This window comes from Streptomyces sp. NTD91, assembly GCF_059510455.1.
Genome location: NZ_JCAJZW010000054.1, coordinates 1 through 47,069, shown reverse-complemented (window position 1 = coordinate 47,069; position 47,069 = coordinate 1). Strand labels below are relative to the sequence as shown.

The following is a 47,069-nucleotide window of genomic DNA, read 5'->3' as shown; positions in this document are numbered from 1 at the left end:
CCGGCCGTCGGGCAGGCGGGACCGGGCCATGGCGAGGATCTCGGTGACGCGGAGGCCGAACGTGGCGTCGCAGGCATGCGGGCGGCCCGTGCGGGCGGCGGTCACGAGGGCGTCCACGGCGCGGGAGAGCGCGGGGACCGCCCCTTCGGAGCTGCCCGGCATCAGCGCCACGCCCGCCTCCCCGCGCAGTTCCACATCGGCCCCGGCCGCCGCGGGCGGCGCCGTCAGGCTCAGCGTGAGCGTGCTCGAGGCGCCGGTGGCATGGTCGAGGACCAGGTGCACGGTGTCCGCCGGACCGTGTGCCGCCGCCACGACCTGCCGTACGTCGCCGAGGACCGGCAGCAGCACCGACAGGGCGTGCGGGCCGACGTCCCACAGCGCGCCCTTCTCCCGCCGCCACGGCGAGGCGGCGAACGGGCTGTCGGAGGTGAACACGGCCCCCAGCCACTGCGCACGGGCCGTGAACCAGCCCGCCGTCGAGGCCTGTTCGTCGATCCAGGCGTCCGGCTCCTTCTGGAAGCGCGCCGTGAAGAACACCACCGACGCGACCCCGGCCCGCTCGGCCGCGGCCACGACGGCCCGCCCGTCGGCGACCGACAGCGCCAGCGGCTTGTCCAGCAGCAGATGACGGCCCGCCTCTGCCGCACGCACCGCCAACTCGGCCTGCACGGACGGCGGCAGGGCCACCGCGACGGCGTCCACGTCGGCCAGCAGCGCGTCCGGGTCGTCGTACGCAGCGACCTCGTACTGCTCGGCCAGCGCGTCGGCCGCCGCCGGTCGGCGGCCCCACACTCCCGCGAACTCCACTCCAGGGTGTCCGGTGAGGGCCGGCGCATACGCCGCCCGGGCCCACGGGCCCGTCCCCAGCAGTCCGATACGCATATGGCGTTCCTTTCTCCGAGCCGATCCCCGCACCATCAACAGGCTGCGCCCCGCTCGCCCTCCGCACACCTGCCGTCCGGACCCCCGTCCCCGGCGAGCCATTCGGCGATCGTGGCGGCGATGGGCTGACCTGTGTCCATCTCGACGAACCCGAACTGGCCCGACTGGTTGCACTCCAGGAACCACCAGATCCCGTCGGCGTCCTCCGCGAAGTCGAACGCGCCGTACGCCAGTTCCGCGCCCCTCATGTACCGCCGTACGCCGTCGTCGACGCGCGGCGGCACCTGAGCCGGCAGCCAGGGGGAGCCCGACGGGGCGAACCGGACGTCCACATCGTCCGGGTGGGCGTCCGGATCGACGGGCTTGCGCGCGGCCAGCAGGGTGTCGCCGACGACGGTGAGCCGGATGTCCGCCCGCTTGGCGACGCGGCGCTGCAGCAGCGTCGGGCCGAAGGCGACCGCCGAGAAGTCGGTGTCGGGTGCGACCCGGCTGGTCGGCACCGCGCGCGGCGGCTCCTGCGGATGCGCACCGGACACCGGCTTGACCACGAGGTCCGGGAAGCGCCCCGCGAACTCCCGCGCCGCCTGCGGGAACGTGGTGATGAGCGTGGCCGGCACCGCGAGGCCGCTGCCCTGGGCGAGATGCAGCTGCCAGGGCTTGTGACGGGCGCGGCGGGCCGCGTCGGGATGGTTCATCCAGCGTGCGCCGGTGGTGCGGAGCATGCCGTACAGCGCCTGCGCGGACTCCTCGGTCAGCCAGGCGGACGGCTGGGCGGCGCGCGCGGCCGCGTCCCCGGGCCTGCGCACCCAGACGGAGCGCAGGCCGTTCATGCTCAGCAGGCGCCCGCCGACGGACAGATGTCCACGGCAGGCACCCTGCACGTACTCGACCGACAGCGCCACCCCGTTGGTCAGATCGGCGGGATCGAGCCGGACGACGGGGACCCCGGCCTCCCCGAGCCGGAGGATCACCATGTCCGCGGTCACGTCTTCTTCACTGGTCAGGATGAGCACGGTCATCTCTGTGAGGCCCGCGGTTCAGTCGTCGAAGTGCGTCTTGGAACCGGCGGTCGAGGTCGTGGTCCCCAGTGCTCTGAGGGTCGCGTGGTCGGTGGCGGCGATCCGCCCGTCCGGGAGGACGTTCAACTGCAGTCCGGAGTCGTACGCATACGGAGCGGTGACGTCCAACTGCACAGCGGGGCGCGCGTAGTTGAGCGTGAACGGTTGCATGGTCTCTCCCTGATTAGGCTTTCACGTCCTTATACGAATCGAACGGGTGATTGGTTTCCTCACGCTGAGTAACCGCAGGTCGGGGGTGACCCACGGGTCCCCTGGAGCAACGAGACGGCTGAACGCCGTACCGTTGCTGTGCGGGCGTGCCGGTGCCCGCATGGCACAGGACGCCGAACGACGTCTCCGGCGTTGCGTGGCCGTGGAACCGGCGGCGCGTCAGGCCGCGCGTGACAGTGCGTCCCGCCCGGCCGCCAGGGCCTGTTCCGCGTACCCGCGTCCGAACAGCACGGCGTGGACCAGCAACGGGAACAGCTGGTGCACGCCGACGCGCTCGCGCCAGCCGGGCGCGAGCGGCGCCCGCTCCTCGTACCCGGCGAGGACCCGGTCGAGATGGGGGCAGCCGAAGAGCCGGAGCATCGCCAGGTCGGTCTCCCGGTGGCCGCCGTGCGCGGCCGGGTCGATGAGCCGGACCTCGCCGTCGGCGCCCCACAGCACGTTCCCGTTCCACAGGTCGCCGTGCAGCCGCGCGGGTGGCTCGGCGGGGCCCGCCAGGTCGGACAGCAACGCGCAGACCCGCTCGAACACGGCCGCCTCGCCGGAGCGTAGCGTGCCGCGGTCGACGGCGCCGCGCACATACGGCAGCACCCGCTGCTCGGCGTACCATCCGGGCCAGTCGGAGCCCGGCCGGTTGCGCATGGGGGCGAGGCCGATGAAGGCGTCCGCCGGGCCGCCGGGGGGCGGCGCCCCGAAATCCGAGGCACCCGCGGCATGCAGGGCGGCGAGGGCCTGGCCGAAACGCATCGCCGCCTCGGGATCCGGACGGCCGGTCGGCACGCGCTCCGTCACCATCCAGCGGTCGTCGTGGCCGAGCACCGCGGGCACCTTCACCGCGTCCGCGGCGGCCAGCCAGCGCAGCCCCGCGACCTCCGCGCGTACGGCGCCGGGAGCGTCGCCCCGTTTGACCATCACCGGTGTACCGTCCTCCAGCGTCACCTCGGCCGGCGATCCGGAGGTCGTCCGGGCACCGCTGACCGGGCGCCCGGTGAGCCGGGCCGCCGCCCGTGCCGGATCCTCGCGCTCCTCGTCCCGGTTGACCACGGGCCCAGCGTACGTCCGGCAACGCGCTCCCCCTGCGTGCGACTTCGACCGTTGTCACGACTGATGTGCGTCAGACCCAGAAGGTGACCGTCCGTGCCGAATCCGTACCGCCGGCGTGCGGGCACCGCAGCACCGCGCCGGGGCACAGGGCCCCGCAGGCTGGCGCGCGGCGGAGGATCTCCCTCTGCGACCCCAGTATCCGTGCTGATGGCCGACGTCTTCGAGGTCCAGCCGTACACCTCCCGCTGTGCGGTCGTCCTGGGCGCGGACGGACGGGCGGGTGGCGGGGCGCGGCCAGTGAGCGGGGCCCTTGACGAAGGCTGTCCGGAACCGGAGGGTCCACTGCCCGGGCTCGTGCGGGGGCTGAGGGGCGGGCGAACGCCCGGGTCTGCCCGGAGCGGTCCTGACCGGCCGGTGGCCGCGGCGGTGCCCGGGGTGCCGCCGGGCCGAGGCCGGTCAGTGGTCGACCGGGTGGGCGGTGCGGGTCAGCCCGACCGGATTGCCCGTCGGCAGCAGACCCGAGGCTTCGACCCCGCGGGCCAGCGGGTCCAGCAGCTCGGCCAGGCGGGCGGTCGGTTCGGCGCCGAGCGCGGTCCACGGCCCTTCGGCCGCCGCGTCCGTCAGTGTCTCCACCTCTGCCCGCACGGCCGCGCCGGCCGGGGTGAGCGACCCGTCGCCCGCGAGCAGGCCCCGTTCGCGCAGCCGGGTTCCGGCCGCGTCCCAGTCCGCCTGCTCCCACTTGCGGGTCTCCCGCAGGAACGCCCCGTCGGACTCGCCGGCCGCCGCCTTGAGGACCATGGCCTCGACCGGGCCGAGCCCTTGGGCCACCAGCACCGCGACATGCGAGTCGCCCCGGTGCTCGCGCAGGGTGGTGAGGCCCTGCCACAGCCGTGCCGTGGGGCGGGCGGGGCGCTCCAGTGCCTGGTTCGCGGCGGCCAGCACCCGGCCCGTGGTGTCCGCCGCCGCGGCCGCCGCCCAGGCGAGGTCGGCTGCCTCGACGAAGTCGGCCGAGCCGACGGTGTCCGGCCCGAAGAGGGCGGTCATCGCCGCGTCCAGGGCGTCCACGCGGGCGGCCAGCACCTCGGCCGGAGTCGCGTAGGCCCAGGCGTCCGGCAGGGCGCGGGTCACCCGGGCGGGGTGGAAGACGTAGAAACAACTCGTCACGACGGACGGATGCGCCGCGCCGAGTGGTGCGGCGCGCAGGGCGAAGTAGCCCATCCAGTAGCCGCGCATTCCGAGCGCGTCCGTCGCCCGGCGCACCTCCGGGGCGAAATAGAGCAGATCGTGCACCGGCTCGTACCGCTCCCACAGGGCCCGCGCCATCGCGTCCGCCACCGCTGCCTCCCGCCATGTCGACCTGACGTCCTGTCGGCACCAGCCTGCGTTATGACGGCGGTCATAACAAGAGGGGGAAGGGCCCGGGCTGCCGAACTCGACGGGATGTCCCCCCGGCAGGGGGGTGCGGGGCCGGGTACCGCCCATGCGTCGCGCACCGGCGGCCGGGACCACCACCGTGGCGAGCGGGCGACGGTCGGCTGTCACGGACACCTCGCCCGCCTTCCGCGTAGGAAGCGGCCCGTGCGACAGGGAGGGACCAGTCGTGCCGGGCCCGGAGGCCGGCGGCCCTCTTGCGGGACCGCGAAGAACGCGACGGCGGAGCGGCGCGTCGCGCCGGACGACTCCCCCGTACGAGGGCCACGGAGCGCGAACACTGGGTCAGACGGGTGGCGGGGCGACACGGCTGGGCGGCCCGGATGGTGGGAGCCCGCGGTCTCGCTGACGGTGGTTCATGTCGAGGCCGGGTTCATTCAGCTGATGAGGTATCCGCTGCCCGGTCACGGCGGAAGGACATCGCTATGCGTTCTGCCCGCATGCTTCTGGCCACGGCGGCCGCCGCCGCCGCTCTGACCTTCGCTGCGCCCAGTGCCGCCTTCGCCGTTTCCGCGGGTGATGACGGCGGCCGCGACGACTCCTCCTACAGCCAGGACCACGACCAGGGTTCCGGCGACGACCACGGCCGTTCCGATGACGGGGGTCGCGGACACGACTCGGGCCGCGACCAGGACGACGAGCAGGGAAACGACCACGGCAAGGGCCGCGGACACGAAGAGCCTCGCGGCGGAATCCACACGGGTGGCGGAGCGCTCTCCGCGGTGCGTGGCGACGGCCGGGGTGACGACCGGGGCGACGAGGACGACCACGGCCGCGGCGAGGACCAGGGCCGGGACGGCGACCACGGCGGCGGGGACGAGGACGGCGGCCGTGGCGGCGACCAGGGTCGGGGACACGACACGCCCCGCGGTGGTATGCACACCGGTGGCGGGGCCCTCGCCGCGCTGCACGGTGGCGACTGGGGCTCCGGCTCGGGCCGCGACGACGGTGGCGACGACAACTACCAGGACGGCGGCCAGGACGGCGGTCACGACGGAGGCCGGGACGGTGGCCGGGACGACGACGAGCGCGGCGACCGCCAGGAGCCGCACGGCGGTATGCACACCGGTGGCGGCGCGCTCGCCGATCCGGGTGTCACCGCGGGCGGCCTGGCCGTGCTGGCCCTGGGCGCCGGCGGCATGTACCTGCTGCGTCGGCGCAAGGCCGACCAGTCGGCGTCCTGACCGGCGCGAACCGTCCGGAGGCAGCGGCAACCGCCGGCAGTCCCACCGGGTCGGCGGCCCGTGCCGCACTCCCCACGTCCCTCCGGCGCAAGTCCCACTGAACGTGCTCTTCCCGTGCGCCGGGCCGTGTTCCGGGCGCCCCGTGTCCTGATCCCCGTGCTGCCGTGTCCGAATGAGGTGATGTCCGATGGCAGCAGATCCCTCCTCCCCGCCCCCCGCGCAGCCGCAGGCGGACGGGGGGAGTTCCGGCCATGGCGGGCGGCTGGCGCTGTGGGGCGTGGCGATCGTCGTTCTCACCGCCAGTGTGTTCGGCGGCCACCACACCTCGGACGGCCCCCCGCACAGATCCCGCGCCGCGGGCCTCAGCGCCCCCCAGGCCGACCCGGGGCTGGCCGCCCCGGAGCAGACCGGCCGGGAACAGGCCGATCCACGGCAGACCGACCCGGAGCAGGGCGGCACATGGCAGACCGACCCCGAGCCGACCGTCCCGGAGCAGGCCCGCACGGAGCTGCCCCGGTCCGCGCCGACCCGGCTGGTCATCCCGAAGATCTCCGTGAACGCCCCCTTCACCACCCTGACCCTCGACTCCGCGGGCCGACTGCAGCCGCCGCCGGCCGGCAACACCAACCTCGTCGGCTGGTACTCCAAGGGCGTCTCGCCCGGAGAGAAGGGCACCGCGATCATCGCCGGGCACGTCGACACGAAGACCTCCGCGGCCGTCTTCGCCAACCTGGACGAGTTGCGGCGCGGCGACCGCTTCACCGTGGAGCGCGCCGACGGACGCGACGCCGACTTCGTCGTGGACGACGCCGAGACCTTCGCCAAGAAGGACTTCCCCAGCAAGCGCGTCTACGGCGACGCCCGGCGTCCCGAGGCCAGGCTGATCACCTGCGCGGGACCGTACGACCACACGGCGAAGGACTACACGGAGAACCTCGTGGTCTTCGCCCACCTGGTGTGAGCCGGTCCGTGCGGGTCAGACGGCGCCGTCCGCGAGGGCGCCGCCCGGACCGAACGCCAGCGCCGCGAACCGCTCGCCCATGCGGCGGTGCGCGGCGGCGTCGGGGTGCAGGCCGTCGGGCAGCGGCAGCTCGTCGAAGTCGGCCTCGCCGTACAGCTCACGGCCGTCGAGATAGTGCAGGTGCGGGTCCTCGGGCGAGCGCTCGCGCACGATCCGGTCCAGCTCCTCGCGGATGACCGCCAGGGTGAGTTTCCCGCTCGCCCGCTCCGCCGGATCCCCGGCGGCCACGAACCGCAGCCGCCCCTCGGCCACGGCGGAGAAGTCCGGGAGGCTGGGGCCCGGCGTGTCCTCATGGACGGGGCACAGGATCGGCGACACGACGAGCAGCGGCGTGTCGGGGTGTCCGTCGCGGACGGTGTCGAGGAAGCCGTGGACGGCGGGGCCGAACGCGCGCAGCCGCATCAGATCGGCGTTGACCACGTTGATGCCGAGCTTGAGGCTGATCAGGTCGGCCGGGGTGTCGCGCAGGGTGCGCGCGGTGAACGGGTCGAGCATGGCGCTGCCCCCCAGCCCCAGATTGATGAGTTCCACCCCGCCGAGGGACGCGGCGAGCGCCGGCCAGGTGGTGGTGGGGCTCGCCGCGTCCGAGCCGTGGCTGATGGAACTGCCGTGGTGCAGCCAGACCTTGCGCCCCTGGTCCGGCACCGCTTCGACGGGCGCGTCGGCGCGCAGCGCGACCAGCTCGGTCCTCTCGTCGTGCGGCAGCCAGATCTCCACGACCTTGAGGGTGCCGGGCAGCCCGGAGAAGCGCACGGTCCCGGCCTCGCCCGGTCGGCGTTCTGTGGTGCCGGTCGTCATGTCGATGGTGAGCGTGTTGCCGCCGGCGACGCTGCCGCTGCCGGCCGGCTCTCCGTCGACGAGCAGGTCGTACACCCCGTCCGGGCGGGGCGGTGCCCCGGAGTAGACGCGCTTGGTCGGCAGGGTGTCCAACTCGATCGTGGTGGCGCGGGTGTGCAGTACCAGCCGTACGCCCGAGGGCTGGGACTCCGCCATGGCCAGCTGCGGATCGGCGCACTGGGCGCGGGCGCGGGCCGGCAGCCGGTGCGGCAGCAGTCCGTGGGCGGTGCGTTCCAGATCGAGGGCGCCGCGCAGGAGTTCGGGGGTGAGCGGGATGGTGTGCATGGTGTGAGCCTGCTCTGTCGGGATCAGGGGCTGGGCCAGTTGCGCAGCAGGGAGTCGAGGGCGTCCAGGATCCGGGTCCAGGACTCCTGGGAGTCGGGGGCGCTGTGACTGAATCCGCCGGCCGATTCCAGGCTGACGTAGCCGTGGAAGACGCTGCCGAGGAGCCGGACGGCGTGCGTCTGGTCGGGTTCGGGCAGGTCGTAGCCGCGCAGGATCGCCCGGGTCAGCTGGGCGTGCCGGGGGCCGGCGCTCGCGGCGGCCGTCTCGGGGTCCAGCGGAAACCGGGCCGCCGCGTACCGGCCGGGGTGTCGGCGGGCGTAGTCGCGGTACACGTCGGCGAAGGCGGCGAGGGCGTCCTTGCCGGCCCGGCCGGCGAGCGCGTCGGCGGCGTGGCCAGCCATCTCCTCCAGCGCCAGCAGCGCGATCCGGGTCTTGAGGTCCTGGGAGTTCTTCAGGTGCGAGTACAGACTCGCGACCTTGACGTCGAACCGCCGGGCCAGCGCCGAGACGGTCACCTGGTCGAAGCCGACCTGGTCGGCGAGTTCCGCGCCCGCATGCACGAGGCGCTCGGTGGTCAGTCCCGCGCGCACCATCACGTAGTCCTCCTTTGCCATAGGCGAGTATGAGCCTGCCTAAAGTATTTAGGCAAACAGGGGATCGGCGAAGGAAGGCGCTGCCGCCTGCTGACGGAAGGGTCGGCCCCCCGTCGACTCGCGGATCACCAGGGAGAACGGGCCGACGAACTCCTCCCGGTCCGCCGGCGGCCCCGCGCTGCCCAGCCGGACGAGCAGGACGACGGCCCGCTCGGTCGTCAGGTCGTGATCCGGATCCGCCGTGGGACGAGGAACGCGCTCTCGTCGCGTGGCCGATACCGGTCACCTCGGCCTGCTCCGGCATCCGGACTTCCGCGTCGCCCCGGCCGCGCAGGACGCCCCTCGCGACCGTGTCCGTCAATGGGTTCGCGGCCCGCGGGGACCACCTCGGCGGTCCTGCGACTTGTGTCCGGGGCCGTGCGGTGCGACGCTTCGCTGCGCCGGTCGCCATCAGGGCCGGCGGGGGCTGTGAGCAGTGGCTTCACGGGAGATGCGGACGGATCTCCCCGGGGCGGGAACGGGGAGTCGGGCGATGGAGCTGGAGCTGCGCCATCTGCGGGTGGTGTGCGCGATCGCCGATGCCGGCAGTGTGGGGCGCGCCGCGGCCCAGCTCGGCTACTCGCAGCCCGCAGTCAGCACCCAGCTGCGGCGCATCGAGCGCCACCTCGGTGAGCCGCTGTTCGAACGCGGCACGAGCGGTGTGCGGCCGACCCGCTACGGCGCCGAGGTCGTAGCCCGGGCCCGCGACGTGCTGGCCCGCGCCGACGCCATCGGCCACCGCCCTGCCGGTGCGCGCGGCCGCCGTACCCTGCGCGTGGCGGCCACCAACTCGCCCATGCTGTCCGGCACCGTCGCCCGGGTCCGTACCCGCCTGCCGGAGCTGTCCCTCTCGGTCACCAGCGTCTACGCCTCCTCGCGGATCGTCGAGCGACTGGAGGAGGGCGCGGTGGACGTCGCCATCGCCGCCGACTACCCCGGCATGGAACTGCGCCACTCGGGCACGGTCAGGCACCGCGGGATCGTCACCGAGCCGACGTTCGTCGCCCTGCCCGCCCGGCACCGGCTGCGGCAGTGCGCGCAGGTGCAGCTCGCCGATCTGGCCGAGGACGCCTGGTTCGTGACCCCGGACGACGGTGCCGGCTGGCCCGGGGTGTTCTACGAGGCCTGTGCGGCGGCCGGGTTCACACCGGTCGCCGTGCACGAGTTCCTGGGCGACCAGACCCAGCTGCAGAGCATGATCGCCGGCGGGCTCGGGGTGTCCCTGGTGCAGCCGACGCTGCGGCCGATCCCGCACGTCGTGGTCAAGCCGCTGGTCGGCTCCCCGCTGTGGTGCCGTTATGTGCTGGCCTGGCGGCCCGACACCGTCGCCGACGAGGTCGTGGACGCACTGTGCCAGTCCGCGACCGCCGCCTACCGCGACCTCGTGGCGCAGGCGCCCCACCTGCGTGCCTGGGCCTCGCGTACCTGGAGTGTCACCGGGGCGTAGGACCCGCACGTCGAAGCCGGAGCCGGGATGTTATGAGCCGTCGGTGTCATGTGCTATGTCACACGGCATTGTTGGGGCGGGCTGCCGCTGACACAGTGCCTCACACGCCTCAACCCCCCACCGAGGCGCATCCCTTCATGGAGGAGTCCAGATGCGCTATCGCTTCGCGCCGCCCGGACGCGTGCCCGGCCGCGACCGCCCGCGTGCGGCCGCACGCATGGCCGTCGCCGCAGTCGTCGGCGTCACCGTCGCCGGCCTGTTGTCCACACCGGCGCCGGCGGCGTCCCGGCGACCGCCGCACCCCGCCGGTGCACGCGCCGCGTCCCTGCGACACTGGCCCGTACCGTCTCCGGCCGGCGCCACCACCCCCGTGACCGAGCGTCCCGCGGGTCGGACCAGGCGGCTCAGCCCCGCCCAACTCCCGCCGCTGCAACCGCTGTCGGTCCACCCGACGGCACGGCAGGCCAAGGCGGCCTCCTGCACTCCCGCCGACTTCGGCAGCCGTACCGGGTCCGCGCTCGTGTCCTTCGTGAAGGCCTCGTCCACGGACTGCGTCAACACCCTCTTCCCGGTGACCGGCAAGGACGCGCACGACGTCTTCCGCCAGGCCCAGATGCTCACCGTGGCGGCCGCGTACACCCGGACGGCCCGGCGGTACCGCGGCGACGACGCCGACGGCCTCGAACAACTGGTTCTCTTCCTGCGGGCCGGCTACTACGCGCAGTTCAACCACCCCGGGGACGTCGGCGCCTACACCACGCGCCTCACCAGGGCCGTCACGGCCGGCCTGGACGCCTTCTTCGCCCGCTCCCACTCGCGTGACGTGACGGCGGCGAACGGCGACATTCTCGGCGAGACCGTCGTCCTCACCGACAGCGCCGGCCGGCAGGGCCGCTATCTGCCGGTCTACCGGCGGCTGCTGGACGACTACGACAGCTCCTACGACTCCGTCGACAGCATGGTCAGGGCCGTCAACGACGTCTACACACCGCTGTGGCGCGGCAACTGGAACCCCGAGTACGTCAAGGCGGTGGAGGCCGACCCGCGCATCATCGGCACCCTCTACGACTTCGCCCTCGTCAACACCGGCCTCCTCGGCACCGACCGTGCCGTCCTGGACTCCAACGCCGGGATGAATCTCGCCCGTTACGTCGAGCACCCCGAACTGCGAGACATCGTCCAGCCGTTGGTCAGGAGCCTGCTGGGCGCGACCGCGATGACCGGCCCGACGGCCGGACTCTGGGTGGCCGTGGCCACGCAGGCGAACGCCTACGACGCCGCCGACTGCGCCTACTACGACGTCTGTGACCTGCCGGTCAAGCTGGCCAAGGCCGTCCTGCCGGTCACCCGGCACTGCGACGCGAACGTCACCGTCCTCGCCCAGTCGCTGAGCGCCGCCGACCTGGACGCCGCCTGCGCCGGCGTGCTGCGCCAGAGCGCCTACTTCCGGGGTCTGGTCAGGGCCGACGGTGCGATACCGGGCCAGTACGTGTCCACCATCCAGCTGGTGGTGTTCAGCAGCCGTGCCGACTACCAGACCTACGCCGGCCCGATCTACGGCATCGACACCGACAACGGCGGCATGACCCTGGACGGCGATCCCGCCGACCCGGCCAACCACGTCACGTCGATCATGTACCAGAAGCCGTACGACGACGGGTTCCCGGCCCGGATATGGAACCTCAACCACGAGTACACGCACTTCCTCGACGGCCGGGACGACATGAAGGGCGACTTCGCCCAGGAGATCAGCGTGCCGGACGTGTGGTGGATCGAGGGAGTCGCCGAGTACGTCTCCTACAGCTACCGCGGCCTCGCCGACGACCAGGCGGTCCAGGAGGCCGCCAAGCACACGTATCGCCTGAGCACTCTCTTCGAGAGCACCTACGACAACAGCGACGTGGTGCGCACCTACCCGTGGGGCTACCTCGCCGTGCGCTACATGGTGGAGAAGCACCCCGACGACGTCCAGGCGATGCTGGCACACTTCCGGGTCGGCGACTACGCCGGCGGATACGCCGTCTACCACGACGGTATCGGCACCCGCTACGACGCCGACTTCGACCGGTGGCTCACCGCGTGCGCCGCGGGCGCCTGCGCCACCCCCGTCAGGGCCTGACACCGACGACGCACCAGCAGGACGGCCGCCGGCCGGAAAACCGGTCGGCGGCCGTACGCCTGGAGACGAGCGGGATCAGACCGCCGTCGCCGGGAAGGTCGGGTACTCCACGCCCGACACGTGCTGCACGACCCGGACCACCTGGCAGGAGTAGCCGAACTCGTTGTCGTACCAGAGGTAGAGGATCGCGTTGTCGCCGTCGACCTTGAGCGCCCCGGCGTCCACGATCGAGGCGTGGCGCGAGCCGATGAAGTCGCTGGAGACCGCGTCGGGCGCCGTGATGAAGTCGATCTGGCGCTTGAGCGGCGAGGTCAGCGACACCTCACGCAGGTGGTCGTGGACCTCCTCACGGGTGGTCTCGCGGGCCAGCTGCAGGTTGAGAATCGCGATGGAGACGTCCGGCACGGGGACGCGGATCGAGCTGCCGCTGATCTTCGCCTTCAGGTCCGGCAGCGCCTTGGCGACGGCGGAGGCGGCACCGGTCTCGGTGATCACCATGTTGAGCGGCGCGGAGCGGCCGCGGCGCTCGGACTTGTGGTAATTGTCCAGCAGGTTCTGGTCGTTGGTGAACGAGTGGACGGTCTCCACATGGCCGCGCAGCACCCCGTACTCGTCGTCCATCGCCTTCAGCGGCGGCACGATCGCGTTGGTGGTGCAGGAGGCGCAGGACAGGATCTGCTCGTCCGGCTTGATGGTGTCGTGGTTGACGCCGTGCACGATGTTGGGGACGTCGCCCTTGCCCGGCGCGGTCAGCACGACCTTCTCGACGCCGGGGCGCAGGTGCTTGGACAGGCCCTCGCGGTCGCGCCACTTGCCGGTGTTGTCGATGAGGATGGCGTCCCGGATGCCGTACTCGGTGTAGTCCACGTGCGACGGGTCGTCGGCGTAGATCACCTTGATGGCGTTGCCGTTGGCCACGATCGTGCTGCTGTCCTCGTCGACCGTGATGGTGCCCTGGAACTGGCCGTGGATGGAGTCGCGGCGCAGCAGCGAGGCACGCTTGACGATGTCCTGGGCGCCGCCGCCGCGCACCACGATGGCGCGCAGCCGAAGACCGTTGCCGGAGCCGGCCTTCTCGATCAGCAGACGGGCGACCAGCCGGCCGATGCGGCCGAAGCCGTACAGCACGACGTCGCGCGGCTCACGGCGCTCGATCTTGTTGGCGCCGGTGGCACCGGCGACCGCCTCGGCGGTGAACTCGGCCACGCTCAGGCCGCGGCCGTCGGCCTTGTACGTGGTGGCCAGCATGCCGAGGTCGATCTGGGAGGGCCCGAGGTCGAGGGCCGTCAGGGCCTCGAGGAACGGCATGGTCTCCGTGACCGACAGTTCCGCGCCGTCGATCTGCCGGGCGAAGCGGTGCGTCTTGAGGATGCTGACCACCGACTTGTTCACCAGGGAGCGGCTGTGCAGCAGGACGGTCACGTCCCGCTCGCGGTGCAGCTTCCCGATGAGCGGGATCATCGACTCCGCGATCTCCTCGCGGATCTTCCAGTTGGTGAACGAGTCGTCGTTGACAGTCACGGATCCATCTTTCGAGCTAGGGAGCGCTCATATGGTAACCGCACCTCTCAACTGCTCCGTCCGGGGGCGGCGGAGTAAGGGATATGCACCCATTCCTTGACTCATTCCTGAATCAGGGTGGAAGTCCGTAAGAAACCCCGGTCCCGGATTGCACGTCTTACCTGGCGTGCCCAAGGTCAACAGAGTGAGCACCTCCTCAGTACCGCGGCCCGAAGCGGCTGCCCCGTCCCGGCCCCTCCGTCCCACGACCCTGTCATGGATCGCCCGGCGCGGGCTCCCCGAGGGGGCGCTCCCGGCGATCGTCCTGTTCGCGGCCGTCCGGCTCGCCGGTGTCCTCGTGGTGATCGTCACGAACGCCGTCAGGGGGCACCCGCTCGTCAAGAGCTTCGCCCACTCCTGGGACTCCCGCTGGTACCTGCACATCGCCGCCCAGGGCTACGGCCACAAGATCTGGATCACCCCGCAGGGCGCCGTCCAGAGCGACTGGGCCTTCTTCCCGCTGTACCCGGGCCTGATCAGGGCGCTGACCACCGTGCTGCCGCTCAGCCCGGGGCAGGCCGCGCTGCTGATCTCCTGGGCCGCCGCGGGCGCGGCGGCGTGCGGCGTGTACGTCGTCGGCCACTTTCTCTACGGACGCGGGGTCGCCACCGCGCTGGTCGCCCTGTGGGCCGCCCTTCCGCACTCCGTCGAACTGACCATCGCCTACACCGAGTCCCTGTTCGCCGCCCTCGCCGTCTGGTCCCTGTACTGCGTGCTCAGGGGCCGCTGGCTGTGGGCCGGTGTCCTCGCGGCGCTCGCCGGCCTGTCCCGGCCGAGCGGCTTCGCGGTCGCGGGGGCGGTGTCCCTCGCCGCCGCCTACGAGGTGCTGCGGCAGCGTGGCCGGGCCCCGGCGGGCCTGTGGGCCGGTGCCGTGATCGCCCCGCTGGGCTGGCTCGCCTACGTGCTGTGGGTGGGCAGCCAGATCGGAGACCTGTTCGGCGGCTACTTCAAGGTGCAGAGCGCCTGGGACTCCCGCTTCGACTTCGGTGTCGGCGCGGCGCGGTTCGTGAAGGCCCTGCTGCTGCACGGGGGCGGCGTCGTCTACCCGATGGCCCTGGTGATCGTCGCGGCGGGCGTGCTGCTGTTCGTGTTGCTGTGCCTGGAACGGGCACCGCTCGTCCTGGTGATCTTCGCCGGGATCCTCGTCCTGCTCGTGGTCGGCGGCTCCGGCTCGTTCTCCTCCAAGCCGCGCTTCCTGCTGCCCGCCTTCCCGCTGCTCATCCCCATGGCCCGGGCGCTGGCCCGCACCTGGCGGGTCCGGCCGGCCCACGCCGTGGTCGTCTACGGCGGCCTCACCCTGGTGTCCCTGCTCTTCGGCGCTTACGTGACGGTGGTGGCCTACTCCCCGCTGTGAGCCGGCACCGGTGCGTCACGCGGGCTGCGGCCGCGTCGCTGTGCGAACGCCGCGAATCGGGGTAGGCGGGGGACGCCCGAGGAAAGGATCGCCATGACGACGTACGTGATCAGCGTCCCCGGTACCTTCATCGCGGACATCGGGACGGAAACCCGTGCCCGCCTGGCCGGCGCGCTCGGCCCGGCGGACCCGCACGGGACCCGGATGGGCAACGCCCAGGGCCTGGACGTGCTCAGTGTCAACGAGGACAACACCTTCACGCTCCGCCTCACCGTCGAGGCGGACACCGGCCGGCACGCGGAGGAGGAGGCCCGCAGGGTCGCCGGCTCCGCCCTGCGGGACGCGGGACTGGACGAGCGCAGCGCCGCGCTCGGCCCCGCCGTGATCACCGGGATCGACTCCGAGGTGCGCTGACCGGGCGTCGTATCACGGCCGAGGTACGGCGAAATGGTGGGAAATAGGTAAAATTTAGGCGTTTGCCGAAATGTCAGGCGGCCGTCGTCGAAGGCCACCCCTTCGCCGGAAGTGATCCATGCTCCGCAAGCGCTCCACGGACGAAGGCGATGAGCTGCTGGCCAGGCTCGGCTCGCTCACCGCCCAGGCACGGGAGCGTGCGGAACTGCAGCGCAGCAAGGTGGAGCTGGCCATCGCCCTCCAGCGCGGCATGCTGCCCCGTGACCTGCCCACGGCACCCAACCTGCATCTCGCCGTCCGCTACACACCGGCCAACCTCGGTCTCAACGTGGGGGGCGACTGGTACGACGCGTTCACCCTGCCCGACGGGCGGATCGGGCTGGCCATCGGCGACGTCCAGGGGCACAACATCGAGGCCGCCGCGTTCATGGGCCAGGTGCGGGCCGGCCTGCGCGCGCTCGCCTCCGTGACCGGCGAGCCCGGCGAAGTGCTGTCGCGCACCAACGACCTGCTGCTGTCCTTGGGCACCGACCTGTTCGCCACCTGCATCTTCATGCGCCTCGACCCGGCCACCGGAGTGCTGGAGAGCGCCCGGGCCGGCCACATCCCGTTCGTCTGGGCCACGGCGGACGGCAAGGCCGGCGTCGCCGCCGACGAGGGCGGCCCGCCGCTCGGCATCGACAAGCACATGCAGTTCCCGGTGAGCAGGCACCGGCTCACCACGGGCGGCGTCTTCGTCCTGCTCACCGACGGCGTGGTGGAGGGCCCCTCACTGAACATGGAGGACGGCCTGGAGCACGTGGCGAACCTCGCCGGCATCGCCGTCGTCGCAGGCCTGGAGGCCGCGGCGCTCGCCGCCGCCGTGATCAAGGGAGCCGAGAGCGTCGGCCACGACGACGACGCGGCCGTCCTGGTCGTGGGTCTTGACGCCCCCGCAGACGCCGTGTGACGGGCCCGTCCGTCCGGGCCCCGCGCGGGCGGCCGGGTCTGCCCGGGCCGTAGGCGGGGAAGGTGCGTCGACGAGCCACAGGGCCGGTCCGTGCCGGCTCTCGCCTCGCCGAGCCCGGGACTTCGGTGTGAGATGGCTGCTGTGGTGGGTAGGGACGATGTGCGCCGGCCGGGCGGCTCCGCCGTCGAGGTACTCGCTGTCGCGGCCTGCTACTACGGCTCGGCCCGGCTGGGACTCCTGCGCGAACTCTCCGTCGAGGGCGCGGTCGTCAGTCCCATCTGGCCGCCGACGGGCGTCGCCGTCGCCGCCCTGCTGATCCTCGGTCTGCGCTGCTGGCCGGGCATCACCATCGGCGGCTTCTTCACCGTGCTGACCATCAGCACCCCCGGCATCGACGTGTTCGGCACCCTGGCCGGTCAGACCCTGGCACCCGTGTGCGCGGTGCTCCTGCTGCGCAGGGTCCGCTTCCGCACCGATCTCGCACGGCTGCGGGACGGCGTCGCCCTGGTGTTCCTGGGCGCCCTGGCCGCCATGCTGATCAGCGCCACCACCGGCGTCGGCCTCCTCGTCCTCATGGACAAGCTGGACGCGGACAGATTCTGGCCCGTCTGGCTGGCCTGGTGGGTGGGCGACGCCATGGGCGTCCTGATCGTCACCCCCCTGCTGTTGTTGCTGCACAATGCGCGCTGGCCGCCCTCCCTGGCCCGCTGGAAGGAGGCGACCGCACTGACCGTCGTCACCTGCGCGATCGTCCCGGTGGCCGTCTACAGCTCGATCAGCGTGCTCTTCCTCGTCTACCCACTGATCATCTGGGCCGCCCTGCGTTTCCAGCTCGTCGGCAGTGCGCTGTGCGCGCTGGTGACGTCCGTGCTGGCGACGATCGCGGCCACGGACGGTGTCGGGGCCTTCGTCGGCCTGAGCCGGATCGAGGTGATGGCGAAGCTCCAGGCGTTCAACGGCGCGATGGCCCTGACCGCGCTCCTGCTGTCCGCCCTGATCACCGAGCAGCGCAACACCCGGCGCTCGGTGGAGAAGGCGTGCCAGGAACTGGTCGAGGTCCTGGAACACCTCACCGCGGGCGAGGCCCCACCGCCGCCCCGCGCCCGGCCGGACACCGGGCACCCCGAGGGCACCGACGGCGGGGCGGGCGCGCCCTCACCCAGCAGGCCCCCGTAACCGGTCCGTGTCATCGGCCGGACCGGTTCACCGGCCCCTCGTCGCCGCCCGGCTCCACGGCTCCCGTGCGGGACCCGATGTCCTGTGGCGTGGGCGTCGGCGGGTGCGCGGCGCCGGTGGCACACGGCTGACCACCCCTGGTGGCGCCGTAACCGCCCGGGATGCCCGGCGGCATGTCCGCGGCGGCCTGCGCCTCGCTCACACGGCGCCGCGCCCGGACCCCCGCCCGGCGCTCCGGGTACGGGTGGTCGAACGGCTCGGCGAAGGCACGCTCGCGGTCGCTCTCGCGCTTCCGGCGTGCGGCCTCCTCGGCGGCCGGCGTGCCCTTGCCCTGCCGTTCGTGCTCCCGGCCCTGCGTTCGGCCGCTGTCGTGCATACGGTCCCTGTCCTTCATGCGGCGCCGGGTACCCGAGCCCTGCCCGCCGTCACCCCGCTCCCGGCGTGTCGGTCGGCCGTTCCGGGGCACCGGGAGACGATGAGGGGAAGACCGGACGGGTACGGGCGGGACCGGAGGAGCAGACGCGGCATGGAACAGCGGACGGCGGGCGCGGCGGACCGGCGGACCGGGGCGGACCGGCCCCGCGCCCCCCGCGAAGAACGGCCCGGCGGCACGGCCGCAGGAGCGCCGGAGCACGTCGTACGGCCACCCGCGGAGGAGGGACGGCCCTCGGACCCTGGCATACCCACGCCCGACGACACGTCCGTGGAAGCCTCGCACCACGGCGTACGACCGCCGCGCCCCGGCGCGTCCGCGCCCGCCGGCACCGACGCCCGCCGCCGTATTCCGCGCACCGACCGCCTGCTTTGCGACCCCCGGCTGTCCGCGGCGGTGGAGCGGCTCGGCGCCGGTGTGGTGAAGGCCGCCGTGCGCGAGGCGCAGGAGCGGGCCCGGGAGGGCGGCATCCGGCCCGAGCAGGTGCCGGAGACGGCCGTCGCGCTGCTGCCCGGTACCGCGAGCGGACTGCGGCCGGTGATCAACGCCACCGGGGTGCTGCTGCACACCAACCTCGGCCGGGCCCCGCTGTCGGCCGCCGCCCGGAAGGCCGTCCAGGAGGCCGCCGGGCCCACGGATGTCGAACTGGACCTGGAGACCGGGGTGCGCGCCCGCCGTGGCCGCTCCGCCCTCGCCGCCCTGACCGAGCGTGTCCCGTCGGCAGGGGCCGCGCACGTCGTCAACAACGGCGCCGCCGCCCTCGTGCTCGCCGCCACCGCGCTCGCGGCCGGCCGCGAGATCGTCGTCAGCCGGGGCGAGATGGTGGAGATCGGCGACGGTTTCCGCCTGCCCGACCTGCTCGTCTCGACCGGCGCCCGGCTGCGCGAGGTCGGTACGACCAACCGCACCACCGCCGCCGACTACGCCGCCGTGATCGGCCCGGACACCGGGTTCGTGCTCAAGGTGCATCCGTCCAACTTCCGTATCACCGGCTTCACCCGCTCCGCCGAGACCGCCGAACTCAGCGGTCTCGGCGCGCCCGTCGTCGTCGACATCGGCTCCGGGCTGCTCGCCCCGCACCCGGCGCTGCCCGAGGAACCCGACGCCGAGACCCAGCTGCTGGCCGGTGCCTCGCTCGTCACCGCGAGCGGAGACAAGCTCCTCGGCGGCCCCCAGTGCGGTCTGCTGCTCGGCGACCGGGAACTGGTGCGTTCCCTCGCCCGGCACCCGCTGGCCCGGGCCCTGCGCGTCGACAAGCTGACGCTGGCCGCCCTGGAGGCCACCCTCACCGGGCCGCCCACCCCGACCGCCCGCGCTCTCGCCGCCGACCCGGCCCGCCTGCACGCCCGCGCCGACCGGGTCGCCGGCACGCTCGCCGCCGACGGCATCGACGTACGGGCCGTCGACTCCTGCGCCACGGTGGGCGGCGGAGGTGCCCCCGGCGTCGTGCTGCCCAGTGCGGCGCTCTCGCTGCCCGAGGCCTACGCGGCCGCGCTGCGCACCGGCCCGGTCCCCGTGGTGGGACGGCTGGAGGCGGGCCGTTGCCTGCTGGACCTGCGCACGGTGCCCGAGCGCGACGACGAACGGCTGGCCGATGCCGTGCGCTCCGCCCGGCCGGCCGGGGAAGGAGGGCCATGATGCGGGTGCTCGCCACCGCCGGCCACGTCGACCACGGCAAGTCCGCTCTGGTCCGGGCCCTCACCGGCATGGAACCCGACCGGTACGAGGAGGAACGCCGCCGTGGGCTCACTCTCGACCTGGGCTTCGTGTGGACACGGCTCGGCCCGGACGGGGACCACCTCGCCTTCGTCGACGTGCCGGGACACGAACGCTTCGTGCCCACCATGCTGGCCGGCGTCGGACCCGTGCCCGCAGTGCTGTTCGTGGTCGCCGCCGACCAGGGCTGGCAGCCCCAGTCCGAGGAGCACCTGGCCGTCCTCGACGCGCTCGGCGTCCGGCACGCCGTCCTCGCGGTGACCCGCAGCGACCTCGCCGACCCCGACCCCGTCCGCGTCGACGCCGTCGAGCGGCTGGCCCGCACCAGTCTCGGCAAGGCGCCCGCGGTCGCCGTGAGCGCGGTCACCGGTGCGGGACTCGACGAGCTGCGCGAAGAACTGGCGCGTCTGGCAAGGGAGTTGACCGACCCTGACCCCGACGCCGACGTGCGGCTGTGGCTCGACCGGGCCTTCACCGTGCGCGGGCACGGCACCGTGGTGACCGGCACCCTCGGCGCGGGCACCCTGCGGGTCGGCGACCGGCTGGTCACCGGCGACGGTTCGGCCGTGCTCAGGGTGCGCGGGCTGCAGAGCCTGCACGAGGACCGCAGGGCCGTCAGCGGGGTGGCCCGCGTGGCGGTCAACGTGCACGGCCGGGGCGACGACCGACTGCGCCGGGGACAGGTGCTGCTCACCCCCGACCGCTGGCTCTCCGGCGCGGTGCTCGACGTACGGATCACCGGGGAGCCCGCGGACGGCCTGCCCCGCTCGGTCACCCTCCACATCGGCACCGCAGCCGTGCCCGTGACCGTCCGCCCGCTCGGCGCGGACACCGCCCGGCTCACCCTCGCCCGCGCCCTGCCCCTGCGGGTCGGCGACCGGGCCGTGCTGCGCGAACCGGGCGGCAGCCGCATGCCGTGCGGCGTGACCGTCCTCGACGTACGACCGCCCCGGCTGACCCGGCGCGGTGCCGGGCGCGCCCGCGCCGCCGAACTCGCCGGGATGACCGGCCGCCCCGACGGTGCCGCCGAACTGCGCCGGCGCAAGCTGATCCGGCGCGCCGACCTGCTGGCGATGGGCATCGCGGCTCCCTGTGAGACCGTCGCCGGGGACTGGCTGGTGGACGACGCGTACGGGGCCGTTCTGAAGGAACGGCTGGCCGACGAGGTCGAGCGGTACGCGAAGGACCACCCGCTGGAACCCGGCCTGCCCACCGAGGCGGCCCGCAGGGTGCTCGGCCTTCCCGACCGGGCGCTGGTCGACGCCCTGGCCGAAGCAACCCCCCGGCTCCGTACCCGAAACGGCCGCCTGCACGCCGCGAAGAGCATCGGCCCTGCCCTGCCCCCGCCCGTCCGCGCCGCCGTGGACGCCGTGCGTCGCGATCTCGCCGATGCCCCGTTCCGCGCCCCCGAGGCCGGGCGGCTCGCCGAACTTGGCCTGGACCGCCGGACGCTGGCCGCCGCCGTCACGGCCGGGACGCTGCTGCGGATCGCCGACGGCATCGTGCTGCTGCCCGGCGCAGACACCGAGGCCACCGCCGTGCTGCGCACCCTGCCCCAGCCGTTCACGCTCAGCGAGGCCCGCAAGGCGCTCGACACCACCCGCCGGGTGGCCGTACCGCTGCTGGAGTTCCTGGACGCCCGTGGACACACCGAGCGCGTCGACGACCAGCGCCGCCGCTGCCGTACGGAGGCGGTGGACGGAGGCGGACGGGAATCGAACCCGCCGGCCCGAGATCCTCGGGCCCCTCGGTTTTGAAGACCGGGAGGGCCACCAGGCACCCACACGCCTCCACCGCTCGTCAGGCTACTGCCCCAGGAGACCGCCGGTATGACATCGACATCCGCACCCGTCCGCGAGGCGCCCGTCCGGCTCACCCAGTACGCCCACGGCGGCGGCTGCGCCTGCAAGATCCCGCCCGGAGAGCTCGAGGACGTGGTCGCCGGGCTGACCGTGCCCCGGCCGACCGAGGGCGACACCCCGCTGCTGGTCGGGCTCGCCACCGGCGACGACGCCGCCGTGGTCAGGCATGGGGGAACGGCGGTCGTCTGCACGGCCGACTTCTTCACCCCGGTCGTGGACGACGCCTACGACTGGGGGCGCATCGCCGCCGCCAACGCCCTGTCCGACGTGTACGCCATGGGAGGCCGGCCGGTGCTCGCCGTGAACCTGCTGGCCTGGCCCCGCGACCGGCTCCCCTTCGACCTGGCCCGCGAGGTGCTGCGTGGCGGCCTGGACATCGCCACCGAGGCCGGCTGCCACGTCGGCGGCGGGCACAGCGTCGACGACCCGGAGCCGAAGTACGGCATGGCCGTCACCGGTCTCGCCGACCCCGACCGGCTGCTGCGCAACGACGCCGGCCGGCCGGGGCTGCCGCTCTCCCTGACCAAGCCTCTGGGCGTGGGCGTGCTGAACAACCGGCACAAGGCCACCGGTGAACGGTTCGAGCAGGCCGTCGCCACGATGACCGCGCTCAACCGGGACGCCGCCGAGGCCGCCCTTGCGGCCGGAGCCACCTGCGCCACCGACGTCACCGGGTTCGGATTCCTCGGCCATCTCCACAAGCTGGCCCGGGCCTCCGGGGTGACCGCCGTGGTCGACACCGCCGCCGTCCCGTACCTGGAAGGGGCCCGGGAGGCCGTCCGGGACGGGTACGTCAGCGGCGGTACCCGGCGCAACCTGGAATGGGTCGCGCCGCACACCGACTTCGGGGACACCGACGAGGGCACCCGGCTGCTGCTGGCCGACGCCCAGACCTCCGGCGGGCTCCTGGTCGCCGGGGAGGTGCCCGGGGCGCCGGTCGTGGGGGAGCTGGTGGCGCGCGGGACCCGTTCCCTCGTGCTGAAATGACCGGAAGCCGCCCCCTCGTGCTCGGCTGATCCCGCGCCGGCCCCTGCCGCCCAGGCGCCTCAGGGCTCGGTTCCGGTGTGCTCGTCGATGCCCGCCCGCGTCCGGTAGGCGCGTACCAGCTCCACGGACGCCGGGCCGCGCGGCCTGCGCCCCGGGCGGATGTCCACGGCGAACGCCTTCGTCTCCTGGATATGGGTGTTCGGGTCCAGGGACAGGTGCAGCAGCTCGTTGGCAGCGTCCCCGGTGCTGTAGCCGTTGGTCCCCCAGTGGTAGGGCAGCCCCACCTGGTGCAGCCTGCGCCCCTGCACCGTCAGCGGCGCCATCCGGTCCGTCACCAGCACCCGCGCCTCGATCACCCCGCGCGCGCTGACGATCGTCGCCCACCCGGTGTGTTCCAGGCCCCGCTCGGCCGCCAGCTCGGGGGAGACCTCGCAGAAGAACTCCGGTTGCAGCTCGGCGAGATACGGCTGCCAGCGGGACATGCCGCCCGCCGTGTGGTGCTCCGTGAGCCGGTAGGTGGTGGCGACGTACGGGAACACCTGGGAGCCGGGTTCGTCACCGCTCGGCTGGTAGCGGTTGTCGGGGACGGAGGGCATCAACTGCCGTACCGGATTGCGCTGCTGGTCGTAGAGCAGGTTCGGGAACGGCGAGTCCTGCGGCTCGTAGTGGGCGGGCAGCGGGCCGTCGGTGAGTCCGGACGGCACGTACAGCCAGGCCTTGCCGTCGGCCTGCATGATGAACGGGTCCGTCCCTGTCAGCGCGTCCGGGCCGGTCGCGTCCTCGGGCGGCTCGTGGTCGGGCGACTTGTCCTTCTTGAAGTCGGGTACGTCGTGCCCCGTCCACTGGCCCTTCCCCGCGTCCCACCACACCAGCGCCTTGCGCTCGCTCCAGGGCCTGCCCTGCGGGTCGGCGGAGGCGCGGTTGTAGAGGATCCGGCGGTTGGCCGGCCAGGCCCACGCCCACTCGGCCGCCACCCAGTCCTGCTCCCGGCCGGGCCTGCGGCGGGCGGCCTGGTTGACTCCGTCGGCGTACACCCCGCAGTAGATCCAGCAGCCGCAGGCGGTCGACCCGTCGTCCTTCAGCTCCTCGTACGACGACAGCGGACGGCCCTCGGCGTCACGGCCGTTGATCTCGGCCAGCACGGCCTCCGCGTCCGGTTCCGCGTGCCGGCCCTTCGTCGGGTAGTCCCAGGCCAGGTCGAGCAGCGGCCGGTCCATCTCGTCGGTGGACCCGCCGAGCTTCTCCCGGACGATCCGCCCCAGGTGGTAGGTGAACCACAGATCGCTGCGCGCCTCGCCGGGCGGCTCGACCGCCTGGTGGTGCCATTGCAGCAACCGCTGGGTGTTGGTGAAGCTGCCGTCCTTCTCGGTGTGTGCGGCGGCGGGCAGGAAGAACACCTCGGTGCGGAGGTCCTCGGTGCGCAGCTCACCGGTCTCGATCTCGGGTCCGTCCTTCCACCAGGTCGCCGACTCGATCAGGGAGAAGTCGCGCACGACCAGCCAGTCCAGGTTCGCCATGCCGAGTCGCATCAGCTTGGAGTTGGCGTGCCCGACCGCCGGATTCTCGCCGTACAGGAAGTAGCCCGTGCAGGTGCCCTCCCGCTGGGCCATGGCCGTCTCGTACGTCGAGTGGCTGCCGGTCAGCCGGGGCAGGTAGTCGAAGCAGAAGTCGTTGTCCGCGGTCGCCGCGTCGCCCCAGTACGCCTTGAGCAGGCTCACCAGATACGAGCGCATGTTGCCCCAGTAGCCCTTGTGGGCCGCCTCGGCCCGCACGAAGGCGTCCAGGTCCTGGTTCTGGTGGGCGTGCGGCATCGGGATGTAGCCCGGCAGCAGGTTGAACAGGGTCGGGATGTCCGTGGAGCCCTGGATGGAGGCGTGCCCGCGCAGCGCGAGGATGCCGCCGCCCGGCCGGCCGATGTTGCCGAGCAGGGTCTGCAGCACGGACGCCGCGCGGATGTACTGCACGCCCACCGTGTGCTGCGTCCAGCCGACGGCGTAGGCGAACGCCGTGGTCCGCTCGCGGCCGGAGTTCTCCGTGACCAGCTCGCACACCTGCCGGAAGAGGTCCTGCGGCACGCCGCAGACCTGCTCGACCGTCTCCGGCGTGTAGCGGGCGTAGTGCCGCCTGAGCAGCTGGAACACACAGCGCGGATGGGTCAGTGTCTCGTCCCGCTCCGGCTCGCCCTCGCCGATGACCGCGCCGCCGGAGCCGTGCGCCTCGCCGCGTGCCGCCTCGGTGACCGAGCTGCCGCCCCGGGTGCGCTCCTCGTACTCCTGGTCGCGCTCCCCGGAGGCCGCCTGGACCTCCGTGCCCTCGTACTGCCAACTGCCGTTGTCGTAGGACCGGTTGCGGGCGTCGAGGCCCGAGAAGACCCCGGCCAGGTCCTCGGTGTCGTGGAAGTCCTCGCGCAGGACGACCGGTGCGTTGCTGTACGCCACGATGTAGTCACGGAAGTACTTCTCGTGCTCCAGCACGTAGTGGATGATCCCGCCGAGGAAGGCGATGTCCGTGCCCGCGCGCAGCGGCACATGGACGTCGGCCAGTGCGCTGGTGCGGGTGAAGCGCGGGTCGACGTGGATCACCTTCGCGCCCCGCGCCTTGGCCTCCATCACCCACTGGAACCCGACCGGATGGCACTCGGCCATGTTCGAGCCCTCGATGACGATGCAGTCCGCGTTCTGCAGGTCCTGCTGGAAGGTGGTCGCGCCGCCGCGTCCGAACGAGGTTCCCAGACCGGGAACGGTGGAGGAGTGTCAAACGCGCGCCTGGTTCTCGATCTGGATCGCTCCGAGCGCGGTGAACAGCTTCTTGATCAGGTAGTTCTCTTCGTTGTCGAGCGTCGCCCCGCCCAGGCTCGCGATGCCGAGCGTGCGCCGGGTACGGGTCTCGTCGACCTCCCACTGCCAGCCCTTCCGGCGTGCCTCGATCACCCGGTCGGCGATCATGTCCATCGCCGTGTCCAGGTCGAGGCGCTCCCATTCGGTGCCGTGCGGGCGCCGGTAGAGCACCTGGTGCTCACGGGCGTCCCCGGTGGTCAGCTGCAGGCTCGCCGCGCCCTTGGGGCACAGTCGGCCGCGCGAGATCGGGGAGTCCGGATCGCCCTCGATCTGGGTGACCTTGTCCTCCTGGACGTACACGTTCTGGCCGCAGCCCACCGCGCAGTAAGGGCAGACCGACTTCACCACCCGGTCGGCGGCGGCGACGCGGGGCGTGAGGCGCTCGCTGCGCCCGCTCTTGGCCGCGGCGCCCCGGCCCAGCGGATCCGTGCCCGTCAACTGGCGGTAGACCGGCCAGGAGCCGATCCAGGTGCGTACGCCCACGGTCACTCCTTCCGCCCGACACCTCGATTTTCCCGCATGGGGGCCGCCGCGGCATCTCTCGCCCTGGTGGGCCGTGGAGTACCCGCACCGCCGGTGACCAAACGGACACCGACAGGTGTGCGGCCGCCGAGCCGGGAAACCCGCCGCTGGCTGCCCGTCGTCGCCGTACCCCTGCTGGCCGTCTCCGCAGCCCTGGCGGTGCGCGGCACGGCGGCCCGGGAGAGGTGAGGACGCCATGGACCGTTCCGGGCACATGTCCGTCGCCCCGATGGCCCTCTCCGCCCTCCTGGTCGCCGCCGTGATCCCCGGCGCCGTACACATGCTGCGGCGCTCCCCGCTGTGGGAGCGGATCAGCGTTCCCGCGCCCGTGGCGCTGCCCCTGCTGGTGCCGGTCCACGCCCGGGCCGTGCTCGGCGCGGACACCGGTCTGCGGGCTCCCGCGGTGCCCTGATCGACGAACCGGCCCTTCTCGCCGCCGCCGTCCTGCTCTGGCTCCCGGTCCTGGCCCGCACCCGGCACCGCCCTCGACGATCCCGGGCGCTGCGTGTACCTGTTCCTCGCCACACCCCTGCTGGACCTGCCCGCCGTGGGCGTCGTCGCCGCGGGCCGCTCCACGGAGGGCCTGACCATGATCGTCGGCATGCTGCCCGTCGGTGTCGCCGCGGCGGCCGTCACCCGGGCCTGGGTGAACCGCGAGGAACGGGAGGCGCAGCGCCCGGGCGTGCCCGTGCAGGGAGGCGGCCCCCTGGCCCGCTGACCGCGCGGACCACGGCCGTGATCACGTCACGTCTGCCGGGAGTGCATGGGGTCGTTGGCGACCTCGTCCGGGCACTTCCGGTGTGGCCGGTGCCCGCGCCGGTCACGGCGCCAGTCGAACGTCGCGAGCACCAGCGACGCCGCCATGCCGACGAGGGCGGCGCCCAGCGCGGTGGCGAGGGCGCCGCGGTAGTCCCCGCTCCTGCCGAGGACCAGGTAGAAGAAGCCGGGCAGGGCGGCCGTGCCCACCGCGGCGCCCAGCCGCTGCCCGGTCTGCAGCGCGCCGCCCGCCGCCCCCGCCATGCACACCGGTACGTCCCGCAGCGTCATGGTGACGTTGGGGGAGACGACGAAGCCGCTGCCCACGCCGGCCAGGAACAGAACCGGCGCGGCGGCCCAGGACGCGACGCCGGGGGGCCCGAGACGGAGCAGCAGCGCGGTACCGCCCAGGCCCGTGATCACGGCGGTGAGACCGCACACGGTGAGCAGGCGGCCGAACCGCTCCACCATCCGGCCGGCGACCACGGAGGAGCCCGCCGAGCCCAGCGCGAAGGGGGTCACGGCGAGACCGGAGCGCAACGGCGAGTAGCCCAGCCCGTGCTGGTAGAACAGCGCGAACACCAGCCACACACCGCTGAACCCGATGAAGTACAGCGTGCCGACGCCGGCGCCGACGGCGTACCCGCGCACGGTGGTGAACAGGCGCGGGTCCAGCAGGGGCTGGGCACCCCGGGCGGCGAGCCGGCGCTGCCACTGGGCGAAGACGGCGAAGATCACCGCGCCGGCGGGGAACAGCCACCACACGCGGCCGATTCCGCCGGAGTCCGCCTGGACCAGCGGGTACATCAGCGCGAGGACACCGAGACCGAGCAGCAGGACGCCGGGCACGTCCAGGTGTCCGCGGCCGGAGCGCCGGGTGCGGGGCAGCAGGCGGCGGCCGAGGAGAACGGCCAGGACGCCGATGGGCACGTTGACGTAGAAGACCCAGCGCCAGCCCTGAGGGCCCGAGGCCAGGGCGAGGATGACGCCGCCGGTGATGGGCCCGGTGGCCGCCGAAAGGCCGACGGTGGCGCCGAAGAACCCGAAGGCGCGCCCACGCTCGGCGCCGCGGAACATCTGCTGGATGAGCGCGGAGTTCTGCGGGGCCATGAAGCCGGCCGCCAGTCCCTGGGCGAGCCGGGCCACCACCAGCAGCGTGATGTCGGGGGCCGCTCCGCAGGCCGCGCTGAAGAGCACGAAACCGCTGAGGGCCAGCAGGAAGATCCGGCGTCGGTCCAGGGCGTCCCCGAGGCGGCCGGCGGTGACGAGGGCCAGGCCGAAGCTGAGGGCGTACCCGGACACGACCCACTGCACCTGGGCGGGGGAGGCGTGCAGATCGCGCTGGACCGTGGGCAGGGCGACCGCCACGATCGTCACGTCCAGCAGGCTCATGAAGCCCGCCACCAGGGTGACCCACAGCGCCCGCCAGCGGTTCGGATCCGGCACGTTGCCGGCCTCCCCGGCGTCCGGGCGCCGCCCGTCCGCAACCGACTCTGTCACATGGGCTCCTCTCGGCGGGTGCGCACCCGGTGGGACGAGGTTCCCCGCCCGGGACACGGGCACACACACCGGCGCCGTGCGGTCGGCCCGCTTCCGCGCGCTCGAGAAACGACGCCGCCCCGAGCCGCGCCGCGGCGACACCACCGTGACCGACGGGGCCGTGGTCAAGCGCGCCCCCGCGGCCGAACCGGTCGCGGTCCGCTCCTCGCGCCCCAGGCGCTGAGCACCGGGGCGGCCCGGGTTCGGCGGCGCCCCGGACCCCGGGCACGCGGCGGGCCGGGCGCGGGGGAGCGCGGCCGTCAGCGCCCGCGCCGCTCCAGCCGCTCCCGCTGGGGGAGGACCGTGTACTTCGGGTCCTGCGCCGAGTCCACCCCGGCGTGGAACACACCGAAGCGCAGGGCCGCCGAGCCGGTGAGCAGCGCGGCTCCGGCGGCCAGCGCCAGACGCCGGTCCCGCCCGCCGGACAGGGCGAGGGCCGCGCCGCCCGCCGTCAGCGCCTCCGCCGCGCGCAGCAGCAGGCGCGACCTGCCCTGCTCGAACGGCTCGGCGGTCAGGCCCATGCGCCGCTTCATCGCCCGGAAGGCGCCCAGTTCCAGGGCCGCGCCGAGTACGGCCAGTCGGCGGGCCGGGCCGGTCTGGGCGGGCGGAGCGGCGGCCAGCGCCAGGCCTGAGGCCGCGGTCGCGGCGGAGCCCGCGAAGACGAAGGGCAGCTCGCGGTAGCCCTCGTGCCAGGACGGAACGGCGGTGTCCGAGAGCAGCACCGCCGTGTACGTCGCCACGGCCGGGCCGAGCACGGCGCAGGCCGCAGTGGCGGCCGAGCCCAGCCGCCGGTACCGCCCCGTCACCTCGGTGGCCGCGGCGGTCAGCGTCAGCGGCGCGTACCCCGTCAGTAGCCACGAGCCCACGCTCATGGGCGAGGTGGGCTTCAGCACGCGCAGCATGTTCAGGAACCGGGCCGGCCTGCCCAGGTCATGGACGAGCGCGGCCAGCGACACGGAGATGGCCCCGGCCGCCCCGAGCTTCGCCGGAGCGGCGAGCCCCGGACGGCCGCTCGCCCGGGCCCCCGCCGCGAGCAACGAGGACGCCCCGGCCAGGCCGCCGAGATAGAGGTAGCCGGCGATGTCCCACGGCTCCCAGGTCGGCTTGTTCAGCACGGGTTTGCCGTAGTACGACGAGAACTCCGCCTCCGGCACCATCGGCTGCTCGCCCCGGCCGCGCCTGCGACGGCGGCCCGCGTGCGCGCCCGTCGGCGCCTGCCTGCCGGGGCGCGTGCCCCGGACGCCGTCCCGGGTGACGTCGGACTCGCTCATCGTGGCCTCCTCACGAAGCTGCCGACGGCGAGGGCCGCCAGCGAGACGGCGGCCAGCGCCGCGTGCCGCCACATGTCGGGCAGGTCGCGGGTGGTCACCACCGGATCCGGGGGCAGGCCGTAGACCTCCGGTTCGTCCAACAGCAGGAAGAAGGCGCCGTCGCCGCCGACCCCGTCGTCGGGGCTCTCGCCGTACAGCCGGGCATCGGTCACTCCGGCCGCGTGCAGTTGTGCCACCCGGTTCGCCGCCCGCTCGCGCAGCTCCTCCAGCGGGCCGAACTGGATGGAGTCGGTGGGGCAGGCCTTGGCGCAGGCGGGTTCCATGCCGACGCCGAGCCGGTCGTAGCACAGGGTGCACTTCCACACCCGGCCGTCGTCCTCGCGCTGGTCGATGACGCCGTAGGGACAGGCGGGCACGCAGTAGCCGCAGCCGTTGCAGACGTCCTCCTGGACGACGACCGTCCCGAACTCGGTGCGGAACAGCGCACCCGTCGGGCACACGTCCAGGCAGGCGGCGTGCGTGCAGTGCTTGCACACGTCGGAGGCCATCAGCCAGCGCAGCTCGGTGCGGCCGTCCGGGGAGACGGGGGAGATCTCCCCGGCAGGTGCGCCCGCGGGGGCCGGCCCGTGCGGGGGAGCGGTGGCGCCCGGGCCGGGGGAGGAGGCGCCGGTGCCGAGCCGTCCGGCGGCGGCGAACACGTCGACGTCCTCGTGCCCGACTCCCGGCTCCTGGCCGCCGAACGGTTTGCGCTGCTCGACGAAGGCGACATGCCGCCAGGTGTCGGCGCCCAGACCCTGGGTGTTGTCGTACGACATGCCGGTCCAGACGAGACCGTCCTCCGGGATGGCGTTCCACTCCTTGCAGGCCACCTCGCACGCCTTGCAGCCGATGCACACCGAGGTGTCCGTGAAGAACCCCATCCTCGGTGGGGCGTCCTGGTAGCCGGAGGCCCCGGCCACGTCCGGCTGCGGGCCGTACAGCAGGTGTCCGCGCTCCTCGTCGCCGTCCCTCATCGCCGTACCTCCATGCTCATGACTCCTCGCCCCCTCGAGTACCTCGCCCGGCGCCGCCCGCACGAACTCCGCCCGGCGTTTCTGCCAGGCGGTGGCCGGCATCTCCACGCTCTTGCCGACGTACCAGCGGCTCAGGGCGTTGCGCAGCCGGTGCCGGTGGAACCAGCGCCAGGCCTCCGTGCCGTCGGCGCGAGGGCGGAGCGTGTCGCGGACGGGTCGCCAGCAGCAGGCCGGGCACCCGGTCCAGCGCGGACACCAGGCGCTCAGCCCGCCTCGCCGCGGGCCGACCGCCGCTCCCCGGACCGCCACAGCGCCCTCGCCTTCCGTCCGTGCCGGCGTCCGCACTCTGGGTGCTCTCCCTCGAGCCTGGCACGGGTCCCCCGGCTCCGCCCGCCCGAAACTGCCGGGGCTCGTTTGCCCGGACCGGCGCAGGGCTACCCGTGGCCGCGGACGGTGTTCGGGTCGGGAGGAGGCCGGCGTGGTGGACGTGTCGGAGGGCGTCGCGGCCCGGCTTCGGGCCTGGGGTGCCGGGCGGGTGTACGGCGTGCCGGGAGCCGGGATCGATCCGCTGGTCGTGGCGCTGTGCGGCGGATCGCGGGCGCCGTGGTTCGTCCAGGCGCGCGGCGCGGAGTCCGCCGCCCTCATGGCGTGCGCCGACGCGAAGCTCAGCGGCCGCCTCGGCTGCTGTCTCGCGCCGTCCGGCGCGGGGGCGCTGCGGCTGCTGGGCGGGCTCTGGGACGCGGCGGCTGACCGGACCCCGGTGCTCGCGGTCGTGGGCGACGCGCCGTCCGCCCGGCCGGCGGGGGGACGGATCGTGCGCCATCTGGCGGAGCTCTCGGTGTTCTGCGAGGAGGTCTCCGGGCCGGACCTCATGGGCGACGCCCTGGACCGGGCCGTGCGAGCCGCGCTCACCGACCGGGGCGTCGCGAGCCTCGTCGTTACACGCCACATCCTCGAGGCGACGTCGCCCGCCGGGCCGGGCCGGGCCGTCCCTCTCGACGTCACCCCGCCCGTGCGTCCGCCGGCCGAGGGGGACGTCCGGCGCGCGGCCGAGACGCTCGACGGCGCCGGGAGGCCGGCCGTGGTCGTGGGCAACGCCGGGCGCGCCGCCTCCGGTGCGGCCGCGGGCGTGGCCTCGGTCCTCGGCGCGGGCGTCGCCACGACGGCCTGGCCCGCGACGTCCTGCCCGACGACCTGCCGTACCTCACGGGCGTGGCGAATCCCCTCGGCAGCGAGGCGGCGGCCGTGCTGCTGCGGGAGTGCGACACACTGCTGCTCGTGGGCGCGGAGGACCTGGACCCCGCACTGCTGCCCCCGGCGGCCCGGTGCCGGATCGTCACCGTCGACCCCGAACCGGCCGACTGCCCCCTGGACCGGGACTGCCCTGCCGTGCGGCTGACCGGCGACCCCGCCGCGACCCTGGAAGCGCTCATCCCCCTGCTGCACCGGGCCGCCGACCGGACGTGGCGCAGCCGGGTCGAGGACGCGGTACGGGCCTGGCGGGCCGAGGGGAACACGAGGGCGAGACGCTACTTCGGTACGTCCGTCAACCCGCGCTCGGTCGTTGCCGAGCTGTCCGAACGGCTGCCCGAGCGGGCCGTCGTCGTCACCGACTCGGGGACCTCCCTGGACTGGTGGACCCGCCATCTGCGGCTGCGCAACGGCATGCGCTCCCTGCTGTCCGGCCACCTCGCCATGCCGGGTGCCGCCGTCCCCTATGCCGTGGCCGCCCGCTTCGCCGGCCCCGACCGGCCGGTCGTCGCCCTGGTCGGCGACGGCGCGTTCCAGTCCGGCGGGCTCAATGAACTGATCACCGTCCGCCGTCATCTGGACCGGCTGGCGGACCTTCCCCCGCTGGTCTTCTGCGTCCTGAACAACGGCGACCTGAACCGGCTGACCTGGCAGCGCCGTGCCGCGGCCGGCGATCCGCTCGTCCCTCAGTCCGCCGAGGTCCCCGCCATGCCGTACGCCGAGTGGGCGCGGCTCGCGGGCCTGCCAGCCGTGCGCTGCGACCGGCCCCGGCACGTCGCCGCCGTCTGGGCCGACGTGCTGCGCCGCCCCGGGCCGACGGTGGCGGAGTTCGTGGTGGACGGCGAGATCCCGCCGGACTGGGCCGGCGGCGGAGGATCCGGCCGGGCGGCGCTGACGACGGGCAGGAAGGCGCCCGGATCCCTCTAGGGCGTGTTTCGAAAGTGGCGTCGTCCGCCCGGAGGGCGGGGTCCGCGGCGTCTGGTGCGGTGCATCGCAAGGCGGAGGGCCGTCCTCGTACCGGGCGTACGTGGACGATCCCGACAAGGCGGCGAGGTGCCGTGCCAGGCGTCGCGGACCAGACGGGACTTTCGAAACACGCCCTGGTGCCGCGGCAGGCAACGTTTGCCCGTCAAGGAGCGGCGTCCGGTGCGTGCTCTCGGCGTGCCGGGTGCAAGCCCTCGTACCGGATGTACTCGGGTTTGTGCCCGGTGCGGCGAGTGGGGGCACCTCCCACGCCCTTGAGGCAGTGGGGGAGCGTGCCGGGCGTCGCGACGGGGCGAACGTTGCCTGTTGCGGCACTAGTCGCCGCGGCAGGGTCTGTCGGGCGGCCGGGATCTCGGCGACGGTCGGCAGGGACGGGACTCCCCGCTCACCCGCCCTCGGTGGTGAGCGGCACGGTGGCGGTGACCCGTTTGCCGTGGGACAGCCGCTTCACCTCGAGGGAGCGGGAGAGCATCGAGACGAGATGGAGGCCGTGGCCGCCGACCCGGCGGGGGTCGGGAGGGCGCCGCAGGGGCGGGTCGGGAGAGGCGTCCGTCACGGTGATGCGCAGCTCGGCGGCGTCGGGCGGCATTTCCAGGCGGACGGCGCACGGGCCGGGGGCGTGCTTGGCCACGTTGGTGACGAGTTCGCTGACGACGAGCTGGGCGTCGTGCACCGAGCGTTTCCCCGGGGCCGGTCGTATCCGGGAGAGCAGGGCGGCGACGGCGTCCCTGGCATCGGCGATGCCCGCCTCGGCGGAGTCCCAGGTACGGCTGTAGCGCAGGGACGCGGGGCGTTCCCGCCTTGTCGTGTGTGTCCCCAGCGTCATGTCCATGCGGCGTCGCCCTGTTCCCTCCGTCAGCCGGGCCTTGTCTCTGCCTCCGGAATCGTCCCTCGTTGCCCGCCTACCCGCTGAGCCGCCGCGCAAGGGGAGCTCCGCCGCGAATCCTCCGGTTGCACGGGATTCCCTGGTCGCACGCGGCCCCGGCCGGGCGGGGCACAGACCGGAGCCGGTCCGGGGTGGTCAGCGTGCGCTGGTCGCCACCGAACCGGCCCGTGATCGGCAGAGCGCCTCGAGGGGCGCGATCAGTGCTTGAAGGTGTCCTTCGTCTTCTCCTTGGCCTGCCGGGCGTCTCCCTGCGCGCCCTTCATCCGGCCCTCGGCCTCCATCCGCTCGTTGCCGACGGCGCGGCCCACGGCCTCCTTGGCCTTCCCCTTGGCCTGCTCCGCCTTGCCCTTCGCCTTCTGGTTGCCAGCCATCGGGTGTCATCTCCCAGGGTGTGCGATATCCGGTCCCCAGTCGGTTTGCCGCCGGGGCGCGCCCCAAACCGGAAAATCCGACATACGGCGATGGTTCGCCTCGATTACTTACACTTGGTTGAACAGTTCAGACTGATAAACCTATCGTTAGTAATCGTGGACACGGTTGCACTTGCCGCCGCCCTGCGGCTGGCCATGGGCCGGATCGTGCGCCGACTGCGCCAGGCGCACGCGGTCGGCGACGTGACGTTGTCCGGTGTCTCGGTGCTGGCCCGGCTGGCCCGCACCGGCCCCGCCTCGCCCGGTGCGCTCGCCGAACGGGAACGGGTGCGGCCGCAGGCGATGGCCGGCACCCTCGCCGGACTCGAACAGCGCGGACTGGTGAGCCGCACCCCCGACACGGCCGACGGCCGCCGGGCCATCGTCTCGATCACCGACGAGGGACGGACCATGCTGGAGCAGCGCCGCTCGGAGTCCGTGGGCCGCCTCGCCCACGCCCTGGACGAGTTCACCCCGCAGGAGCGGCAGGCGCTGCAGGACGCCCTGCCCCTGCTCGACCGGCTCGCGGAGCGGCTGTGACCGGCGGCGCGCCCGCCGCGGGCATACGCGGCCGCCTCCTCGCCCGTTCGGCGCGGCTCAGGGACACGCCCCCGGGGCCGGGCTACAAGTGGGTCGCCCTGTCCAACACCACGCTCGGCGTCCTGATCGCCACGATGGACGCCTCCATCGTGATCATCTCGCTGCCGGCCATCTTCCGCGGCATCGGCCTCGACCCGCTCGCCGCCGGCAACATCGGCTACCTGCTCTGGATGATCCTCGGCTATCTGCTGGTCTCGGCCGTCCTGGTGGTCGTCCTCGGCCGGCTCGGCGACATGTTCGGCAGGGTCCGCATCTACAACCTGGGCTTCCTCGTCTTCGCCTGCGCCTCCGTCGCGCTGTCCCTGGATCCCCTCAGGGCCGGGGCGGGCGCGCTGTGGCTGATCCTGTGGCGCATCGTGCAGGCCTTCGGCGGCTCCATGCTCACCGCCAACTCGGCCGCCATCCTCACCGACGCCTTCCCGGCCCGGCAGCGCGGCATGGCCCTCGGCATCAACCAGATCACCGCGCTCGCCGGGCAGTTCCTCGGCCTGCTCGCCGGTGGCCTGCTGGCCGCGGTCGACTGGCGGGCGGTGTTCTGGGTGAGCGTCCCGGTCAGCGTCACCGGCACGGTCTGGTCGTACCTCAGCCTGCGCGAGACCTCGGCGGGCGGCCGGGGCCGTATCGACTGGCTCGGCAACCTCACCTTCGCCGTCGGCGCCGGCATCCTGCTCGCCGGCATCACCTACGGCATCCAGCCCTACGGCGGCCGTCCCACCGGCTGGACCAACCCCTGGGTGCTCTCGGGCCTGGTCGGCGGCGCGCTCCTGCTGCTGGTGTTCGTCCGCGTCGAGACGCGCGTCGCCGAGCCCATGTTCCGGCTGTCGCTGTTCCGGGTGCGGGCGTTCGCCGCCGGCAACCTGGCCGCCCTGCTGACCGCGATCGCCCGCGGCGGACTGCAGTTCATGCTGATCATCTGGCTGCAGGGCATCTGGCTGCCGCTGCGCGGCTACGACTTCGAGGACACCCCGCTGTGGGCCGGGATCTTCATGCTGCCGCTCACCCTGGGTTTCCTGGTCGCCGGGCCGGTCTCGGGCTATCTGTCCGACCGGTTCGGCGCCCGGCTCTTCTCCACGGCCGGACTGCTCGTCGTCGCAGGGTCCTTCCTCGGCCTGCTGGCCCTGCCGGTGAACTTCGACTACGGCGGCTTCGCCACGCTGCTGTTGCTCAACGGCCTGGGCCAGGGCATGTTCTCCTCGCCGAACACCTCCTCCATCATGGGCAGCGTGCCGGCCCGCTACCGGGGTGTCGCCTCCGGTATGCGCTCCACCTTCCAGAACTCGGGTACGGCCCTGTCCATCGGCGTGTTCTTCTCGCTGATGGTCTCCGGCCTCGCCGGTTCCCTGCCGAAGACGCTCAGCAGCGGGCTGCAGGCGCACGGCGTGCCCGCCGGAACCGCGCACGAGGTGGCCTCGCTGCCGCCGGTCAGCACCCTGTTCGCCACGTTCCTCGGCAACAACCCGATCGGCCATCTGCTCGGAGGCGGCGGCGCCCTGGACCGTCCGACCGCCGCCCAGCGGGCCACCCTGACCGGCCACACCTTCTTCCCCGAACTGGTCTCCGGGCCCTTCCACCACGGCCTGACGATCGTCTTCGGCGTGGCGGCGGGCATGGCCCTGGTGTCCGCGCTCGCCTCCGCCCTGCGCGGCGGCCATGAGCGCGCCGACGACGACACCCGGAAGGCCGAGCCGGACCGCACGGCGAGGACCCGGCCCACCGGGACCTCGTCCCGGCCGGGCTAGGCCCTGTCCGACTACACCGGGCGCACCCGCTTGGCCGAAGGGCCGACGCGCCCCCAGCACTTCTCCGAACCGTAGGAACCCCGCACCGGCGACCCCCAGGTCGCCGTCTTCTTCCAGTGTGCGCCGCCGTGACGGGCGCCGGCCACGGTGATCCACCACCCTGCCGGGGTCGGCGGCCGGGCCCGGGCGGGCGGTCACGGCTCGCGGCGCCGGCGTACGACGTGCCCTACGACGAGGGCCGCGATCAGCACGGCGACGGCGGCGAGGACGTAGATCTGGTAACGCGAGACGTCGTCGTACACGGTCGTGATGTTGCTGCCCACCAGATAGGCCAGGGTCGTCCACAGGCCCACCCAGAGGGCCGCGCCGAGCGCGTTGAAGGCAAGGAAGCGGCGCCAGTGCATGCCCGTGGTGCCGGCGACGATGCCGTTGGCCTGGCGCAGGCCCTCGACGAACCGGGCCACGGTCACGATCTTGCCGCCGTGCCGGCCGAAGAACTCCTCGGCGGCCTGGAACCGCTTCGGCGTCAGGAAGACGTACCGCCCCCATCGGTGCACGAAGGCCCGCCCGCCGACATGGCCGATCAGATAGCCGATGTTGTCCCCGACCACGGCCGCCGCGAAGGCAGTGACCGCCACGACCACGATGTTCAACCGCCCCGCGCCCGCGTAGACGCCCGCGGCCAGCAGGATCGTCTCGCCGGGCGCGGGGACCCCGAAGTCCTCCACCAGGACCACGGCCCCCACGGCCCAGTAACCGTAGTGGCCGAGCAGCGGCGCGAGATGCGCGAGCGGACCCGGAAGCGGAGGGGCGGCCATGCCTCCACGGTAGTCTCGGCCGCCCGCCCCTGCGGCGCGCGGCCACCGGGGCGGGTTAGCGGCTAATACTCGGAGCGGACGATGGCCTCGCCGTCGGCGGGGACGCCCTGGCACATGTGGCACAGTTCGTGGGCCCCGTCCCGGGTGACGACGGTGCCCCAGCCGAGGCACACCTCGCAGTCGCGGGCGAGGATCAGGTCGGGACGGGGAGACAGGAAGGGGCTGCGGTGGGCTCCGTGCGCCATGGGGTGAGCGGCTCCTCGGAAGTCGCGGGGGAACGGTGGGTGCGCTGTCGTCCGCGCTGACAACGCTGTCCGTATGACGTCCATTATGTCGGATTTATTTCCGCTGTCAGTGACGAATGTCACAGATTTCGGTCCCGCCCGCCGGGGAGCGCCTCACCCGAGCCGGCCCAGTCGGGCCTCCCGCCACAGGTCCACGCCGCCGTCGGTCGCGTACTTGTCGATCTCGGCCAGCTCCTCCGGGTCGAACGCCAGGTTCTCCAGCGCGGCGACGTTCTGCTCCAGCTGCTCGGTCCGGGAGGCGCCGATGACGACCGACGTCACCCGCTCGTCGCGCAGCGCCCAGGCCAGCGCCAGCTGCGCCAGCGTCTGACCGCGCCGGGCCGCGATGCCGTTCAGGGCACGCAGCCGCCGCAGCATGTCGTCCGTCAGCCAGGAGGCGTCGAACGACGTGCCGCGCGCCGCCCGCGAGTCCTCGGGCACCCCCTGCAGATAGCGTCCGGTCAGCAGACCCTGGGCCAGCGCCGTGAAGCCGATGACCCCGAAGCCCTCCTCCTCCGCCGCCTCCAGCAGGCCGTCCGTCTCGATCCAGCGGTTGAGCATGCTGTACGACGGCTGGTGGATCAGCAGCGGCGTGCCCAGCTCCCGCAGGATCGCCGCGGCCTGCCGGGTGCGCTCGGCGTCGTAGGAGGAGATGCCCACGTACAGCGCCTTGCCCTGGCGCACGACGCTGTCGAGCGCCCCCATCGTCTCCTCCAACGGCGTGCTCGCGTCCAGCCGGTGGGAGTAGAAGATGTCCACGTAGTCCACGCCCATCCGGCGCAGCGACTGGTCCAGCGAGGCCAGCAGGTACTTCCGGGAACCGCCGCCCTGCCCGTAGGGGCCGGGCCACATGTCCCAGCCGGCCTTCGTGGAGATCACCAGCTCGTCCCGGTACGGCGCGAGGTCCCGCTTCAGCAGCCGGCCGAAGTTCAGCTCCGCCGCGCCGTACGGCGGGCCGTAGTTGTTGGCCAGGTCGTGGTGGGTGATCCCGAGGTCGAAGGCGCGCAGCGCGATCTCGCGCTGCGCCTCGAAGGAACGGTCGTCGCCGAAGTTGTGCCAGTAGCCCAGGGACAGGACGGGCAGGTCCAGCCCCGAGCGGCCGGTGCGGCGGTAGCGCATGGTGCCGTCGTAGCGTGCGGGGTCCGCGACGTGGGTCATCGGGTCTTCTCCGGGTGATGCCGTTGTGGTCGCCCCTCCGTGTGCGGACGGGCCCGTCCACCCTGCGCCCGAGCGCCGCGCAAGTCCAACCGCCGCACACGATGGGACTGAGCGGTTCCGTTTCTGAATCGACCGACGGGGCAGACGATCATGATGGCGGTGGGCACCTTCGCCATCGGCGTCGTCCCCGGCTACGCCACCATCGGCATCGCCGCACCGGTGCTGCTCCTGCTGGCCCGTATGGTCCAGGGCTTCTCCACCGGTGGTGAGTACGGCGGTGCGACCACCTTCGTCGCCGAGTACTCGCCGGACCGCAGGCGGGGCTTCCTCTCCAGCTGGCTCGACTTCGGCACCTTCGTGGGCTACACCCTGGGATCGGCCGTGGTCACCGTGCTCACCCTCGCCCTGACGGACGCTCAGATGCTGTCCTGGGGCTGGCGGATCCCGTTCCTGATCGCCGGGCCGCTCGGCGTGATCGGCCTCTACATGCGGCTCAAGCTGGAGGAGTCCCCGGCCTTCCGGCAGCAGCTGGACGAACACGAGAAGGCACTGGCGCAGGAGTCCGCGCGCAGCGAGTTCACGGACATCATCCGCGGCCACTGGCGGGAGCTGCTCGTCTGCATGGGCCTGGTGCTGCTCTACAACGTCACCAACTACATGGTCACCGGCTATCTGCCGACCTATCAGACCGAGATCCTGCACCGCTCGAGCGGGTCCGCCGACCTCCTGGTGCTCGTCGGCATGCTGTGGATCGTCGTGCTGATCACCTTCGTCGGCCGGCTCAGCGACCGCGTCGGCAGGCGGCCGGTCCACGGCGTCTCCGCCGCTGCGATGATCGTGCTGGCCGTGCCCGCCTTCCTGCTCATCAGGGCGCACGACGCCTGGCCGCCGTTCCAGCGTGCTGGTGCTGGCCACCCTGCTGGGCTGCTTCGCCGCGCCGAGCGCGGCCACACTGCCCGCCCTGTTCCCCACCGCCGTGCGGTACGCGGCCATGGGCATCGGCTTCAACGTCGCCGTCTCGGCGTTCGGCGGCACCACCCCGCTGGTCACGGCGGCGCTGGTCACCGCCGACCTGATGCCCGCGTACTACCTGATGGCGGCCGGTGCCGTCGGCCTGTTGACGGTGAGGTTCCTCCCGGAGAGCGCCCAGGTGCCGCTCAAGGGCTCGCAGCCGATGGTCGGCTCGCGCCAGGGACGGAGCGAACTCATCGCCATATCAAGGGAGTTGTCGGCCCTCGCGGAACAGGGGCAGAGCGCGCGCAAGTCCTGACGCGGCGCCGCCGCCCCGTCGTCGTTCGATCCTACGAACTTCTCGCAAGCCGGGTTACCGCGGTCGGCCCCGTTTGATAGGAAACTTTCCTACCAGTATGAGAACGGACCAACTCCACCTGTCCACCCCCCACTTCCCCTTGGAGTCCTGTGGTGAACGCCGACCGCGAGACAGCAGCCCCCGCCCACATCTCCCGCCGGACCGTCGTCGCCCTGCTCGCCGCCGGCGTCGCCTCCGGCGCGCTGCTGGTGTCCGAGCGCGCGACCGCCGCCCCAGCGGCGGCACCGGGCCTCGACGACCCGGCGAAGAAGGAGATCGCCATGGAACTGGTGTCGAGCGCGGAGAACTCCTCGCTCGACTGGAAGGCCCAGTACAAGTACATCGAGGACATCGGCGACGGCCGCGGATACACCGCCGGCATCATCGGGTTCTGTTCCGGCACCGGCGACATGCTCGAGGTGGTCCGGCTCTACACCGACCGCAGGCCCGGCAACGTCCTCGCCAAGTACCTGCCCGCCCTGCGCAAGGTGAACGGCACCGACTCCCACGCGGGCCTGGATCCCGACTACCCCAGGGACTGGCGCAAGGCCGCCCAGGACCCGGTGTTCCAGCAGTGCCAGAACGACGAACGCGACCGGGTCTACTTCAACCCCGCGGTCGCCCAGGGCAAGGCCGACGGACTGCGCGCCCTCGGCCAGTTCTGCTACTACGACGCCATCGTCATGCACGGCGACGGCGACGACCCCACCAGCTTCCGCAACATCCGCAAGCGCGCCCTGCGCAATGCCGAGCCGCCGGCGCAGGGCGGCGACGAGAAGACGTACCTCAACGCCTTCCTCGACGCCCGGGTGTGGGCCATGAAGCAGGAGGAGGCGCACAGCGACACCAGCCGTGTCGACACCGAGCAGCGGGTCTTCCTGCGCAAGGGCAACCTCGACTTGAACACCCCGCTGGACTGGAAGGTGTACGGCGACAGTTACCACATCGGCTGACGCGCCGGCGTCATGAGGCGTGCGGCAGGCCGGCGGGCGTGGGCACGTGTGGCCCCGCGCCGAGCCCGGCGGCCTGCCGCACTGTGATGCGCTGGATCACGACGGTCGCCAGGGCGGCGGCCATCAGGTCCAGGAACTCCGACGCCACCAGCAGGGGCAGCGAGGTGCCGCGGCCCAGGTTCACGGCGGCCAGGGACAGCGCCGCGTGCCCGACCCAGGCCGCCCACCACACGTTCACGAGGAGGTCGCCGCGGCCCGCGTCCGTGCCGTCGGGTGCGCTCGCGCGGTGGACGTCCCGCACGAGACCGCGAGGCACCCAGAGGTTGAACACCGGGATCAGCCAGGCCAGTACGGCCCAGGTGGCGGAACCGGGAACCCGGCCGGGCGAGAGAAGTTCGGCGTTGCGCCGACAGCGGGCGAACCACACGAGGAACAGGACGATCGCCGCCGTCATCACGTTCACGTAGATCATGGACACCCGGGCGTAGCCGGCGGCCGTGGTGTCCGACGGATGCAGCAGATGAGCACGGACCTTCAGCGCCCGGACCACCCCGACCCCGGCTGCCACCGGCACGGCGAACTGGGCGCAACGCGCAAGGAGCCAAGGAGCCTTGGCGACGGAACCGGTCATGGCGAGAAGGACCTGTCTCTGGAAGGCGTTCTGCCCGGGTGGCAGCACGGGTGAGGATCGGAGCACCGGATCATAGGGCGGGGTGCACTCGCGTGTCAGGGTTCTGACCGGGAAAGATGGGCGTGAGCGATCGATCCGACGACGCGGAGGAGCGGACTCATGCCGCACGAGCGAGCCGGCCGGCCGGCCGGTCCCGAGGACCTTGTCGACGTGGCACGGCTGGTCACGGCGTACTACGCACTGCATCCGGACCCGGCCGAACCGGCTCAGCGGGTGGCGTTCGGCACCTCCGGGCACCGGGGTTCGTCCCTGGCGAGCGCCTTCAACGAGGACCACATCGCCGCCACCAGCCAGGCCATCTGCGAGTACCGGGCGGCCCAGGGGACCGACGGCCCGCTGTTCCTCGGCGCCGACACCCACGCGCTGTCCGAACCCGCCAGGGTCACCGCGCTGGAGGTGTTCGCCGCCAACGGGGTCACCGTGCTCGTCGACAGCGCGGACGGCTACACGCCGACCCCTGCCGTCTCGCACGCGATCCTCACCCACAACCGGGGGCGTACCACCGGCCTGGCGGACGGCGTGGTCGTCACCCCGTCCCACAACCCGCCCGCCGACGGCGGCTTCAAGTACAACCCGCCCAGCGGCGGCCCCGCGGCCTCCGACGCCACCTCGTGGATCCAGGACCGCGCCAACGAGATCATCACCGGCGGCCTGAAGGACGTCCGCCGGGTGCCGTACGCGCGGGCGCTCGCGACGGAGACGACCGGGCGGTACGACTTCCTCGGCGCCTACGTCGGCGATCTGCCGAGCGTGCTCGACCTGGACGCCGTCCGGACGGCCGGTGTGCGCATCGGCGCCGACCCGCTCGGTGGGGCCTCCGTCGCCTACTGGGGGCGCATCGCCGAACAGCACGGCATCGACCTCACGGTGGTCAACCCGCACACCGACCCCACCTGGCGGTTCATGACGCTGGACTGGGACGGCCGGATCCGCATGGACTGCTCGTCGCCGTACGCGATGGCCTCCCTCATCGAGCAGCGCGACCGGTTCCGCATCGCCACCGGCAACGACGCCGACGCCGACCGGCACGGCATCGTCACGCCGGACGCGGGTCTGATGAACCCCAACCACTACCTCGCGGTCGCCATCTCCTACCTCTACCGGCACCGCGACCGGTGGCCCGCCGGCGCCGGCGTCGGCAAGACACTGGTGTCCTCCACGATGATCGACCGGGTGGCCGCCGACCTCGGCCGACCGCTGGTCGAGGTGCCGGTCGGGTTCAAGTGGTTCGTCGACGGACTGGCCGACGGCACTCTCGGCTTCGGCGGCGAGGAGTCCGCCGGCGCCTCCTTCCTGCGCCGGGACGGATCGGCGTGGACCACCGACAAGGACGGCATCCTCCTCGCCCTGCTCGCCTCCGAGATCACGGCTGTCACGGACCGGACCCCGTCGGAGCACTACGCCGAGCTGGCCACCCGCTTCGGCGAACCCGCCTACGCCCGCACCGACGCGCCCGCGACCCGCGAACAGAAGGCGCTGCTCGGCACGTTGTCACCGGCCCGGGTCACCGCCGACACGCTCGCCGGGGAGGCCGTCACGGCGGTGCTGACCGAGGCGCCCGGCAACGGCGCCGCGATCGGCGGCATCAAGGTCACCACGGACAACGCCTGGTTCGCGGCCCGCCCCTCGGGCACCGAGGACGTCTACAAGGTCTACGCCGAGTCCTTCCTCGGTCCCGACCACCTCGCCCGGGTCCAGGAGGAGGCCCGGGCGGTGGTGCGGGGGGCCCTGGGGAACTGAGGGCTCCGGGGCGGATCAGCGTCGGTCGCGTCCCTGGACGAGCCTCTCCAGCACCGCCTGTGCCATGGCGGCCTCACCCTCGGCGTTGGGGTGGGCCGGGGCGGCGGGGGCGGCCGGCTGGAGGGGTTCGATCCAGCGGTCCGCGGGTGCCTTGCACATGTCGTGGCCGACCGTGGGGGTGTAGGTGTCCACGTACTCGGCGCGGTTCACCTCGGCCACCAGGCGCAGCATCAGGTTCAGCCGCTTCTCGGTGTCCCTCAGGTACGGGAAGTCCTTCTGCGCGAACGGCACCTGCGGGAAGCAGCCGCTGCCGTCGTCGGGCAGCAGGTCCGGGTAGCCGACGACGACCACGCGCGCATGCGGCGCCCGCGCGTGCACGGCCCGCAGCACCCGGGCGACCTTCGGTGCGGTCTGCACGATCGCGAGGGCCAACTCGTCGTAGCCGGACGCGTTGTACGAACGCTCGCAGGGGTTGCCCGTAGGGTCCTGGGCGGCCAGGTGGGCGCAGGTGCTGATGATCGGGCCGAAGCCCACGTCGTTGCCGCCGATCTGCAGGGTCACCAGGTCGGTGTCCCGGTGCACGGCGTCGAGCTGGGGCGCGTTGGTGCCCTGCGCCTGCCACATCTCGGAGGTGGTGGCTCCGGCACAGCTGACGTCGTCGAACCCGCTCACCCGCCGCTCGGCCGCCACCAGCGAGGGGTAATCGTGGTCGGAGCGGGCGCAGTTGGCGTCCACCTGCCGCGGGATGCCGGGGCCCGAGGTGTAGGAGTCGCCGAGGGCGACGTAGTCGATGTGCCGTTTGTGGCCCGCGGACTGAGCGGAGGCCGGCGCCGTGGCGGCGGCCACGAGGACGCAACCACCCAGCACCGCCCCCAGTACGGCCGCTCCCCGCCGACCTCTCGCCCCGCCCGCCGCACCTGTGCCGTTCACCATGGATCCTCCCCCTGAGGCCGGTTCCTCGCACGGTGGCGGCCCGAAGAGCGGCCCTCGCGCGTTCGACTGGGCCTGTATACCGTCCGGTAGGTCTCCCGGACCAGAAGCGGGAGGCGACGAGTTCGGCGTCCCACGGGTTTCCCCCGGAAGCACGGTCGCGCGATGCACGGCCGGTCTCCGGCTCTCCGGCTCTTCCAAGGCCGACGGCCGAGGGCCTGCCGGCACATTCCCGTCGTCGCCCGAAGGGCGGCACCGTCGCCGACCGAGGCGTGCGGACGGACTGCGGGAACCGTGCCAAGCTGGTGCGGGTCACCTTCCGTACGATGTCCAGGAGCACCGCCGGCATGGCCGTCATCCACCACACCACGCTCAAGCCCACGAAACTGGAGCTGCTCGCCTACTGGCCGCCCTCGCGCCCCTGGTACCGCGGCGGCCCGGACACCCCGGTGCTGACGAGGTCCGGGGGCTTCCGGCTGGAGGACCCCGAGGGCGAGGTCGGCATCGAGTTCATGGTGGCCACCGACACCTCCACCCCCGAACGGGCCGCCTATCTGGTCCCGTTGACCTACCGCGGCGCGCCGCTGGACGGAGCCGAGGAAGCCCTCGTCGGCACCACGGAGCACGGTGTGCTGGGCCGGCGCTGGGTCTACGACGGCTGTCACGACCCGGTGCTGGTCGCGGAGTTGCTCGCGCTGATCGAGGGCCGGGTCCCGGCGCATTCCCAGAGCGTCGACGGCGCCCTCGACCCCGAGGTGGTCCGCTCCTGCACCGGCGCCCCGTTCACCCCGGACGGCCTCCTCCCCGAACCGGCCGACGACCGGCAGGGCACCCGCATCCCCGCGCCGCACGGCACGGTCCTGCACGTCCACCGGGTCCTGGCCCCTGTCCCCGAGAACCCGCCGCCGCGTCCCGACGGAGCGATCGGTCATGTGGCGCGCGGCTGGCAGGATCCGCAGGGCACCGCGTTGACGGCGGTGTTCGTGACCCTGGGTACCGCCTGACCGGCACGCCTTCTGCCGACTCGCACGCCGGGAACGCGAACTCGCGCACCGCACACTGCTCTCCTTCTGGCATGGTTTGGTCAAATCTGGCACTCTCACGGAAGTCCGGCAGACCGCGCCGCCCGAACCCGTGAGGGCGCGGCGCACCTCACCGTGCAGCGATCGCGCGAGCCCCGTCAGCGGCCGCCCCGCTGCACCCCAGCCGGCCGGGAATCCCGGCCGCCGCAGAGGAGTAGCGTGGGAGACCGACCCCCCACAAAGCCCTCGGCACCGGTGCGCTCACCGTCGTCGCGATGGCCGCCCTCTGCTTCCCCGCGACCCCCGCCGCCGCCCGGCCCGCCCCACACCGGGCGGCCGCCCCCTGCGCTCCGGCGCAGGCCGCCGCCCACGCCGCCACGAGCACCGACCTCTCCTCCTTCTGGACCCGGCACCGCCTCGAGGCCGGACCGGCGCGGGCCGGCCGTGCGAGGTGCCCGGGCGGCTCCCACGACCGGCCCGTACGCACCCGGGGCCACCCGAACGGCCCAAGCACGGCCGGTGATGGCTTCGTTGGGCGGTACCCGGAGTGCGGCCAGGGCCGACTCCGGGTCAGATGGGATACGTGCGAAGCTCCCTATGCATCCAGCGCGGCCGCTCACGCCTGGCCCTGATGGGCGCCCTGACCGGCCTTGTCCTCACCCTGTCCAGCCCCGCAGCCCGGTCCGACTCGGGCCCGGGTACGCCCCCGCGCGGCAGCGCCTACATGGGCGTCGGTGTCGTGGCCCACGACGGACGTGCCGCGCCGTCCGACTCGGGCCGGGGTACGCCCCCGCGCGGCAGCGCCTACATGGGTGTCGGTGTCGTGGCTCACGACGGACGTGCCGCGCCGTCCGACTCGGGCCGGGGTACGCCCCCGCGCGGCAGCGCCTACATGGGCGTCGGTGTCGTGGCCCACGACGGACGTGCCGCGCCGTCCGACTCGGGCCCGGGCATACCCCCGCGCGGCAGCGCCTACATGGGCGTCGGTGTCCTCGCCCACGAGGGACGTGCCGCCGGCGCCGCGCCCTCCACCAACCGGGCGAGCCGGACCGAGGGCGTCGACGTCTCCAGCCACCAGGCCGACGTCGACTGGCCGACCCTGTGGGCCGACGGCGTCAAGTGGGCCTACACGAAGGCCACCGAGGGGACCTACTACACCAATCCCTACTTCGGCCAGCAGTACAACGGCTCGTACGACACGGGCCTGATCCGCGGGGCCTACCATTTCGCCACCCCGGACTCGACCGGCGGCGCCGCGCAGGCCGACTACTTCGTGGCGCACGGCGGTGGCTGGAGCAACGACGGCAGGACCCTGCCCGGCGTGCTCGACATCGAGTGGAATCCGTACGGCGACGACTGCTACGGCAAGTCCGCGAGCGCCATGGTCGACTGGATCCGCGACTTCCTGGACCGCTACAAGTTCCGCACCGGCCGGGACGCCGTCATCTACACGGCGACCAGCTGGTGGAGCCAGTGCACCGGAAACTACTCCGGCTTCGGCGGCAACCCGCTGTGGATCGCCCGCTACGCCTCGACCGCAGGGACACTGCCGTCCGGCTGGTCCAGGTACACGATGTGGCAGTACACCTCCTCCGGGGAGACCGTGGGCGACCGGAACCGCTTCAACGGCTCCCTGGCGCGGCTGAAGGCCTTCGCGATCGGCTGAACCGGCCACCGGGCGTCGCCGCACCGGCGGTCACGGCTCGGGTCGCTGGGTCCTGTCGTCGAAATCCCTCC

General features: G+C 73.1%; 39 protein-coding genes, 1 tRNA gene and 4 pseudogenes. 23 read left to right on the top strand and 21 right to left on the bottom strand.

Translation table 11 applies throughout. The features are described 5' to 3' along the window. The 5 genes from AC5WRT_RS34615 to AC5WRT_RS34595 form a co-directional block, all read right to left on the bottom strand. A partial coding sequence (locus tag AC5WRT_RS34615) for a Gfo/Idh/MocA family protein (RefSeq protein WP_496100922.1) occupies positions 1-882 on the bottom strand: 882 nt, incomplete at its 3' end. Positions 883-917: 35 nt separating this feature from the next. Further along, the gene (tgmB, locus tag AC5WRT_RS34610) at positions 918-1,901 is read right to left on the bottom strand and encodes an ATP-grasp ribosomal peptide maturase (RefSeq protein WP_496097381.1); all 984 of its coding nucleotides are present in this window, start codon (positions 1,899-1,901) and stop codon (positions 918-920) included. Between the two features lie 18 nt (positions 1,902-1,919). Beyond that, entirely contained in the window at positions 1,920-2,111 is a 192-nt protein-coding gene (gene tgmA / locus AC5WRT_RS34605; protein ID WP_014670659.1) for a putative ATP-grasp-modified RiPP, read from the bottom strand. A gap of 219 nt (positions 2,112-2,330) precedes the next feature. Further along, on the bottom strand, positions 2,331-3,212 hold the full coding sequence (locus tag AC5WRT_RS34600; RefSeq protein WP_496100921.1) for a fructosamine kinase family protein: 882 nt from the start codon (positions 3,210-3,212) through the stop codon (positions 2,331-2,333). Positions 3,213-3,668: 456 nt separating this feature from the next. Continuing rightward, on the bottom strand, positions 3,669-4,547 hold the full coding sequence (locus AC5WRT_RS34595) for an SCO6745 family protein (protein ID WP_496097379.1): 879 nt from the start codon (positions 4,545-4,547) through the stop codon (positions 3,669-3,671). A gap of 521 nt (positions 4,548-5,068) precedes the next feature. Here AC5WRT_RS34595 and AC5WRT_RS34590 point away from each other — a divergent pair. Both AC5WRT_RS34590 and AC5WRT_RS34585 read left to right on the top strand, forming a co-directional pair. Further along, complete coding sequence (locus AC5WRT_RS34590; RefSeq protein ID WP_496097378.1) at positions 5,069-5,827, top strand: hypothetical protein; 759 nt, start codon at positions 5,069-5,071, stop codon at positions 5,825-5,827. 187 nt (positions 5,828-6,014) lie between these two features. Continuing rightward, complete coding sequence (locus AC5WRT_RS34585) at positions 6,015-6,788, top strand: class F sortase (protein ID WP_496097377.1); 774 nt, start codon at positions 6,015-6,017, stop codon at positions 6,786-6,788. Positions 6,789-6,803: 15 nt separating this feature from the next. Here the strand turns inward: AC5WRT_RS34585 and AC5WRT_RS34580 are convergent, their stop codons facing one another. Together AC5WRT_RS34580 and AC5WRT_RS34575 are read right to left on the bottom strand one after the other, a co-directional pair. Next, positions 6,804-7,970 carry a GDSL-type esterase/lipase family protein gene (locus AC5WRT_RS34580; RefSeq protein WP_496100920.1) on the bottom strand — a complete coding sequence of 389 codons (1,167 nt, stop codon included), beginning with the start codon at positions 7,968-7,970 and terminating at the stop codon, positions 6,804-6,806. 23 nt (positions 7,971-7,993) lie between these two features. Continuing rightward, the gene (locus tag AC5WRT_RS34575) at positions 7,994-8,563 is read right to left on the bottom strand and encodes a TetR/AcrR family transcriptional regulator (RefSeq protein ID WP_496100923.1); all 570 of its coding nucleotides are present in this window, start codon (positions 8,561-8,563) and stop codon (positions 7,994-7,996) included. A 532-nt stretch (positions 8,564-9,095) separates the two neighbouring features. On the opposite strand from AC5WRT_RS34575, the gene AC5WRT_RS34570 reads away from it, so the two are divergent. Further along, positions 9,096-10,049, top strand: coding sequence for a LysR family transcriptional regulator (locus AC5WRT_RS34570; protein WP_496097374.1), 954 nt, complete (start codon positions 9,096-9,098; stop codon positions 10,047-10,049). A gap of 151 nt (positions 10,050-10,200) precedes the next feature. Further along, positions 10,201-12,168: a collagenase gene (locus AC5WRT_RS34565; RefSeq protein WP_496100919.1), complete on the top strand. Its 1,968-nt coding sequence runs from the start codon at positions 10,201-10,203 to the stop codon at positions 12,166-12,168. A gap of 75 nt (positions 12,169-12,243) precedes the next feature. Here the strand turns inward: AC5WRT_RS34565 and AC5WRT_RS34560 are convergent, their stop codons facing one another. Next, positions 12,244-13,689: a glyceraldehyde-3-phosphate dehydrogenase gene (locus AC5WRT_RS34560; RefSeq protein WP_496097372.1), complete on the bottom strand. Its 1,446-nt coding sequence runs from the start codon at positions 13,687-13,689 to the stop codon at positions 12,244-12,246. Positions 13,690-13,873: 184 nt separating this feature from the next. On the opposite strand from AC5WRT_RS34560, the gene AC5WRT_RS34555 reads away from it, so the two are divergent. The 4 genes from AC5WRT_RS34555 to AC5WRT_RS34540 all read left to right on the top strand — a co-directional run bounded on the left by AC5WRT_RS34555 (position 13,874) and on the right by AC5WRT_RS34540 (position 17,621). Beyond that, positions 13,874-15,082, top strand: a complete 1,209-nt coding sequence (locus tag AC5WRT_RS34555) for a putative hexosyltransferase (RefSeq protein WP_496097371.1) — start codon at positions 13,874-13,876, stop codon at positions 15,080-15,082. A 93-nt stretch (positions 15,083-15,175) separates the two neighbouring features. Beyond that, complete coding sequence (locus AC5WRT_RS34550) at positions 15,176-15,496, top strand: hypothetical protein (protein WP_496097370.1); 321 nt, start codon at positions 15,176-15,178, stop codon at positions 15,494-15,496. Between the two features lie 118 nt (positions 15,497-15,614). Continuing rightward, positions 15,615-16,445, top strand: coding sequence for a PP2C family protein-serine/threonine phosphatase (locus AC5WRT_RS34545; protein ID WP_496097369.1), 831 nt, complete (start codon positions 15,615-15,617; stop codon positions 16,443-16,445). A gap of 132 nt (positions 16,446-16,577) precedes the next feature. After that, positions 16,578-17,621 (top strand): MASE1 domain-containing protein, encoded by a 1,044-nt coding sequence (locus AC5WRT_RS34540; RefSeq protein ID WP_496097368.1) that lies wholly within the window; start codon positions 16,578-16,580, stop codon positions 17,619-17,621. A gap of 10 nt (positions 17,622-17,631) precedes the next feature. On the opposite strand, the gene AC5WRT_RS34535 is transcribed toward AC5WRT_RS34540, so the two are convergent. Further along, positions 17,632-18,015: a hypothetical protein gene (locus AC5WRT_RS34535; protein WP_496097367.1), complete on the bottom strand. Its 384-nt coding sequence runs from the start codon at positions 18,013-18,015 to the stop codon at positions 17,632-17,634. Between the two features lie 132 nt (positions 18,016-18,147). Between AC5WRT_RS34535 and selA the strand changes: the two genes are divergently transcribed. Both selA and AC5WRT_RS34525 read left to right on the top strand, forming a co-directional pair. Further along, the gene (gene selA, locus AC5WRT_RS34530; RefSeq protein WP_496097366.1) at positions 18,148-19,692 is read left to right on the top strand and encodes an L-seryl-tRNA(Sec) selenium transferase; all 1,545 of its coding nucleotides are present in this window, start codon (positions 18,148-18,150) and stop codon (positions 19,690-19,692) included. Beyond that, positions 19,689-21,386, top strand: a pseudogene (locus AC5WRT_RS34525) (GTP-binding protein); the annotation flags it as partial. The gene selA and the pseudogene AC5WRT_RS34525, both read left to right, overlap by 4 nt. Before the next feature lie 79 nt (positions 21,387-21,465). Here the strand turns inward: AC5WRT_RS34525 and AC5WRT_RS34520 are convergent. Continuing rightward, positions 21,466-21,562, bottom strand: a tRNA-Sec gene (locus AC5WRT_RS34520). Between the two features lie 37 nt (positions 21,563-21,599). Here AC5WRT_RS34520 and selD point away from each other — a divergent pair. Then, positions 21,600-22,613, top strand: a pseudogene (selD, locus tag AC5WRT_RS34515) (selenide, water dikinase SelD); the annotation flags it as partial. Between the two features lie 65 nt (positions 22,614-22,678). Here the strand turns inward: selD and fdh are convergent. Next, a complete protein-coding gene (gene fdh / locus AC5WRT_RS34510; protein WP_496097365.1) occupies positions 22,679-25,939 on the bottom strand; it encodes a formate dehydrogenase in 3,261 nt (1,086 codons plus the stop codon). A 93-nt stretch (positions 25,940-26,032) separates the two neighbouring features. On the opposite strand from fdh, the gene AC5WRT_RS34505 reads away from it, so the two are divergent. The 3 genes from AC5WRT_RS34505 to AC5WRT_RS34495 all read left to right on the top strand — a co-directional run bounded on the left by AC5WRT_RS34505 (position 26,033) and on the right by AC5WRT_RS34495 (position 26,696). After that, positions 26,033-26,167, top strand: coding sequence for a hypothetical protein (locus AC5WRT_RS34505; RefSeq protein ID WP_496097364.1), 135 nt, complete (start codon positions 26,033-26,035; stop codon positions 26,165-26,167). Between the two features lie 7 nt (positions 26,168-26,174). Beyond that, the gene (locus AC5WRT_RS34500) at positions 26,175-26,390 is read left to right on the top strand and encodes a hypothetical protein (RefSeq protein ID WP_496097363.1); all 216 of its coding nucleotides are present in this window, start codon (positions 26,175-26,177) and stop codon (positions 26,388-26,390) included. A gap of 93 nt (positions 26,391-26,483) precedes the next feature. After that, positions 26,484-26,696, top strand: coding sequence for a hypothetical protein (locus tag AC5WRT_RS34495; protein ID WP_496097362.1), 213 nt, complete (start codon positions 26,484-26,486; stop codon positions 26,694-26,696). 26 nt (positions 26,697-26,722) lie between these two features. Here the strand turns inward: AC5WRT_RS34495 and AC5WRT_RS34490 are convergent, their stop codons facing one another. The 3 genes from AC5WRT_RS34490 to AC5WRT_RS34480 form a co-directional block, all read right to left on the bottom strand. Continuing rightward, positions 26,723-28,234 (bottom strand): MFS transporter, encoded by a 1,512-nt coding sequence (locus AC5WRT_RS34490; protein ID WP_496097361.1) that lies wholly within the window; start codon positions 28,232-28,234, stop codon positions 26,723-26,725. 299 nt (positions 28,235-28,533) lie between these two features. Continuing rightward, positions 28,534-29,544 (bottom strand): NrfD/PsrC family molybdoenzyme membrane anchor subunit, encoded by a 1,011-nt coding sequence (nrfD, locus tag AC5WRT_RS34485; RefSeq protein ID WP_496097360.1) that lies wholly within the window; start codon positions 29,542-29,544, stop codon positions 28,534-28,536. Continuing rightward, complete coding sequence (locus tag AC5WRT_RS34480; protein WP_496097409.1) at positions 29,541-30,557, bottom strand: 4Fe-4S dicluster domain-containing protein; 1,017 nt, start codon at positions 30,555-30,557, stop codon at positions 29,541-29,543. Before AC5WRT_RS34480 ends, nrfD begins: the two co-directional genes overlap by 4 nt. 91 nt (positions 30,558-30,648) lie before the next feature. Here AC5WRT_RS34480 and AC5WRT_RS34475 point away from each other — a divergent pair. Further along, positions 30,649-31,290: pseudogene (locus AC5WRT_RS34475) on the top strand (thiamine pyrophosphate-binding protein); the annotation flags it as partial. Positions 31,291-31,769: 479 nt separating this feature from the next. Beyond that, the gene (locus AC5WRT_RS34470; RefSeq protein WP_496100918.1) at positions 31,770-32,735 is read left to right on the top strand and encodes a thiamine pyrophosphate-dependent enzyme; all 966 of its coding nucleotides are present in this window, start codon (positions 31,770-31,772) and stop codon (positions 32,733-32,735) included. 442 nt (positions 32,736-33,177) lie between these two features. Here AC5WRT_RS34470 and AC5WRT_RS34465 read toward each other — a convergent pair whose 3' ends face one another. Together AC5WRT_RS34465 and AC5WRT_RS34460 are read right to left on the bottom strand one after the other, a co-directional pair. Beyond that, positions 33,178-33,624 carry an ATP-binding protein gene (locus tag AC5WRT_RS34465; protein ID WP_496097358.1) on the bottom strand — a complete coding sequence of 149 codons (447 nt, stop codon included), beginning with the start codon at positions 33,622-33,624 and terminating at the stop codon, positions 33,178-33,180. Positions 33,625-33,875: 251 nt separating this feature from the next. Then, positions 33,876-34,049: a CsbD family protein gene (locus AC5WRT_RS34460; protein WP_496097357.1), complete on the bottom strand. Its 174-nt coding sequence runs from the start codon at positions 34,047-34,049 to the stop codon at positions 33,876-33,878. A gap of 156 nt (positions 34,050-34,205) precedes the next feature. On the opposite strand from AC5WRT_RS34460, the gene AC5WRT_RS34455 reads away from it, so the two are divergent. Together AC5WRT_RS34455 and AC5WRT_RS34450 are read left to right on the top strand one after the other, a co-directional pair. Beyond that, positions 34,206-34,628, top strand: coding sequence for a MarR family winged helix-turn-helix transcriptional regulator (locus tag AC5WRT_RS34455; protein WP_496097356.1), 423 nt, complete (start codon positions 34,206-34,208; stop codon positions 34,626-34,628). Between the two features lie 134 nt (positions 34,629-34,762). Then, positions 34,763-36,427, top strand: a complete 1,665-nt coding sequence (locus tag AC5WRT_RS34450) for an MFS transporter (protein ID WP_496097408.1) — start codon at positions 34,763-34,765, stop codon at positions 36,425-36,427. Between the two features lie 194 nt (positions 36,428-36,621). On the opposite strand, the gene AC5WRT_RS34445 is transcribed toward AC5WRT_RS34450, so the two are convergent. The 3 genes from AC5WRT_RS34445 to mgrA all read right to left on the bottom strand — a co-directional run bounded on the left by AC5WRT_RS34445 (position 36,622) and on the right by mgrA (position 38,687). Beyond that, on the bottom strand, positions 36,622-37,245 hold the full coding sequence (locus AC5WRT_RS34445) for a DedA family protein (RefSeq protein WP_496097355.1): 624 nt from the start codon (positions 37,243-37,245) through the stop codon (positions 36,622-36,624). Between the two features lie 62 nt (positions 37,246-37,307). Then, the gene (locus tag AC5WRT_RS34440) at positions 37,308-37,490 is read right to left on the bottom strand and encodes a hypothetical protein (protein WP_496097354.1); all 183 of its coding nucleotides are present in this window, start codon (positions 37,488-37,490) and stop codon (positions 37,308-37,310) included. Between the two features lie 153 nt (positions 37,491-37,643). Next, complete coding sequence (gene mgrA / locus AC5WRT_RS34435) at positions 37,644-38,687, bottom strand: L-glyceraldehyde 3-phosphate reductase (RefSeq protein WP_496097353.1); 1,044 nt, start codon at positions 38,685-38,687, stop codon at positions 37,644-37,646. A gap of 147 nt (positions 38,688-38,834) precedes the next feature. Here mgrA and AC5WRT_RS34430 point away from each other — a divergent pair. Both AC5WRT_RS34430 and AC5WRT_RS34425 read left to right on the top strand, forming a co-directional pair. Then, positions 38,835-39,957: pseudogene (locus AC5WRT_RS34430) on the top strand (MFS transporter); the annotation flags it as partial. 149 nt (positions 39,958-40,106) lie between these two features. Then, positions 40,107-40,949 carry a chitosanase gene (locus AC5WRT_RS34425; RefSeq protein ID WP_496097352.1) on the top strand — a complete coding sequence of 281 codons (843 nt, stop codon included), beginning with the start codon at positions 40,107-40,109 and terminating at the stop codon, positions 40,947-40,949. A gap of 10 nt (positions 40,950-40,959) precedes the next feature. Here AC5WRT_RS34425 and AC5WRT_RS34420 read toward each other — a convergent pair whose 3' ends face one another. Beyond that, complete coding sequence (locus AC5WRT_RS34420) at positions 40,960-41,580, bottom strand: DUF4328 domain-containing protein (protein ID WP_496097351.1); 621 nt, start codon at positions 41,578-41,580, stop codon at positions 40,960-40,962. Positions 41,581-41,739: 159 nt separating this feature from the next. Here AC5WRT_RS34420 and pgm point away from each other — a divergent pair, with 159 nt between their 5' ends. Next, the gene (gene pgm, locus AC5WRT_RS34415; protein ID WP_496097350.1) at positions 41,740-43,380 is read left to right on the top strand and encodes a phosphoglucomutase (alpha-D-glucose-1,6-bisphosphate-dependent); all 1,641 of its coding nucleotides are present in this window, start codon (positions 41,740-41,742) and stop codon (positions 43,378-43,380) included. A gap of 15 nt (positions 43,381-43,395) precedes the next feature. On the opposite strand, the gene AC5WRT_RS34410 is transcribed toward pgm, so the two are convergent. Next, a complete protein-coding gene (locus AC5WRT_RS34410) occupies positions 43,396-44,313 on the bottom strand; it encodes an SGNH/GDSL hydrolase family protein (RefSeq protein WP_496097349.1) in 918 nt (305 codons plus the stop codon). Positions 44,314-44,657: 344 nt separating this feature from the next. On the opposite strand from AC5WRT_RS34410, the gene AC5WRT_RS34405 reads away from it, so the two are divergent. Beyond that, positions 44,658-45,314 (top strand): maltokinase N-terminal cap-like domain-containing protein, encoded by a 657-nt coding sequence (locus tag AC5WRT_RS34405; protein ID WP_496097407.1) that lies wholly within the window; start codon positions 44,658-44,660, stop codon positions 45,312-45,314. Positions 45,315-46,224: 910 nt separating this feature from the next. After that, the gene (locus AC5WRT_RS34400; protein ID WP_496097406.1) at positions 46,225-46,998 is read left to right on the top strand and encodes a lysozyme; all 774 of its coding nucleotides are present in this window, start codon (positions 46,225-46,227) and stop codon (positions 46,996-46,998) included. The last annotated feature ends 71 nt before the right edge of the window (positions 46,999-47,069 follow it).

Bases quoted from the DNA above. Each gene is read 5' to 3' on its own strand.
- pgm (WP_496097350.1), top strand. From the start codon at position 41,740: ATGCCGCACGAGCGAGCCGGCCGGCCGGCCGGTCCCGAGGACCTTGTC.
- AC5WRT_RS34545 (WP_496097369.1), top strand. From the start codon at position 15,615: ATGCTCCGCAAGCGCTCCACGGACGAAGGCGATGAGCTGCTGGCCAGG.
- AC5WRT_RS34410 (WP_496097349.1), bottom strand. From the start codon at position 44,313: ATGGTGAACGGCACAGGTGCGGCGGGCGGGGCGAGAGGTCGGCGGGGA.
- mgrA (WP_496097353.1), bottom strand. From the start codon at position 38,687: ATGACCCACGTCGCGGACCCCGCACGCTACGACGGCACCATGCGCTAC.
- AC5WRT_RS34500 (WP_496097363.1), top strand. From the start codon at position 26,175: ATGGACCGTTCCGGGCACATGTCCGTCGCCCCGATGGCCCTCTCCGCC.
- AC5WRT_RS34590 (WP_496097378.1), top strand. From the start codon at position 5,069: ATGCGTTCTGCCCGCATGCTTCTGGCCACGGCGGCCGCCGCCGCCGCT.
- nrfD (WP_496097360.1), bottom strand. From the start codon at position 29,544: ATGAGCGAGTCCGACGTCACCCGGGACGGCGTCCGGGGCACGCGCCCC.
- selA (WP_496097366.1), top strand. From the start codon at position 18,148: ATGGAACAGCGGACGGCGGGCGCGGCGGACCGGCGGACCGGGGCGGAC.
- AC5WRT_RS34460 (WP_496097357.1), bottom strand. From the start codon at position 34,049: ATGGCTGGCAACCAGAAGGCGAAGGGCAAGGCGGAGCAGGCCAAGGGG.
- AC5WRT_RS34550 (WP_496097370.1), top strand. From the start codon at position 15,176: ATGACGACGTACGTGATCAGCGTCCCCGGTACCTTCATCGCGGACATC.
- AC5WRT_RS34540 (WP_496097368.1), top strand. From the start codon at position 16,578: ATGGCTGCTGTGGTGGGTAGGGACGATGTGCGCCGGCCGGGCGGCTCC.
- AC5WRT_RS34440 (WP_496097354.1), bottom strand. From the start codon at position 37,490: ATGGCGCACGGAGCCCACCGCAGCCCCTTCCTGTCTCCCCGTCCCGAC.
- AC5WRT_RS34445 (WP_496097355.1), bottom strand. From the start codon at position 37,245: ATGGCCGCCCCTCCGCTTCCGGGTCCGCTCGCGCATCTCGCGCCGCTG.
- AC5WRT_RS34465 (WP_496097358.1), bottom strand. From the start codon at position 33,624: ATGGACATGACGCTGGGGACACACACGACAAGGCGGGAACGCCCCGCG.
- AC5WRT_RS34535 (WP_496097367.1), bottom strand. From the start codon at position 18,015: ATGAAGGACAGGGACCGTATGCACGACAGCGGCCGAACGCAGGGCCGG.
- AC5WRT_RS34420 (WP_496097351.1), bottom strand. From the start codon at position 41,580: ATGACCGGTTCCGTCGCCAAGGCTCCTTGGCTCCTTGCGCGTTGCGCC.
- tgmA (WP_014670659.1), bottom strand. From the start codon at position 2,111: ATGCAACCGTTCACGCTCAACTACGCGCGCCCCGCTGTGCAGTTGGAC.
- AC5WRT_RS34565 (WP_496100919.1), top strand. From the start codon at position 10,201: ATGCGCTATCGCTTCGCGCCGCCCGGACGCGTGCCCGGCCGCGACCGC.
- AC5WRT_RS34480 (WP_496097409.1), bottom strand. From the start codon at position 30,557: ATGAGGGACGGCGACGAGGAGCGCGGACACCTGCTGTACGGCCCGCAG.
- AC5WRT_RS34575 (WP_496100923.1), bottom strand. From the start codon at position 8,563: ATGGTGCGCGCGGGACTGACCACCGAGCGCCTCGTGCATGCGGGCGCG.
- AC5WRT_RS34580 (WP_496100920.1), bottom strand. From the start codon at position 7,970: ATGCACACCATCCCGCTCACCCCCGAACTCCTGCGCGGCGCCCTCGAT.
- AC5WRT_RS34400 (WP_496097406.1), top strand. From the start codon at position 46,225: ATGGGCGTCGGTGTCGTGGCCCACGACGGACGTGCCGCGCCGTCCGAC.
- AC5WRT_RS34405 (WP_496097407.1), top strand. From the start codon at position 44,658: ATGGCCGTCATCCACCACACCACGCTCAAGCCCACGAAACTGGAGCTG.
- AC5WRT_RS34585 (WP_496097377.1), top strand. From the start codon at position 6,015: ATGGCAGCAGATCCCTCCTCCCCGCCCCCCGCGCAGCCGCAGGCGGAC.
- AC5WRT_RS34450 (WP_496097408.1), top strand. From the start codon at position 34,763: ATGGACGCCTCCATCGTGATCATCTCGCTGCCGGCCATCTTCCGCGGC.
- tgmB (WP_496097381.1), bottom strand. From the start codon at position 1,901: ATGACCGTGCTCATCCTGACCAGTGAAGAAGACGTGACCGCGGACATG.
- AC5WRT_RS34570 (WP_496097374.1), top strand. From the start codon at position 9,096: ATGGAGCTGGAGCTGCGCCATCTGCGGGTGGTGTGCGCGATCGCCGAT.